Raw genomic sequence first — 55,796 nt, forward strand, 5'->3', positions numbered from 1 at the left:
CGCCGAGAAGACCGCATCCGCTCACCAGGGATATGGACACGATCGCCGCTATGTGATGCAAGGATCGGTTCCGGTTGAACACGCGCACGCTCCTCGATAAGCCATGCCAAGGGTTGGCAGACCATACCGCAGCACTCGGGGACCTGAACCCGTGCCCGGTACACGTTTTTGATCACCTTCGCGGTGACGACGTTGTCATGCCGGGAGTGCCCGATTTACGCAGACACGGGCGCCGCTTCCGTCCAGGAAGCGGCGCCCGCGGAGTGAGACGACGGTGCCGGTCAGCCGACGCCCGCGTTGAGGAAGATGCCGCCGTCGACGACGAGCGTCTGGCCGGTGATCCAGTCCGACTGCTCGGAGGTGAGGAACGCGGCGGTGCCGCCGATGTCGGCGGGAACGCCGAGCCGGGCCAGCGGGTAGGCGGCGGCCGCCTCCTCCTCCCGACCCTCGTACAGGGCCTGGGCGAACTTGGTCTTCACCACGGCCGGGGCGATCGCGTTGACCCGCACCTTCGGGGCGAACTCGTGCGCCAGCTGCTGGGTCAGGTTGATCATCGCGGCCTTGCTGACGCCGTACGCGCCGATGAACGGCGAGGCCGACAGGCCGGCGACGGAGGCGATGTTGACGATCGCGCCGCCGTTGTCCTTCTGCCAGGCGTGCCAGGTCCGCTGGGCGAAGCCGAGGGCGGAGACCACGTTGGTCTCGAAGACCTTGCGGGCCACGTCCAGGTCGAGGTCGGCGATCGGCCCGAACACGGGGTTCGTACCGGCGTTGTTGACCAGGTAGTCGACGCGGCCGAAGGCCTCCATCGTGCGGGCGACGGCCGCGGCCTGGTGCTCGGGGTCGTGCGCCTTGCCGGCGACGCCGATGACCCGGTCGGCGCCGAGCTGCTCGACGGCCTCCTTGAGGGCGTCCTCGCCCCGGCCGGTGATGCAGACGCGGTCACCGCGGGCGACCAGCGCCTCGGCGACGCCGTAGCCGATGCCCCGGCTGGCGCCGGTGACGAGGGCGACCTTGCCGGAGAGTGCGGGCAGTTCAGTCATGTTCGTGATCCCAGTGGTCGTAGGGCCTGTCCCGGCCTGCTAGTCGAGCGGTCCGCCGGCGACGTACAGCACCTGGCCGGAGACGAAGCCGGCGGCCTCGTCGGTGAAGAAGGCGATCGCGTTGGCGATGTCCTCGGGCTCGCCGACGCGGGCCACGGGGATCTGGGTGGCGGCCGCGGCCTTGAACTCCTCGAAGCCCATGCCGACCCGGGCGGCGGTGGTGGCGGTCATGTCGGTGGCGATGAAGCCGGGGGCGACGGCGTTGGCGGTGATGCCGAACTTGCCCAGCTCGATGGCGAGGGTCTTGGTGAAGCCCTGGAGTCCGGCCTTGGCTGCGGAGTAGTTGGCCTGGCCGCGGTTGCCGAGCGCCGAGGACGACGACAGGTTGACGATCCGGCCGAAGCCCGCGTCGACCATGTGCTTCTGGATGGCCTTGCTCATGAGGAACGAGCCGCGCAGGTGCACGCCCAGCACGGTGTCCCAGTCGGCGACGCTCATCTTGAACAGCAGGTTGTCGCGGAGCACGCCCGCGTTGTTGACGAGGATGGTCGGCGCGCCCAGCTCCTCGACGACGCGCGCGATCGCCGCCTCGACCTGGGCCTCGTCGGAGACGTCGGCGCCGACCGCGATCGCCCGGCCGCCGGCCGCGGTGATCTTCTCCACGGTGTCCTTGCAGGCGGCCTCGTCGAGGTCGATCACGGCGACCGCGCGGCCCTCGGCGGCCAGCCGTACGGCGGTGGCGGCGCCGATGCCCCGCGCCCCGCCGGTGACGACCGCGACCCGCTGTTCAGTGGTGGACATTGATGTGTCTCCTCGCCCTTGAGAGAACCGGTGATCTGGTGAGCGACCGCTTAGTACCTTCGCCCCGTGACGCTAGAAGCCCTGGCACCCGGTGTCAACGCCACACGGCGCCGGTGTGATCCATTACCTGACCAGCAGGTCCAGCAACCGCTCGGTCTCGGCCGCCGGATCGGTGGTGAGCCCGGTGTGCACCGGCCCCGGCTGCACCACCGTGGAGCGGGGCGCGACCAGCCAGCGAAAGCGCCGCCCCGGGTCGTCCCCCGCCGCCTGACCGGCCGCCGCGCCGCCGCCGCAGACACCCTCGACGGCCCGCAGCGCGGCCCGCACCCCGGCCACGTCCGCCCGCGGGTCCAGCGCCAGCAGCCGCGCCTCGTCGAGGTGGGTGCGGGCACCGACGTAGGCCTGGGCGCGGCAGTACACGAGGACGCCCGCGTTGATGCACTCACCGCGTTCGACGCGCGGCACGACGCGCAGCACGGCGTACTCGAAGACGTCCCGTTCGTTGACCTCGCTCGCGCGGATGATGTGACGCTCGTTCACTTGGTCCCCTTGATGCGTGCGTGGATGTCGGCGGCGCGGGCGAGGAGGGGGGCCGCGTAGGCGCGCCGCAGCGCGTCCGGGGTGTCGAAGCCGGGTTCGTCCCTGAGCCAGACGTCGGGGATCTCGGCGGTGACCTCGGCGAGCAGTTCGGCGGTGACCAGCGGGGCCAGCTGCGCGGCGGCCGCCGCGACGTCGGGCGCGAAGGGCGCGAGGGCGTGGTCGGAGGCGTCGTAGGGGCGGGCCGCGGAGGTCGGCGCGGTGGGCCAGTTGTGCTGCCAGATCATGGTGGCGCCGTGGTCGATGAGCCACAGGTCGCCGCCGTGCACCAGCAGGTTGGGGTTGCGCCAGGAGCGGTCGACGTTGTTCACCAGCGCGTCGAACCAGACGATCCGGCCGGCCTCCTCGGGGCTCACCGCGAAGGCGAGCGGGTCGAAGCCGAGGGCGCCGGAGAGGAAGTCCATCCCGAGGTTGGTGCCCCCGCTCGCCCGCAACAGGTCCTGGACCTGCTGTTCGGGTTCGCCGAGCCCCAGTACCGGGTCGAGGGCGACGGTCACAAGACGGGGCATCCGCAGGCCCAGCCGGCGGGCGAGTTCACCGCAGACGACCTCGGCGACGAGGGTCTTGCGGCCCTGCCCCGCGCCGGTGAACTTGAGGACGTAGGTCCCGAGATCGTCGGCCTCGACGAGCCCCGGCAGTGAGCCGCCCTCCCGCAGGGGCGTGATGAAGCGGGTGGCGGTGACTTCCTTGAGCATCGCCCCAGGTTACTGGCGCCGGGCGGGCCGGCGTCGACAGCTCGGCGACAGCTCTGGCTTACGCGGGCCCGACCTCGAACCGGTCAATATCTCGACACTGTCCGGACTTGGCGTCGCCGCTGAACGAGCGGCGCCCACGGCCCGTACCACTTGACAGATCCAGCCCCCCTGGAAGGGAACCTCAGCATGACCAGCGCATCGATCGAACCCTCGTCGGGACCCGCCCGTCGTACCGTCGTGACGGCCGCCGGAGTCGCGGGACTCGCCGTCGCGCTGACCGCGTGCGGAGGCTCCGACGACAGCTCCGACGCGTCGGCGTCGTCCGGCGGTTCCTCGGGCGGCACCGGCTCGACCGGCGGCACCGAATCCGCGAGCAGCGGCGGCACGGGCGGCGGGGACAACGCCGCGGCCGGGGCCGCGCTCGCCAGCACCGCCGACATCCCCGAGGGCGGCGGCAAGGTCTTCGATGCCGAGAAGGTGGTCGTCGTCCAGCCGACCGCGGGCACGTACAAGGCGTTCTCGGCCGTGTGCACCCACGCGGGCTGCGGGGTGAAGAGCGTCGCGGACGGGGTCATCAACTGCCCCTGTCACCAGAGCAACTTCTCGATCGAGGACGGCAGCGTGAAGAGCGGTCCGGCCACGAAGTCGCTGCCCGAGGTGAAGATCACCGTCAGCGGCGACTCGATCACGCTGGCCTGACGCCGGGCGGCCGAAGGCACGTCAGCACCTCGTCCGTGGTCGCGACCGTGGCGACCAACGCGAGGGTGTGACGGATCATCGCGGGGGTGTAGTCGGCGGGCACCCCCGCGATGGCGTCCGACGGCACGACGGCCGCGTAGCCGCGGTTGACCGCGTCGAAGACGGTGTTGGGGATCGCCACGTTGGCGGAGACCCCGGCGACGACGAGTGTGCGGCAGCCGAGGTTGCGCAGCAGCGCGTCGACGTCGGTGCCCTGGATCGGCGACAGGCCGTGCAGCCGGCGTACGACGAGGTCCTGCTCGGCGACCTCGATCGGGGGCGCCACGCGGACCGCGGGGGTGCCGGTGAGCTGCTGGACGGGGAGGCGCGCGGCGGCGCGGAAGAGGCGCGCGTTGCGGTTCGCGCCCCGGCCGTCGGGGCGGCGTTCGGCGACGGCGTGGATCACCTGGATCCCGGCCGCGTGCGCGGCGGCGACCAGTCTGGCCACATTGGCGAGGGCCCCCGACTCCCTTGCCTCGTGGGCCAGTTGAGGCAGGGCGGCGTTCGGTCCGACGACGCCCTGCTGGCACTCCACCGTGATCAGGACGGTGGCGGCGGGTTCGAGGAGGGCACTCAGCTCTTCGGACGACGGCACGGATCCCCCTGGTGTCGGTGCGGACCGGGCGGTGACACTAACCGCCATTGCGCCGAGAAGGAAGAAGTCCCATCCTTTTCTGACGGGACGTCAGAAAAGCAGTACCGAAGAACAATGAAGAGGGGGCCGGATGACCGTCACGCAGCGCCGGGGCCGGAAGATCATGATGACGCCTGGCGAGCTGGACTCGTTCCTCACCACCCAGCGCACCTGCCGGGTGGCCACCGTGTCCGCCGAGGGCGCCCCGCACGTGAGCGCCCTGTGGTACCTGTGGGACGGCAGCGCGCTCTGGCTGTACTCGGTCGTCCGCAGCAAGCGCTGGACGCAGCTGCTGCGCGATCCGCGGGTCGCGATCGTGGTCGACACGGGCGAGGAGTACGACTCGCTGCGGGGTGTCGAGCTGTCCGGCGCCGTGGAGTTCGTGGGCGAGGCCCCGCGCACCGGGGAGCTGTGCGCCGAACTCGACGCCGTGGAAACGCTGTTCGCCCGCAAGAACTTCGGCCTGGACGCCATGCCGCACGACGGACGGCACGCCTGGGTGCGGCTGCGCCCCGAGAAGATCGTCTCCTGGGACTTCCGCAAGCTCGGCGACCAGTAGCCCCGGACCGCACCGCCGGCCCCGGCCCGTACCCGCCGGCGACCGGGAGACCCCGACCGGAGTCAGCCCAGGCCGTCGGCCGCCGACTTCAGCGCCTCGACCGCCGCCCGGATCGACGGACGGCGGTCGGCGTCCGCCCGCCACACGACGTAGACGTGCCGGCGCACCCGCTGCCGGAGCGGGACCGTCACGACCCCCTCCGGCACCGGGTGCCGGCCCAGCAGGGGCGCGATGCAGACCCCCAGCCCGGCGGCGACCAGACCCAGTTGGGTGTGCGTCTCGGCGGCCCGGTGACCGACGATCGGTTCGATGCCGCGCGAGCGCAGCGTGAACATCAGCCACTCGTGGCAGAACTCGCCCTCGCCCCAGGTGATCCACTCGTCCTCGGCGAACTCCCCCAGGTCCACCTCGTCCCGGCCCGCGAGTCGGTGCCCGGCCGGCATCGCCACCTCGGCGGGATCGTCGAGGACGGGCGCCTTGACCAGGCCGTCGGGCACGGGCATCGGCTTGTTGTACCAGTCGAGGACGACCGCCAGGTCCAGGTCGCCGCGGACGACCCCGGCGATGCCGCGCTCCGGCTCCAGCTCGCACGAGCGCAGCCGCAGCCCGGGGTGGTCCTTGCGCAGCGCGGCGAGCGCGGCGGGGAACAGGCCGCGCGCCGCCGTCGGGAACGCCGACAGCCTCAGCTCCCCCACCACCTGCCCGCGCTGGGCCTCCAGATCGGACTGGGCCAGCTCGACCTGGGACAGGATCCGGGACGCGTGCTGGGCGAGCAGCCGCCCCGCGTCCGTCAGCCGCACCCCGCGCCCGTGCCGGGCCAGCAGTTGCTGCCCGACCTCCCGCTCCAGCTTGGCCATCTGCTGGGAGACCGCCGACGTGGTGATGTGCAGCCCCACGGCGGCCCCGCTGACCGAGCCGTGCCGGGCGAGGGCATCGAGGGTGCGCAGGCGCTCCAGGTTCAACATGTAAGCAATGCTACGAGGTATCCCATGGAAATTCTCGATTGTGCTACGAGATCTATCGCGGCATCGTGGGGACCATGACCACCGCCACCTCCATCGCCACCACCACCCGGGACCCCCTCGGGACCGGCGCCCGCCCCCACCGCACCCTCGACTGGCGGCTGCGCTTCGGCGCCCTGTCCCTGATCTGGGGCTTCAGCTTTCTGCTGATCAAGGTGGGCACGAACGGCTACGCCCCCTTCCAGGTCACCCTGGGCAGGCTGGTGTTCGGTACGGCGGTGCTGGCGGCCGCGATGGCGGTGAAGCGGGAGCGGCTGCCGCGCGGGATACGCACCTGGGCCCATCTGACGGTCGCCGCGTTCCTGCTGAACGCCCTGCCGTTCTCCCTGTTCGCCTACGCCGAGCTGACCATCCCGTCCACGCTGGCCGGCATCTGCAACGCGACCTCCCCGCTGTGGGGCATGGCCCTCTCCGTCGTCGCGCTCTCCGAGGACCGGCCCACCCGGCTCCGGGTGGCGGGCCTGGGCCTGGGCTTCCTCGGCGTCCTGACCGTCCTGGGCGCCTGGCAGGGCTTCCACGGCCTGGACGCCCGGGGCACGGCGATGGCCCTGCTGGCCTCGCTGAGCTACCCGATCGGCTGGATCCACGTCCGCCGCACCCTGGCCGGTACCGGCTCCTCGGCCCTGTCGATGACCGGCGCCCAGCTCTTCCTCGGCACACTCCAACTCGCCGTGGTCACCCCGCTGTTCACCTCCTTCCCGAGCCGCTTCCCGCTCGTCCCGCTGCTCGCGATCGCCGCGCTCGGCGCGCTCGGCACGGGGCTGGCGGTGCTGATCCAGTACGGCCTGGTCGCCGAGGTCGGGCCGACCACCGCGCAGATGGTCACGTACTTCATCCCGGTCATCGCCACCGGGGCGGGGGTCGCCCTGCTGGGCGAGTCGCTTCGCTGGAGCACACCGGTGGGGGCGGTGATCGTTCTCGCGGGGGCGGCGCTGACGCAGGCCAGAGGCAAGTCGTCGACGTGACGCCCCAGACCTGACTCCCCCGACGTGACGCCCCAGACCTGACTCTCCGGACCTGACTCCCTAGACGTAACTCCGCTGGGGCGAGGGGCCCACCGCCGCCGCCACCGCGTCCGCCAACGGCCCCACCTCCCCCGCGGCCAGTGTCGAAACGGTGATCCGGATCGCCGCAGGAGCCGCCGAGCGGAACCGCGCGCCGGGCGCCACCGCCCACCCCGCGTGCAGCAACCGCGCGACAGCACCCGTCTCGTCCGGCACCGGGACCCACACGTTCATCCCACTGCGCCCGTGCGCGGCGACCCCGCGCGCGGCCAGCGCACCGATGAGCGCGTCGCGCCGCTCCCGGTACGCGGCGGCCACCGCGGGTCCGTCCACCGCCCCGTCCGCCCACAGCCGCGCCACCGCCCGCTGCATGAGCAGACTCACCCATCCCGGGCCCAGCCGCTGCCGCCCGCGCACCCGGTCGACGGTGACGTCGTCCCCGGTCAGCACGGCGAGCCGCAGGTCGGGGCCGTACGCCTTGGCGACCGAGCGGACGAAGGCCCAGTGCCTGGTGACGCCGGCGAGGGGGGTCAGGGGGAGGTCGACGATGCCGTGGCCGTGGTCGTCCTCGATCAGCAGGGTGCCGGGGTGGTCGGCGAGGACGGCCCGCAGGGCACGGGCGCGGGCGGCGCTCACGGACGCGCCGGTGGGGTTCTGCGCCCGGTCGGTCACCAGCACGGCGCTCGCCCCGCCCTCCAGCGCGGCCCGCAGCCGCTCGGGCAGCGGTCCCTCGTCGTCGACGCCGACCGGGACCGTGCGCAGCCCGAGCGCCGGGACGAGGTCGAGCGTCCGGCCCCATCCGGGGTCCTCGACCACGACCCCGTCCCCCGGTCTGAGGTGGGCCGCGAGGACGCGTTCGACCGCGTCCAGCGAGCCCGAGGCCACGGTGAGCGGCCCGGCGGGCACCCCGTCGGCGTCGAGTCCGGCCCTGGCGAGGCGGGCCAGCTCGGGGTCCACGGGGTCGGCTCCGTACAGGACCGGCTCGCGGTCGCCCCGCTCGGCGGCCGCCGCGAACGCGCCGGCGAGCGGGGGCAGCAGGGCCGGGTCGGGGTTGCCGTCCGCCAGGTCGCGCACCCCCTCCGGCACGTCGACGCGCACCTTCTCCCGGCCGGTGGTGGCCGGCTTGGGCCGCACCCGGCTGCCCCGCCGGCCATGGGTCTCGATGACCCCGCGCTCGCGCAGGGTGCGGTAGGCGGCCGCGACGGTGTTCGGGTTCACCCCGAGCGTGACCGCCAGTTCCCTCATCGGAGGCAGTGACTGGCCCGGTTCCAGGACGCCTTCGCCCACCGCGCGTTCGATGCTCGCGGAAATGTCCGCTGCACGCCGTCCGGTGATCCGATACTCTTCTAGCACAAAGCCAATTATGCACTAGTGCAATGGAGAACGCCATGCAGGGGACCCAGGAGACGACGAACCGGCCCGCCGCCTACACCCCGACCGACCGCACGGTCCCCACCCGGTCCGCGCAGAAGGCGTCGTACGACAAGGAGCTGGTGCACGCGATACTCGACGAGGGGTACGTCTGCCACCTGGGCTTCGTCCGCGACGGGGCGCCCGTGGTGCTGCCGACGCTGTACGGCCGGGTCGGCGAGACGCTCTATGTGCACGGCTCGACCGGCTCGCGGCCGCTGCGGATGACGGGGCAGGCCGACCCGGGGCTGCCGGTGTGCCTGACAGTGACGCACGTGGACGGTCTGGTCCTGGCCCGCTCGGCCTTCCACCACTCGATCAACTACCGCTCGGTCGTGGTGCACGGCCTCGCGTACGACGTCACGGACCCGCAGGAGAAGCTCGCCGCGCTCGACGCCCTGGTCGACCACGTCGTCCCGGGCCGGGCCGCCGACTCCAGGCCCGCCAACAAGAAGGAGCTGGCCGCCACCGCGGTGATCCGCCTCGACCTGAACGAGGTCTCCGCCAAGACCCGCACCGGCGGGGTGAACGAAGAGCCCGAGGACCTCTCCCTCCCCCACTGGGCCGGCGTCGTCCCGCTGCTCAAGGGCTACGGCACCCCGCTCCCCGAGGCCGACCTCGCGCCGGGCACCGGGCTCCCGGACTACCTGGCGGTGCCGTGATGCTCGTCCACCCCTGGGACGCCCCCCACGACGACGCCGAGTGGCAGGACTGGCTGTCGACGCGCGACTTCGGCCAGCTCGCCGTCAACGGACCGCTCGGTGAGCCCCCGTTCGTCCAGCCGCTCCACTTCGCCTACGACCCCGGTCGCGGCGAGGCGGTCACCCATCTGGCCAGGCCCAACCCGCTGTGGTCCGCCCTGGAGGCGGAACCGGTGGTGCTGCTGAGCGTGGTCGACGACTACGTGTACGTGCCCGGCCCCTGGCAGGCGGCCCCGGACGGGCCCGCCGAGCACGGCACGCCCACGAGCTTCTACGCGGCCGTCCAGCTCCGGTGCACGGCGCGGATCGTGGACGACCCGGCCGCAAAGGCCGAGCTCCTCAACCGTCAGGTCGGGCACTTCCAGCCGGAGGGCGGCTCCGCCCGGGCGGCGGTGGGCGAGGCGCCGTACGGCCGGCTGCTCGCCGGGATCCGGGGCATCCGGCTGGAGGTGACCGGCGTACGGGCGAAGTTCAAGTACGCGAACCACCGGCCGGCCGAGGTGCGGGACCGGATCGCGGCCGGGCTGGCGGCGCGCGGCGGCCCCGGGGACCCGGCGGCACGCGCGCACCTGCTGCGGCGCTCCGGGGCGTGACCCCCGGCCGCCGGTGGCTCAGACGGCGGTCTCGTGGGGCGAGGGCTCCCGTACGGCGGTGACGGCGACACCCGCCACCGGTTCCGGGGAGCCCTTGGCGGGCGTGGACGACTGGGCGATGAACGCGCCGAGGAGCACGACCGCCCCGCCCACGATCTGCGGCGCCGAGAGGTGCTCGCCGAGCAGGACCCACGCCAGGACGGTCGCGATGACCGCCTCCAGACAGGCCACGACACCGGCGACCTGCGGGGAGAGCCGGCGTACGGAGACCACGCCGGTCACATAGGCGACGACCGTGGCGACGAGCACGATCCAGGCCAGCAGCAGCCAGGCCGGGACATCGGTGCCGTTCATGTCGGCGCCGTGCGCGAGCACCGAGACGTCCATGCCCCACGGGCGGGCGACGACCGTCAGCACCAGGGCGCCGACGAGCAGGCCGTACGCGATGACCCCGAGCGGGTCGGGGGCGTCGGCGCCGGAGTCGCTGCCCTGGTCGGAGAGGACGAAGTAGCCGACCTGGCAGCAGGCGGCGGCCAGCGCGAGGGCCAGGCCGAGGGCGTCGAAGCCCAGCCCCGACCAGATCTCGACCACGCAGGCGAGCCCGCCCACCGCGAGGACCACGCCGAGCGCGGCGGCCCGCGTCACCGGCCGGCGCTGCACGAACCGCACCCAGCCGAGCACCAGCGCGGGCGCGAGGTACTCCACGAGCAGCGCGACACCGACGGGTATCCGGGACAGGGAGGCGAAGTAGAAGGCCTGGACCCCGGCCACGCCGAGCAGACCGAAGCCGGCGAGCAGCGCGGGGCGGCGGCGCACCAGCGCGCGGTGGCGCACGGCGAGCGGCAGCATCACCAGGGCCGCGCCGGTCACCCGTAGCCACACGACGTGCAGCGGGTCGAGGCCCGCCTCGATCAGCGGCTTGGCCGCGACTCCGGATCCGCCGAAGGCGATGGCCGACCCGACCGCCAGACCGAGCCCGATGCCCTTTCCGCGGTTGCCCTGACTGCTCACAGAACTATGCACGGGCACATGATGACAGGCGATGACATGAGCGTCATCCCCGTTGACACCTGTCTCACCGGCTGGACCCGCGCCGGAACGCTCAGTAGGGGACGGCGTCACCGTCCCCGGCACAGTCCTGCGCGGGCCGCTCGACGCGGGCGCGCAGTTCGTACACGTCGACGCCGGCGCGGGTGAGGACCTCGACGGCCCGCGCCTGCGGATCGACGACGATCGCCACGAGGAGATCGACACCGCGGGCCGGGGCGGGGCCGCGCAGGGCGGCCCGCTCGCAGGCGTGCTCCAGCGCGGCCGCGGCCAGCGGCGAGAATCCCTCGACGGCGGTCACGGCCGGGGCGGCGGGCAGCACACCGGCCTCCGGCACCACGGGCAGGGCGCCCGCCTCGGCGACCGCGGGCAGACCACCGGCCTCCGCGACCACAGGAAGCACTCCGGCCTCCGCGACGGCGGGCAGGGCACCGGCCTCCGCGACGACGGGCAGGGCGCCGGAGTCCTCGACCCCGCTCTGCCAGCGCAGGCCGTAGCCGATGCTGCGCTGCACGAGGTAGCCGAGCAGCCGGGCGATCTGGGGCCCGCCGTCGAAGGCGGCGCGCACCTGGGGGTCGTGTTCGAGGAGCGAGTGCAGGAGATGGGCCGTGTCGATCTGCCGGTCCCCGTCCCTGAGTGCCCGGCGGCGCGCGGCCGCCACCGCCGCCGCGGGCTCGGCACCGAGCCTGGGGTCGTCGTCCGAACCGTGGGGCGCCCGTTCATGGGTCGACTGCCGGGGGATACGGGGTTGCACATCCCCCACCCCATCAGTCCCGGCGGGCCGGGGCATCCCCGCCGGGAACCATTTCGGCGTCCCACGCAGAGCGGACCGGGCCGGCCGGAATCTCCTCCTTACGGAGGAGATCAGGCCGTTCACCTCTCGGGGGCGCGCGCCGCCTTGCGCCACGCGCCTGCGGCACGCTCCTGCGGCCCGGCCACCGTCGGCCGACAGCCCACCGGCATACCTGACGGTTCATCAGTATTGAATGTTGGCGGCCTTGGGGCTACTTTCCGCGACGACGCAGGACGACGCAGCCGGAGTTGCCCGACACGAAGAGGTGGTCGCATGGCCGAAGTCAGCGCGGAGGCACGCATCCAGGCACCGGCCGAGAAGGTGTGGGCCCAGCTCACCGACTGGCCGGCGTACGGGGAGTGGAACGCGACCCACACCAACTTCCCGCAGGGCGGCCCCGAGGCCCTGGAGGTGGGTGCGACCTTCCAGGAGAACATGAAGCTGATGGGCTTCCCGGCCGAGGTCGAGTGGACGGTCGCGGAGCTGGAACCGGCCCGGGTGCTGGCCATCCGCGGCAAGGGCCCGATGGCGGTGAACGTCGCCACGCGCTACACCCTCACACCCGACGGCGACGCCACGACCGTCCGCATCGACGGCGAGTTCACGGGCGCGGCCGTGTCGCTGATGGCGGGCAAGCTGAAGGACTCCGGCACGGCCGCCCTGAACGAGTCGCTGCGCAAGCTGGGCGGCCTGGTGGGCTGACCGCGGCCGTGGCGCCGGGCGCCCCCCGCGGACCGGCGCGTCCGGCCGTACGCGAAGGCGCCCGCGGATCGTTCCGCGGGCGCCTTCGCCGCCGTGGCACGGCGGGGGTCCGTCAGTCCTCGTCGGCGAGGATCAGGTACAGCTTCTTGCGGGCCTCGTTGATGACCGCGAGGGCCTTGTCGCGCTGTTCCTTGCTGCCGGTCTTCCAGACCTGGCCGAAGGCCTCCATCAGACCGAAGCCGGCCTGGCGGATCTCGCCGAGCGCCTCCCAGTCGACCCCGCGACCGGCCTCCTCCCAGGGGGCGTCCGGGCCCTCCTCGGCGGCCGTGCGGCCCTCGTCGGTGAGCGCGAACAGCTTCTTGCCGCCTTCGCTCTCACTCCTGATCAGACCCTCGTCCTCCAGGAGCTGGAGGGTGGGGTACACCGAGCCCGGGCTGGGCTTCCACGCCCCGCCGCTGCGCTCGGCGATCTCCTGGATCATCTCGTAGCCGTGCATCGGCCGGTCCTTGAGCAGGGCCAGGATCGAGGCCCGTACGTCACCGCGCCGCGCCCTCCCCCTGGGTCCGCCACGCCCTCGTCCGCCCCAGGGGCCGGGGCCGAAGCCCGGTCCGAAGCCGCCGGGTCCACCGGGACCGAAGCCCGGTCCGCCCGGACCACCCGGACCGAAGGGCCCGAAGGCCGCGCGCCCGCCCTCGAAGCCACCCCGGCCACGCCGGAAGGGGCCGTCCTGTCCATGTCCACGCTCGTATCCGTGGGTACGCATCGCCACCACTCCATTCATTCGATCGTTGATCTGTCGCGATGCGTCAACGATATATCGGAATAGTTCGCCTGACAAGGCTCCGATCCCGGCCGCCCCGCACACGGCCGCCGGCCGCGCACCGTGCGAGCGGCGACCGGCACCGAGCGGCCCTGTGCGCCCTGAGAGGATCAGGGCATGGCGGACTCACGCATGCAGATCAATGCCCTCATCGTCGATGCCACCGACCCTGAGCGGCTTGCCGCGTTCTGGTCCGAGTTGCTCGGCCGGCCGGTCGTGGGCCGCATGGGGCCCTACGTATGGCTTCAGCGCGAGAACGGCCTGGGCCTGGGCTTCCAGCGCACCGGCGAACCCAAGTCCGGGAAGAACCGCATGCACTTCGACGTCACCTCACCCGACCCGCTCACGGAGCAACAGCGTGTCGAGGCGCTCGGCGGGCGCCGACTGGAGGAGTACGACGCCGGCGGGTTCCTGGTGATGGCGGATCCCGAGGGCAATGAGTTCTGCGTCATCCCCGAAGGCCCCTTCGAACTCGACGACGAGGGACGCGCGGACTACCTCGTCTGACCGGCCTGCTGCCAAGCCCCAGCGCCGTACGCAGTGGTCAACGGCCACCGGCGACGCCCCCGCCACGGCCGCCGGCAACGCCCCGCCTAGGCTGCGGACATGGACTCGCAGAGCTACCTCTCCGAACTGTTCTCGCTGGACGGCCGGGTCGCCGTGGTGACGGGCGGCAGCTCCGGCATCGGCCGGGCCGTCGCCGGAGCGCTGGCACGGGCGGGGGCGAGCGTGGTGATCGTGGCGCGCCGGGAAACGGAACTGGCCGCCGCGGTCGAAGAGCTGACGAAGGACGGCTGCCGGGCGGCCTGGGCGAGCGCCGACCTGGGCACCCGCGAGGGAGTGCGCGCGGCGGCGGAGCGGGCGGCCGAGCCGTTCGGCGAGCCCGACATCCTCGTCAACAGCGCGGGGATCAACCTGCGACCGCCGCTGGACGAGCTGGGCGACGACGTCTGGGACGCGACGATGGCGGTGAACCTCGAGGCACCCCATCTGCTGGGCCGGCGGTTCGGCCCCGGCATGGCCGAGCGGGGCTTCGGGCGGATCATCCACATCACCTCCCAGCAGGCCCACCGGGCGTTCGTGCAGAGCGGCGCCTACGGTGTCTCCAAGGGCGCGCTGGAGTCGCTCGCCCGCTCCCAGGCCGAGGCGTGGTCGTCGCACGGTGTCACCTGCAACACGCTGGTGCCCGGCTTCGTCATGACGCCGCTCAACGCGCGGCTGTCGTCCGACCCGGAGCGGGTGGCGGCGCTGGCCGCGCGCACGATGGTCGGCCGCAACGGCCTGGCCGGGGACTTCGCCGGGGCGGCGGTGTTCCTGGCGAGCCGGGCCTCCGGCTATGTCACCGGGCAGTCGATCTTCGTCGACGGCGGCTTCTCGGTCCACTGAGCCGCGGTGCCCGCGCCCGGCACGGGGCGCGGGCTGCCGCAGGGGCCGGGCCCGGCGTGCGACGGTTCGCAGGGAGACGTGACGGGGAAGGAGGGCCGATGACGACCCAGAACGGCGGACACGGGACGCGTCCCCGGTGGCGGGCCGTCCCCGGGGTCCGGGCGCTGGCGTCCTACCGGCGCGAGTGGCTGGTGAAGGACCTGGTCGCCGGGGTCGTCCTCACCACCCTGCTGGTGCCGCAGGGCATGGCGTACGCCGAACTCGCGGGGCTCCCGGCGATCACCGGCCTCTACACGACGATCCTCTGCCTGCTGGGCTACGCGGTGTGCGGACCGTCCCGGATCCTGGTGCTGGGGCCGGACTCCTCCCTCGGCCCGATGATCGCCGCCACCGTGCTGCCCCTGGTGGCCGCCGACGGCGACCCCGACCGGGCGGTCGCGCTGGCCTCCATGCTCGCGATCATGGTGGCCGGGATCATGATCCTGGCCTCGGTCGCCAGACTCGGCTTCATCGCCGACCTGATCTCCAAGCCGACCATGATCGGCTACATGAACGGCCTGGCCCTGACCATCCTGATCGGCCAGCTGCCCAAGCTCCTCGGTTTCAAGGTCGACGCGGACAGCCTGATCGAGGAGTGCGTCGGCGTCGTGGAGAAGATCGCCGACGGCGCGGTGGAGCCGGCCGCCGCCCTGGTCGGCTGCGGCGGGATCGTGGTGATCCTCGGGTTGCAACGGCTGCTGCCGAAGGTGCCCGCCGTGCTCGTCATGGTGATCCTCGCGATCGCCGTGGCCGCCGCCTTCGACCTGGGCGAGCACGGGGTGAGCCTGGTCGGCGAACTCCCCGAGGGCTTCCCGCCGTTCACCCTGCCCGACGTCCGCCTCGCCGACGTCGCCCCCCTGCTCGGCGGTGCGCTGGGCATCGCCCTGGTCTCCCTCGCCGACACGATCTCCAACGCCTCCGCCTTCGGCGCCCGCACCGGCCAGGAGGTCCGCGGCAACCAGGAGATGGCCGGCGTCGGCGCCGCGAACCTGGCGGCCGGCCTGTTCCAGGGCTTCCCGGTCAGCGCCAGCGGATCCCGTACGGCGGTGGCGGAGCGCACCGGCGCCAAGAGCCAGCTCACCGGGGTCGTCGGCGCGGCCCTGATCGTCCTGATGCTGCTGCTGGCCCCGGGCCTGTTCCGCAACCTCCCCCAGCCCGCCCTGGCCGCCGTGGTCATCACCGCGTCACTGTCCCTGGCCGACATCCCCGGCTCGCTACGGCTGTGGCGCCAGCGCCGGACCGAATTCCTGCTGTCGGTCGCCGCCTTCGCCGGCGTGGCCCTGCTCGGCGTGCTGGAGGGCATCGCGATCGCCGTGGCCCTGTCGGTGCTGAACGTGTTCCGGCGCACCTGGTGGCCGTACAACACCGTCCTCGGGCGGGTACGGGGCCTGGAGGGGTACCACGACACGCGCTCCTACCCGAGGGCCGAGCGGCTGCCGGGGCTGGTTCTCCACCGGTGGGACGCGCCGCTGATCTTCGCCAACGCCCGGACGTTCCGGGACGAGATCCTGCGGCTCGCCCGCACCGAGCCGCGCCCCAGCTGGATCGTGATCGCGGCGGAGCCCATGACGGACGTGGACACGACCGCCGCGGACGTGCTGGAGGAGCTCGACGAGGCCCTGAACGCCGAGCACGTCCATCTGGTCTTCGCCGAGCTGAAGGACCCCGTCCGGAGCAAGATCGAACGGTACGGGCTCACCGGGACCATCGATCCGCGCCACTTCTTCCCGACCGTGGAGGCCGCCGTGACCGCGTTCCGGCTGCGCACCGGGGCGCGGTGGCAGCCGGAGGAGCCGGCGGACGGCGACGGGGACGGGGACGGGGATGCTAGGCGGCCTGCGGAGTGAAGGCGTTCAGCACGTCGGCGCCGGGCTCCACCACGCCGTAGCTGCTCTCGGGCACCTCGTTCCAGGCGCCGGGGAGGTCGCCCAGGGGTTCGGAGACGATCAGACGGGTCTCGTCGGACACCCCCTGCAGGAACGTCAGATCGGGGTGGAGTTCGCGCAGCGTCTGCACGGCGGTGCTGTAGAAGAGCGACCGGGACTGCTTCTGGGTGGAGTAGCGGAAGGCCCACAGCCGCTGTCCGTCGCTCACGGCGACCGTCATCTGGATCGGGAACTCCACGCCGTGCTCATGACCGGTGCGCTCCACGAAGCCCACCATCCGCGCGACGGCGCCCGGCGGATCCTCCTCCAGACCGAAGGTGAGCGCCAGGTAGAACATCATCTCGGAGTCCGTCGACCCCTCCATCTCCAGGAAGAGCCGCGGGTCCACGGCCAGCGCCAGGTCACGCCGCATCTGATGGAACTCGTTGATCGCCCCGTTGTGCATCCACAACCAGCGGCCGTGGCGGAAGGGGTGACAGTTGGTCTGCTGCACCGCCGTCCCGGTCGTGGCACGGATGTGCGCGAAGAAGAGCGAGGAGCGGACGTGGTCGGACAGCTCGCGCAGGTTGCGGTTGCTCCAGGCCGGGCCGATGTCCCGGAAGATGGCGGGCTCTTCCACGTCGGGGGCGTACCAGCCGACTCCGAACCCGTCGCCGTTGGTCGTCTCGACGCCCAGCCGGGAGTGCAGGCTCTGGTCGATCAGCGAGTGCTGGGGTTTGTAGAGGATGGTGTCCAGCAGGATGGGTGTTCCCGAGTAGGCGAGCCATCGGCACATGGTCCACTGCCTTCCTGGTGATCGTCTCGCGTTTCCTGAGGGTTTCGCCGCTTCCGGTGTCGTCTCACCTCTTCCGGTTTCCGAGGGCGAGCCGTGCGATGTGCGGCCAGTGGGCCGCCGCTCCCCCGGCCGGGGTTCCCGGGCGGTCGCGGGGTACGCGGACCCGCAGCGCCCCCGGGTCGATCCGGCAGACCACGGGCGCCGGCAGCAGGACGTGCTCCCCGTCGATCCCGGCCGGCACGGTGCCCGTGTCCGCCTCCACCACGGCCTCGGTCGCGGTGGCCCTGATCAGGCTCGCGGAACCGCCGGGGCGCATCATCCCGGCGGCCTGCGCCGCGCTGTCGACCCGTACGGCCAGCAGGCCGAGCCGCCCGGAGTCCAGCCGTTCCCGGCGTCCGGGACGGGACGCGTCGACCGCCCGCCGGTAGGGGTTGTTGCTGACGAGCAGCGCCTGGAGCCCCTCGGCGCGCAGATCCCCGGCCCGCATCCGCAGCCGGGGCGCGTCCGCGCCGGTGAGGAGTCCGGGCAGGGTCCGCAGCGTGGTCTGCACCTTCTCGTCGCGGTAGGCGGGATCGGCCACGACGGCCGCGTACGTGCCGAAGGAGGCGTTGTTGACGAACACCCGGTCGGCCGCGAACCCGAGGTCGACGCGGAGTTCGACACCGTCGGTCAGCGCGGTCAGGGCCGCCGCCGGATCGTCGCGGTCGAGGCCGAGGTCGAGGGCGAAGTGATTGCGGGTACCGGCGGGCACCACCACGAAGGGCAGGTCGTGCCGCGCCGCCACCTCGGCCACCAGGGCCTGGGTGCCGTCGCCGCCCGCCACCCCCAGCAGGTCGGCTCCCTCGGCGACGGCCTGCCGGGCCAGCGCGGCCACGTCCTGCCGTCCCTCGCCCAGCAGGACGACCTGCGCGCCCGCCGCCCGCGCCCGGTGGACCAGGTCGAAGCGGCCGACCTTGCCGCCGCCGGAACGCGGGTTCATCAGGATCCAGGCGTGCCGGGGCGCCTCGGCGGGCCCCCGCCCGCCCGGGCCGGCCATGCGCGCCGGTGCCGTGGCGGCACGGGCGGCGGACATGGCCAGCGCCCACAGGGCCACGGACAGCAGCGCCGGGCCGAGCATGCCGTACGCGGCGTAGAGCACCAGGACGGCGAGCGGCGCGGCCACGCACAGGGCGGCACCGGCGACGCGTACGGCGCCGGTGTGGGCGAGCGCCCACCAGGCGCCGACGGCGGCGAGGGCCAGCGCGGCGATGCCGGCCAGCGCCCACAGCACACTGCGCAGACCGGCGGCGACGAGCGGCACCAGCACGCTCGCCACCAGGGCGAGCAGGGCGAGCCGCGCCCAGGCGGCGCTGCCCGCGCCGCGGCCCGGGGCGGACCCGCCACGCGGCTCGCCCGCCCCGGAACCGTCCTTTCGCACGTGACGCACCGGTACCGGTCCCGTGGGCTAGAGCTCGGCGGGCTCGTTGGGCCGTGCCACGCACAGGCCCCAGATGACGAACCCGGAGAAGGCGATCATCACGACCGACCAGACCGGGTAGTACGGCAGGGACAGGAAGTTGGCGATGATGACGAGCGAGGCGATGGCCACACCGCCCCAGCGCGCCCAGACCGCTCCCTGGAACAGGCCCAGGCTGACGATCACCGCGACCGCGCCGAGGGCCAGATGGATCCAGCCCCACCCGGTGAGATCGAACTTGAAGACGTACTGCTGAGTGGTGACGAAGATGTCGTCCTCGGCGATGCCCATGATGCCCCGGAAGATGTCGAGCACTCCGACGATCATGAGGGTCACGGCGGCGAAGACCATCAGGCCCTCGGCCCACTGTCGTTTGGCGGACGGCGCCTTCTGCGTGGCGTGTGTCATCCCGTTGCCTCGATTCGGTGTCGTTCGGTGTGCTCAGCGGCCGGTTCCGGAAGCGACGGGGCCCGGACGGTCCGAGGGGCCCGAGTCGCTGAGGACCATGGCCTTCGCCCGGCGGAACTCCTCCTCCGAGATGTCGCCCCGGCTCTTCATCTCCGACAGCTTGTGCAGCTCGTCGACGCTGCTGGTGCCGCCGCCCGGGCTCTTGGCGGTCTCCCGGATGTACCGGTCGAACTCCTGCTGCTGCGAACGCGCCTGTGCCATCTCGCGCCGGCCCATGTTCTTGCCACGGGCGATGACGTAGACGAACACGCCCAGGAAGGGCAGCACCACGCAGAACACCAGCCAGCCGGCCTTGGCCCAGCCGCTCATGTCGTCGTCGCGGAAGATGTCGACGACGATCCGGAACAGCAGCACGAACCACATGATCCACAGGAAGAAGATCAGCATGGTCCAGAAGGCGCTGAGCAGCGGATAGTCGTACGCGAGGTAGGTTTCCCCACTCATGTCTGTCCTCCGTTTCCGGGCGTTCGCCCGAAGTACGTCCCGTCCCGGGCCTGCGCCCGAAGCCGTGCCGTCTTCAGCGTGCGCACGGCAAGAACCGGGCGCCTCACCCGGGGAGGGTGAGCGAATGGGGGAGCAATGCGGGGGTGCGGGGGTGCGGGGGTGCCGTGTGGTGGCGGGGCGCGGTGAGGTGCGGTTCGTCGGGGTGCCGGAGCATGGCGCGGCCCGCGTCCTCCGCCGCCCCTGACGGGGAGTGCGGCGAAGCGCGGGCGCGTACGGCGGCGGGGGCGGGTGCCGACCGCGGTGTTCTGTGTCGGACGGTTCCGGCTCAGACGCCTGGGCCGGAGCCGGAGCCGCCCGGAGCCGAGTCGACCGATCCCGGGCCGTCCTGCCCCGTGGCGCCCGCCCTGCGCAGTGCGGCCCGCCAGGCGAAGGCCACGGCCACCTCGACCAGGCCGATCAGGACGAGCCAGAGGCCGAGCAGCCGGGTCAGCGCGCGGGCCGACTCGGTCGGCAGGGCCAGCACCACGATGCCGGCGACGATGGCCAGCAGGGCCCCGCCGAGCACCCAGCCGCGGTGGGGCAGGTCTTTGGAGGCGATGGCCGTGTAGAGGGTGAGCATGCCGGAGGCCAGCCAGACCACGCCGACGATCAGTGAGAGCGCGGCGATGGTCTGCAACGGATTGCGCAGGCACAGCACCCCGGCCAGCACGTACAGCACGGCCAGCAGCAGCCCGGGCACCCGCTCGCCGTGATCCTCGCGGCCGAACGCCGAGACGAACCGGAAGCCGCCGGTCACCAGCAGGTACAGGCCGATGAGCACCGCCAGCACGTGCAGGGTCTCCTCCGGCCAGACCAGGATCAGCACACCGGGCACCAGCGTGGCGACGGCCGAGCCGAGGATCCACGTCCAGGAACGGCCGAGCGCGCCGAGGGCGGCGGCCGGATCACCCCCGGTACCGGGAAGGCCGGGGGGACGGGCGGCACCGCCGTACCCGGCGAACCCGGAGCCGGACCCGTAGGGGTCCCGCTCCGGGGCGGCCCCCGCCCCGCCGGAATTCCGCTCCGGTCCGCTCTGCGGTGCCGGACCACGCGACTCGGTCATGGCTCCTCCTCGCGCGCTCCGGCGGACCGCTCACGGGCCGCCGACGGGGCGGTGTGTGGTGACCTCACCAGGCCAGCGTGCCGCCCCTCCCGGGCCGCCGGGTCACCCCCCGCGGGTGATCCCTGCGCATCGGCGGAGCGATGAGGTGGGGGCAGCCCGTCCCGTCAGGGCCCGCCGTGGACCCCGGGCACGAGGGCAGCGGTCCAGGAGGTTCGCACGATGGCCACCACACCGACCCCCATCACGGTCATCCTGTCCCCGGCTGAGCGGGCGGCCCGCGGCAGGAACGCCCGCAGCCGGACCCCCAGGTCGGACCACGGCCGGTTCGAGGCGCCGGCCGACCGGCCCGACCCCGTCGAGGTGATCGGACGCCAGTCGGCCACCCGGCTCCCGGAGTTGGTGCCGATCCGCTACGGCCGGATGCTCGAGTCCCCGTTCCGCTTCTACCGGGGCGCTGCGGCGATCATGGCGACGGACCTCGGCGCCCTGCCCGACACCGGCCTCACGGCACAGCTCTGCGGGGACGCCCACCTGCTCAACTTCCGGCTGCTGGCCTCGCCGGAACGCCATCTGGTCTTCGACATCAACGACTTCGACGAGACGCTGGCCGGCCCCTTCGAATGGGACGTCAAACGGCTGGCCGCCAGCCTCGCCGTCGCGGGCCGCGCGAACGGCTTCTCGGCCAAGGAACAGAACGCGACGGTCCGCGCGTGTGTCCGGGCGTACCGGGAACGGATGGGGGTGTTCGCCGGGATGAACACCCTGGACATCTGGTACGCGCAGGACGACGCCGACCGGCTACGGGAGCTGACGGCCTCGTCCATGACCAAGGAGGCCCGGCGCCGCACCGCGCAGGCGACGGAGAGGGCCCGCACCCGGACTCACCTCCAGGCCTTCGAGCGGCTCACCCGGGTCACCGCCGAGGGCCGGCGGATCGCCCCGGACCCGCCCCTGGTCACCCCGCTGCGGGACCTCCTGGACGATCCCTCCGACGAGGAGAGGCAGCTCAGGGCCGTGGTGGACGGGTACACCCGGACCCTGTCGTCGGAGCGCCGGCATCTGCTGCGCCACTACCGCCTGGCCGACGCGGCCCGCAAGGTGGTCGGCGTCGGCAGTGTCGGCACCCGCTGCTGGATCCTGCTCCTGCTCGGCCGGGACGACGAGGACCCCCTGCTGCTACAGGCCAAGGAGGCGCAGGACTCGGTGCTCGCCCCCCACACCCGTGGCCCCCGCTACGACAACCAGGGCCGCCGGGTGGTGGAGGGCCAGCGGCTGATCCAGACGACCAGCGACATCTTCCTCGGCTGGACCCACACCGTGGGCCTCGACGGCCAGGGCCGGGACTTCTACGTACGGCAGCTGCGGGACTGGAAGGGCATCGCCCGGCCGGAGACCATGGACCCCGTCCTGCTCGGCCTGTTCGCCCGGCTCTGCGGGGCCTCGCTGGCCCGTGCCCACGCCCGCTCGGGCGACCCGATCGCCATCGCCGCCTATCTGGGCGGGAGCGACCGCTTCGACCGCGCTCTCACCGGGTTCGCGCAGGACTACGCCGACCGCAACGAGCGGGACTTCACGGCGCTGGGCGCGGCGGCGCGCGCCGGCCGGGTCCCCACCGCGAGCCTCTGACCGCGGGCCCCGGGGCCGGCGCCGGGGCCATCGAGCCTCGGCCCGGTGCCACCCGCCGGTTCCCGCACCGCCTCCCCCGTCCACGTCTACTCGGGCAGCTGCCGCATCTCCAGCACCCGCAGCCCCAGGGACTGGCAGCGGGCCAGCAGTCCGAACAGGTGCGCCTCGTCGACGACCTGTCCGAACAGCACGGTCTGACCGGACATGACCACATGGTCCAGCTCCGGGAAGGCTCCCTTGAGTGCCTCCGAGAGATGTCCGTCGACGCGGATCTCGTAGCGCATGAGCTGCTCTCCCCCGGGTGGCCTGGGACAGGCGGGCTGCGCCCTTACCCTGCCGATCCTCCGCCCGGCCCCGCCGTCCGGCCTCACCCCGTGCAGGTGATAAGCCACCCGGAACAGGCCCCACCTGCGCCGATGTGCCGGGCCCCGGCCGCGTCGATGCGGCGCTCCCCGGCGGCGTCGACAGTGGCGCGCCCCGGCCGCGCCACTGCCTCGGGCCCGGCCGCGTCAATGCTTCAGGAAGAGCTTGAACGACAGGATCAGCAGCCCGAGCACCAGATTCACCACGGCCGTGACCGTCACCAGCCCCCACGTGCCCCCGGCCCGCCGCGCCGCGGCCGCCGACCAGCCCACCTGGCCCGCCACGGCCACCGAGAGCGCGAGCCACAGCGCCCCCTCCACATCGAGGCCGAGCAGCGGGCTGACGGCCACGGCGGCGGCCGGCGGCAGGGCCGCCTGGACGATCGGCCACTCGTCTCGGCAGACGTGCAGCAGCACCCGGCGATCGGGGGTCCTGTGCGTCAGACGCGCCCCGAACACCTGGGCGTGCACGTGCGCGAGCCAGAACACCACTCCGGTGAGCACCAGCAGGATCACCAGCTCCGCCCGGGGGAACGAGCCCAGGGTCCCGGCGCCGACGATCACCGACGTGGCGAGCATGGACCCGTAGACACCCCCGGTGTAGTCGGTACGGGCCCGCCGTTCCTGGGCAGGGGTGCCGGCCGTGGCGCGCTCGGTTCGGGACATCGCGGCCTCCCTCGGCGCGTCAGTGGGCGGGACCGGGGGCCGCGCCCGCCTCGGACTGCTTCGGCCGGGCGGACGTCCGGCCCGGCAGCCCCGGCGTGACCAGGAAACTGGCGAGGGTGATGCCGCCGGCGGCGAGGATGGCCGCCTTCAGGCCGTCCAGCTGCGCCTGCGCGTAGGAGTCCGTGAGGGCGTCGACCTCGGCGGGTGGCAGCCCGGCCTGTTCGGCGGCCGAGCGCACCTGGTCGGTGGGGACGAAGCTGATGCCGGACTCGAGGGCCACCCCGGTCTCCTGCCGGGCCTGCTCGGACAGGTCCGGATGGTCCTCCACCTCGGTGGTGAAGGCCTGGGCCAGCGCTCCGACGAGCAGCGACCCGATGAGCGCGGTACCGAGCGCGGATCCGAGGTTCTGGGCCGTGAACTGGAGTCCGCCGACCTCACTGCGCCCCGCCCCGCCGACGCTGGACTGGACGACATTGCCCAGCTGCGAGGCGAGCAGGCCCATGCCGACGCCGAGCAGGGCCATGGCCCCGGCGAACTGGCCGTCGTCGATGACGGGATCGATGGTGGCCAGCAGCCACACGATGGCCGCGGCCAGCAGGAGCAGTCCCAGCCGCACCACCCGGCGGGGCCCCGCCGCCCGCCCCAGCCGGGCCGCGCCCAGGGAGGCCACGAGCATGGTGACGGACACGGGGAGCAGCCGCAGCCCCGTCTCGAAGGCGTCGAAGCCCTGGACCACCTGGAGGTACAGCGGGATGGCGAAGAACAGCCCGAGCAGGATGAGGTTCTGGGCGAGCAGGGTCAGCAACCCGGAGCGCAGGGCCGGGACCCGCAGCAGGTCCAGATGGACCAGCGGGTCGGCCCGGCGGGCCTCCCGGCGCCGCTCCCAGTGCGGGAAGACGGCGAGGACGGCCGCTCCGGCGCCGATGACGAACAGCGTCGGCGCGAAGCCCAGCACGGTGAAGGGCGGGTTGCGGGGCTGTACCCAGCCCCAGGTGCCGCTCTGCAGCACGCCGAGCACGCACAGCCCCAGCCCGACGGCCGACAGGGCGGCGCCGACGCCGTCCAGCCGGGGGCGGGGGCCGGTCCGGGGCGCCTCGGTGATCACCCGGCGGCAGGCGAGCATCGCCAGGACGACGACGACCTCCCCGGCGAACACCAGCCGCCAGGTGAGATACGTCGTCACCCAGCCGCCGAGCAGCGGTCCGACGGCGATGCCGGCGCCCGCGAGGCCGCCGATGACGCCGTAGGCCACGGCCCGGTCGCGCCCCTGGTAGGACTCGGCCACCAGGGCCGCCATGGCCGGCAGCACCATCGCGGCGCCGAGCCCCTCGACGACCGACCAGCCGATCGCGAGGACCCACACGGTGGGGGCGACGGCGGTCAGGGCGGAGCCGGTGCCGTAGACGACGAGTCCGACCAGGAAGAGGCGCCGTCGTCCGAAGATGTCCCCGAGCCGGCCGCCGACGACCATGAAGGCCGCCATGACCAGCGCGTACAGCGTGATGACGGCCTGGATGGCGGTCACCTCGGTGTCGAAGTCCTCGACCAGCTGGCTGATCGACACGCTCATGACGGACGTGTCCAGGACCATCAGGAACTGTGCGGTGCCCAGCACGATCAGAGCCCGCCAGTGTGCCATCGCGCACCTCGCCCGGTCGGCCCGAAGCGCCGGCCGGAGTCGGCCGGCCGGTGACCGGCACATGACCGGCCACCACCCCGATCCCATCGGACGAACCCGCCGCGCGCCTCACCCGCCACGGGCGAAGGCGGCGGGCGGCGCGGACCCGTGCGGTCAGATCAGCCCCAGTTCCCGCGCCCGGCGCACCGCGTCGTTGCGGCGGTTCACCGACAGTTTCCGGTAGGCGCTCTTGAGGTGCGTCTTGACCGTGTTCACGGAGACGTACAGGTCCGCGGCGATCTCCTCGGTCGACATCGGCTGGGCCAGCCGCAGCAGCACATCCCGTTCGCGGCCGCTCAGCTCCTCCACGACCGGCGGCGGCCGGTCCTCGGGCGGCGTCGCACCGGGGGTGAGCCAGCCCTCGGCCAGGGCGCGCAGGGGCGCGGCGCCCAGGAGGGGCCGGATCCAGGGCCCGGCTTCGAGGAAGGGCCGGCGCAGCAGGTCGCGCCGCGCCTCGTGCAGGGCCTGGGCGACGAACCGGCGCGCGGCGGCCGCGTCTCCGGTCTCGTCGGCGGCCTGCGCGCGCACCAGCGTGGCGCGGACCGTCAGGGCCGGCCCGGAGCGGGCGTCGGGGCTGATCCGGTCGAGCAGGTCCACCGCCGCCTCGGGCCGGCCCGCCGCGAGCCGGGCCTTGGCGGCCCCCACGGCACAGCCCACCTGTTCGTCGGGCATCCCCTCCAGCAGCTCCGCGGCGGTCTCCGGCCGCCCCGCGGCCAGGTGCCCGGCGGCGGCCACGAGCGCCGCCTGGCCCTGGGCCCACGGCGAGTCCGCGTCGGCGACGACGGCCGGCCGCGCCGCTTCGAGGGCGGCCCGGGTGTCACCGCGGGCCAGATGGAGGCGGGCGGTGGCGAGGGCGCGGCCGGCCTCCAGCACGGGGTCGCGCATGGCGGGGTAGGAGGCGCCGGCGGTGTCGAGGAGGGCCCGGGCCTTGCGCAGCTCGTTGCGGTCGACGGCGACGGCGGCCAGGACCAGCCGCCCGATGCCGGACCCGGACGGCTGGGGCAGGCCGAAACGCTCCGTCTCGGTCAGCGCCGCCCTGGCCTTGCGTTCCGCCCTGCCGGGCCAGCCGCCGAGATAGTCGATCAGCGCCAGCCGGCCCAGGGCGTCCTCGCGCAGGAGGGCCGTCGAGGCCCCGCCCGCGCAGTCGGCCACCTCGGTCAGGGCGGCACGCGCCTCCTCGAAGCGGCCGGCCCACAGCCGTGCCGAGCCCAGGTGGGCCAGGAGCAGGGCGGTGATCTCGGGGTGCTCGTCCAGCAGCTGGGCGGGGACCCGCTCACGCAGCCGCCCGGCCGCCTCGGCGGCCTCCTCCGCCCGTCCCACGGCGCCGGTCAGCCGGGCCGCCAGGGCCTCCAGCAGGGCGCAGCTCAGCTCGGCGGCGGCCGAGTCCGGCGGGTCGTTCGCCCGGCGCTCCCGCGCCAGGCCCTGTTCCGCGCGGTGCAGATGGGCCAGACCGTGCTCCAGGTCGCAGCGCGAGAGGTCGCGGGCGGCGCGGACGAGGTCCGTCGCGGGGCCCCTGGCCTCGGGCGCCATCCGGGAGAACAGTTCGGTGAGGTCGTCGGCGAGGAGTCCGGTGAAGAGCCTGCCGATGGCGAGGTCGTCGATCAGGGCGCCGGCGGTGAACTCCCAGTCGCCGGCGGCGGCACCGTGCCCGAGTGTCTCGGTCAGCGACCCGGAGCGCCGCAGCCAGCGCGCGGCCCGTCGGTGCAGCTCCGGCTCCAGGCCGGGTTCGCGTACCCGCAAGTGGGCCCGGAGGATCTCCCCGAACAGCGGATGGAGCCGGTACCGGTCGTGTCCGAGGTGCTCGACGAAGGCGTTGTCGCGGTGCAGCCCGGCCAGCAGGGGCCCGGCGTCGCAGCGGCCGGTCAGGGCGTTGGCCAGTTCGGGGCAGAACCGCTCCAGGACGCTGACCCGCAGCAGCAGGTCCTGGATCTCGGGGCTCTGCCGCTTGAGGACCTCCGCCAGCAGGAAGTCGGCGACGGTGGACCGGTCGGCCTCGAACTCCTTCAGGTATCGCTCCGGGTCGGGGCTCTCCTGCGCGGCCAGGGCGCACAGCCGCAGGCCGGCGGCCCATCCCCGGGTCCGCTCCACGAGCGCCCGCGCCGCGCTCACCGGGAGCCGCAGCCCGTGCAGGGCGAGCAGGGCGGCCGCCTCCTCCGGGGTGAAGGCCAGTTCCGCGCCCCTGATCTCCGTCAGGTCTCCCGCGGCCCGGTAGCGGTGCAGGGGCAGCAGGGGTTCGGTGCGGGTGACGAGGATCAGGCGCAGTCCCGGTCCCGCGTGGTGCAGGACGAACTCCAGCTGCTCGGCGATCTCGGGATCGGAGACCCGGTCGTACTCGTCGAGGACCAGTGTGACGGGCCGGTCCCGGGTGCTCAGTTCGGCGGCGAGCCGGGCCAGCAGGGTCCGGGGCACCTGGCTCGCGTCCGCCGGGCTGCCGCCGCCGGGGGGCAGGGTCACGCCGACGGTCCGCAGGGCTTCGAGGAGATAGGCCCAGAACATGCCGGGCCCCTGGTCCGCCGCGTCGGTGGTGAACCAGGCGAGGGGCGTCTCGCGGTCGGCGGCCCAGTCGGCGAGCAGCAGGGTCTTGCCCGCCCCCGCGGCGCCGTTGACCATCGTCAGCGGGGTCCGCAGGGCCTGGTCCAGATGGCGGACCAGCCGCTCGCGCCGCAGGAACGTCTCGGGGCGCGCCGGTACCGCGAACCGTGTCCGCAGATACGGATCTCCTCGGGGATCCGCCTCCGGGACCATCGGTTCCGGGTCGCTCTCCTCGAGCCCAGCCATCCGCTCACCGCCCTGGTCCGACCGGCAGGTCGTAGGTGGAGCTCGTCCCCTCCAGCATCCCAGCCCTCGGCCCCGGGCGCGCTACGGGAACCCGGGCGCCCTGTCCTGACCAGGCACGGACGGCTGGGCCGGCCGGCTGATCCGGGCGCCCGCGGCGACGCCGACTCCCGGGCCACCGCGGCCACCCCGGCCATCTTGGCCACCCCGGCCATCTTGGCCACCCCGGCCATCTTGGCCACCCCGGCCATCTTGGCCACCCCGGCGACCTTGGCCGCCCCGGCCACCCGCAGCCGTCCCCGCCCTCCCCGGCCCCCCGGTCGCCCTCAGCCATCCCCCGCCACCCCGGCCGCCCTCAGCCGTCCCCGCCCCCCCAACATCCCCGGCCACCCGCGGCCGTCCCCCGCCTCCCTCAGCCGTCCCCCGCCCGGCCCAGCCGTTCCCGGTACCACTCGGCCATCCCCGGGAGCCGGCTCAGCGGCCCGGGTCCCGGGTCCACCCCCGCCCGCTTCCACAGCTCGTCGGCGAGATACCAGTGGTCCTCGGCGGCCAGCGCGAACTGCCGCTCCGAGACCCGCCCGGGTGTCGCCCGCAGCCGCTCCCGGCAGACGGCCAGGGGCCAGTCGGCGTCCGGGCGGGGCGGCAGCACTCCCACCGCCGCCAGTGCGGCCAGGAGGTCGCCGACGCGCACCGGTTCCGGGTGCCCCGCGTGATAGGTGCCGGGCGGTACGGCGGACGGCCCGACCGCGACGGCGGCGATCAGCCGGCCGAGGTCACCGGCGGCCACCACGGTCTGCAGCGCCCGCCCGCCGTCCCATGCGGCCGGCACCCGCTCGACGAGTTCCCGCAGCCCGGGTACGACCCACCGGTCCCCGGCACCGAGCACCATCCCCGGCCGCAGCACCACGGCACCCGCCCGGTGCGCGTACGCCTCCCCCGCGAGCCGGGTCCTGCTCACGGCGGACACCGGCTCGGCGGCGATCTCGTCGACGGCGACGCCCCGGTGCGGCCCGGCCCCGTAGACGGCGGCCGTCGACAGCTGCACCACCCGGCCGGCCCCGGCCCGCGCCGCCTCCGCCATCAGCGTCCGCGTGCCGTCCACGTTGACCGCCTCGCACCGCCGCTCGTCCCCGCCGATGTACGACGCGAGATGGACGACCGCCCGCGCGCCCTCGCACAGCCCGCGCAGCGAGGCCGGATCGGTGAGGTCACCCCGTACCCACTCGACGCGGTCCGGCCGCTCGCCGTCGGGCACGTTCCGCACGAGCGCCCGCACCCGGACGGCCGGACGGCCGCCGCCGGCTGTGTCGGGGTCCAGCAGCGCACGCAGGGCGTGCGACCCGATGAACCCGGTCGCCCCCGTCAGCACGACCGTGCCGACGCCCTCGTCCTCCCCCGCGCCGCGCGCCCCCTCGCCCTCGCCGTTCCCGGCCATCCGTCCTCCCCCGGACCACGTCCACCGTTGCCTGAATCCCCGGAAAACATACGGCAGTTCACCCGGGTCGACCGTGCTCCACCCGCACCGGTCCCGCGGGGCCGCGCGGAATCCGGTCCAGGATTCGCGAATTGGCCTTGGCCCGCCCCTTCCGCGACGGCCTACCGTCGCGGACATGCGCATTCGTATCGTCGACGCCTTCACCGACCGCCCCTTCGCCGGGAACCCGGCCGGGGTCCTCCTCCTCGACGCCTTCCCCGACGACGACCGGCTCCAGAACGTCGCTCTGGAGGTCAACCACGCCGAGACGGCGTTCGCCCACCCGCTTCCGGCGGGCGGCGAGGCGGACTGGGCCCTGCGCTGGTTCACCCCGGTCGCCGAGGTCGACCTGTGCGGCCACGCGACGCTCGCGACGGCCCACGTCCTCGCCACCACGGGCGCGCACCAGGGCCCCGTGCGGTTCGCCACCCGCAGCGGTGTCCTGGTGGCCACGCCCGCCGAGGACGGCTCGATCACCCTGGACTTCCCGACCGCGCCGCTCACCCCGGCCGTGCTGCCTGAGGGTGTCGCCCAGGCCCTCGGCGCCGAGCCGCTGACCGCCTTCGACACCGGCCCGCACATCGGGGACCTGCTGGTCGAACTCCCCGACGAGAAGACCGTCCACGCCCTGCGGCCGGATCACCGGGCCCTCGGCGCGTACTCCCGCCGCGGCATCATCGCCACCGCCCGCGCCGAGAACCCCGCCCTGGGCTACGACTTCGTCTCCCGCTGCTTCTTCCCGAACCTCGGCATCGACGAGGACCCGGTCACCGGCAGCGCCCACACCGCGCTGGCCCCGTTCTGGGCCGAACGCCTCGGCCGGGCGACGCTCACCGGCCTCCAGGCCTCGCCCCGCTCCGGCCGCGTCCGCACGGAGCTGCGCGGCGACCGCACGCTGCTCGGCGGCCGCGCGGTCACCGTCATCGAGGGCGAACTGCTGGCCTGGTGAGTCCGGGGCGGCACAAGGCGCGGCCGCACACGGCGTGGCCACACACCCAGTGGCCACACACCGCGTGCCCGCTCACGGCGTGGGCAGCCACGACACCTTCCCCGCCAGCAGGGCGTAGCCGACGAACGCCCCGATGTCGAGCAGCGAGTGCGCCACCACCAGGGGGCCGACCCGGCCCCAGCGCCGGTACAGGTACACGAAGACGACGCCCATCGCCATGTTGCCGATGAACCCGCCGACGCCCTGGTAGAGGTGGTACGAGCCGCGCAGGACGGCGCTGGCCATCAGGGCGTTGCCCGGGCTCCAGCCCAACTGCCCGAGCCTGCGCAGCAGATATCCGACGACGATGACCTCTTCGAGGATCGCGTTCTGGAGCGCGGACATGATCAGCACCGGGTACTTCCACCACACGTCGGGCAGCGCCTCGGGCACCACGGTGAGGTTGAAGCCGAGGCCCCGGGCCAGCAGGTAGAAGGCGATTCCGGTGCTGCCGATCACGGCCGCGATCGCGGCGCCCCGGCCGAGGTCGGGCCAGGGCCGGGTGCGGTCGAAGCCCAGGGTGCGCAGTCCCTGCCCCTCGCGCATCAGGAAGTGCGCGACGAGGGCGACCGGGACGAGCGCGGAGGCGATCCCGAAGAGCTGCCAGGCGAGATCGAGCCAGGGGCGGCCCGGCGCGGCGGACGCGTTGAGGGTCGCCGCCTGGTCCTTCAGCCCACCCGGCTTGGTGACCGACCCGATGAAACTGATCAGCGCGGACACACCGCTGGCACCGAGCGAAAGCGCCAGCACCAGCAGTGTCTCGTCGCGAAGGATCCGCCGAGACGGCCGCTCCTCATAGACCTCGCCCGCCACCCGCACACCCGCTTCCGTTCATGGGACACCACAGCTTGCCCCATCAACCCGGCGTGACCGGCAGCACCCCCACACCTCGGAGCCGACCTCAAGGGGCGCGGGGAGCCGTGCGACCGCCCCCACGGGGCCGCACCCGGCACACGACCGCGCCGCCCCGCGCCGCCCCGCGCCTCACCGGGCGGCGGCCGGTTCCGGCAACCCGACGGGCCAGGTGTGCACCGGCTCCCCGAGATGCATCAGCTCCGCGTACCTGCGCGTCGTCGCCGCCAGCGCCTCGTCCCGCGCCAGCCCCGCCTCCACCGCCCGGTGGAAGGTGGCCACCTGCCACGACGCCCCGTTCACCCGCCTCCGGCACCGCTCCTCGATGACCCCCAGATACCGGTCCCGGTCGGCCGCCTCGACCCCCCAGGCGTCCAGCCCGGCCTCCGCCAGCGGCAGCAGTTCCTCCCGTACGAGATTCACCGCGTCCACCTCGGCGACTCCCCCGAGCCGCCCGCGCCGCGGCCACTGGAGCCGCGCGTCGATGCCGTGGCGGCAGGCCGCGTCGAAGTTGGCCGCGGCTGTCTCGAAGGGCAGCCGCGACCACACCGGCCGGGACTCCTCCGCGAGTGCGCGGACGACGCCGTAGTAGAACGCCGCGTTGGCGATCACGTCGGTGACGGTGGGCCCGGCGGGCAGCACCCGGTTCTCCACGCGCAGGTGCGGGACGCCGTCGGCGATGCCGTAGACGGGCCGGTTCCAGCGGTAGACGGTGCCGTTGTGCAGGACGAGTTCGGCGAGCGTGGGGATGCCGCCCGCGTCCAGCACCTCCAGCGGGTCCTCCGGGTCGCAGATCGGCAGCAGCGCGGGGTAGTAGCGCAGGTTCTCCTCGAACAGCTCGTACGCCGAACCGATCCAGCGCTCCCCGAACCAGGTGCGCGGCCGGACGCCCTGGGCCTGGAGTTCCGGCGGGCGGGTGTCGGTGGCCTGGGTGAACAGCGGGGGCCGGGACTCGCGCCACAGTTCGCGGCCGAACAGGAAGGGCGAGTTGGCGCCGACGGCGATCTGGGCGGCGGTGACGGCCTGCGCGGCGTTCCAGACGTCGGCGAAGCGGGCCGGTGTCACCTGGAGGTGCAGTTGCACGGAGGTGCAGGCCGCCTCGGGCACGATCGACTTCGAGGTGCAGGACAGGGACTCCACGCCGTCGATCCGCAGGGCGAAGTCCTCGCCCCGGGCGGCCACGATCTGGTCGTTGAGAAGCGTGTAGCGGTCGACCTCGGAAAGATTGGACGAGACCAGATCGTCGCGGTCGAGCGTCGGCAGAATACCGATCATCACGATTCCCGCGTCGACCTCACCGGCCTTTCGATGGGCATATGCCAGTGACGTACGGAGTTCCTCGGCGAGCCGGTCGAATACCCACCCGCCCAATCGGTGTGGAGCTATGTTGACTTCCAGGTTGAACATGGCGAGTTCTGTTTGGAAATCGCGGCTCGCGATCCGCTCCAGCACTTGTCCATTCAGCATTTTCGGCAGACCGTCGGCACCCGCGAGATTCAGTTCGATCTCGAGCCCCATGAGGTTCTTGGGGCGGTCGAAGCGCTTCTGGGCCAGAAGCCGCTCCAGCCCCGTCAGACACCGCCGGAGCTTGTCGCGGTACTGCTGCCGATCGGACAGGTCGAACGCGCCCGCCACGACCTTCTCCCCCATCGAAGCGTCCCTCCTCGCATGGGCGGGCCGCGATCGCGGCCGCCGGTCTCCCGGGTCAGGTGGGATGATGCCCAGCCCGACCGATCGATAACGTCCCCCGTCGCGCGTCGCACCCGCTAGTCTGACCGAAAGTACGCCCGGGGCGACCGGTGGCACATTCACGGGGCAAGCGGCAGAGTGCCCTTTCCAAATCGGAACTCGTGAAAAACGCCGACGAGAATGGGCCGACCGCTACGCGCGGATAACCCGAGGTCATCGCAGCGCGAGCCGCTCCGAATCGGGATTTTTCACACGTATCACCGGCCGAATGAACCCTTGCCGAGTCTCCCGGAAGCGAGTAGACGAAACACAGTCTGAACACGTGTCGTATAAACTCCGCGAACAAGGCAGAGAAGGTTGGGCATCCGCAGTCGAAGGAGCCTGTCGTCCGGATGGCGACAGGCCGCTCGCGCACCCCGAGAACCCCAGACCCCGGCCCCCGCCTCTCTGACCACCCGAGAGCTAGCTGACAGCGTCGTCCGCCCCCGCCCTCGCGCCACCGCCTGTGAATGAGAGGCGACCCACCATGCCGCTGCATGTCCCCCCGGCTCCCGCGCCCGCCCTTCGCTCCGTCCTCACGGCCCTCGGTTCCCCCACCGCGGTCCGTGAGGCCCGGACGCCGTCCCTGCGCACGGCACAGGGCGAGGCCACCCCCGAACAGCCACTGCCCCTGCACGTCCTGGACCGGATCACCCCGGAGGGCGTCTCCGCGACCCGGCTGGCCGGCTGGCGCTTCCTCATCCGCTGCGGGGACCGGGCGGTCGCCGCGGCCGACACCCGGCTCACCCCGGACGGCTGGGCGTTCTCCCACTTCTTCGAGGGGCCCTACATCGCCTCCACCGAACGGGCGCTGCGCCAGGCCGAGACGGCGACGCAGCCGTACCAGGCACGGCTGCTGTCGGTCCCGGGCCTCTACATGCTCACGCTCTGGCTGCACGGAGACACCGAGGGCGACGGCTCCGCCGGACACCCGGCCGCGACCGACCTGCTCGTGCCCCTGGCCCCGGCGCCACCCGGGATCGCCGCCCACCGCCCGCACCGGGTCGCCGAGTTGCTCCCGGTACTGACCCTGCGGGTCCCCCCGGCGGCACCGCCCCCGCTGCTCGGCTCGCCGGCCTGACCCGCACCGCTCCGTACCCCGCCACCGCGGCCCCGGTGGCGGGGTACGGTCGCGCACGCGGCGTTCCTCCGCGCTTCCCCGGGCGGACTAGCCCCATCCGGCCACCCGAAACCACCCGAAGTGACAGTGCAGTTGAGATGAACCGCCCGCGCGGGTGATGCGTCATCAACCTGTGAGGGGCGGTGCCACGAAATCCCTGCGGATCCACGCCCGTGGGGCAACACTGGGTTCCGACCGACTTATCACAACGGGGGGCGGCCATGAACGACGTAACCGACGCTTCACGCCGCGGGACAGACACGACAGCCATCTCACACATCACGCCAGAGCGGAAGAACCCATCCATGTGCCAGCACCAGCCACCGTGCCCGACCGCAAGCTCCGCCGACCGGGAGTCCGCCCGACTCGTGGCGCACCACCCGGAACAGGGCTGGAGCCTGCTGTGCAACGGCGTCCTGCTCTTCGAGGACACCGGCGAGCTGCTGCCGGACGGCCGGGTCATCGCCCCGCACCGCCCGGTCGTCACGGCCGCCTAGGGCCGTTCAGCACCGCTCGGACGGCGTGGGACCGCCGTCCGGGGATCTTCAGGGGCCGGACCGCAGCCACCGACTGCGAACCGGCCCCGACGCGTGTCCGCACCCGCTCACTCCTCGTGATCCCCGCCTTCCCTTCCGTACGCACCGCTTTTCCGGAAGACTCCTGGAAGTTTCGGCACCGCGCCCGGAACGACTCGACGGAGGTGGGCACGTGGCAGCGAAGGAGACGGCACCCGCGTCCCGGGGCAGGGTCACCATCACCGAGATCGCCCGCCGGGCCGGTGTCTCGGTGCCGACGGTCTCCCGGGTGGTCAACGGCCGTTCCGACGTCTCACCGAGCACCCGCGCCCGGGTCGAGGAACTGCTCCACCGGCACGGCTACCGCAAGCGCCCCGCCACCGCCTCCCCGGCCCGCGCCGCCCTGCTCGACCTGGTCTTCAACGACCTCGACAGCCCCTGGGCGGTGGAGATCATCCGGGGCGTCGAGGAGGTCGCCCACGCGGCCGGCGTCGGCACGGTCGTGTCGGCGATCCACGGCCGCTCCGGCGACGCCAGGGAGTGGATGCGCAATCTGCGGGCCCGCGCCTCCGACGGCGTCATCCTGGTCACCTCGGCCCTGGAACCCACCCTGCACGAGCAGTTGCGCATCCTCGGCGTCCCGCTGGTCGTCGTGGACCCGATGGGCTCCCCCGCCGACGACACCCCGACCATCGGCGCGGCCAACTGGGCGGGCGGCCTCGCCGCCACCGAGCACCTGCTCTCCCTCGGCCACCGCCGCATCGGCCTGATCGCGGGCCCGCCCCGGCTGCTGTGCTCCCGGGCCCGCCAGGACGGCTACCGCGCGGCCCTGGAGGCGGCCGGGCTCGCCGTCGACGAACGCCTCGTCGTCCCCGGCGACTTCCGCCCCGAATCGGGCTTCACCGGCTGCGCCGCCCTCCTCGACCTGCCCGAACCGCCCACCGCCCTCTTCGCGGCCAGCGACCAGATGGCGCTCGGCGCGATCGAGGCGCTGCGCCGGCGCGGGCTGCGCGTCCCGGAGGACATGAGCGTGGTCGGCTTCGACGACCTTCCCGAAGTCCGCTGGTCGGCCCCGCCGCTGACCACCGTCCGCCAACCCCTCGCCGACATGGGCAAACTCGCCGTCCGTACGGTCCTGCGCCTGGCCCGCGGCGAGCACCCCGACTCGCCGCGGGTGGAACTGGGCACGGAGCTGGTGGTCCGCTCGAGCACCGCGGCGCCCAGGAGCTAGCTCAGCGCCTCCCGGATCGCGGAGTACGCCGGCTTCGGCGCCAGCTGCTCGTCCCACGGCAGCGCCGCCCCCTGCCCGGGGAAGAACGCCGGAATCCACGAGTACTTGTCCGTGTAGTCCCAGACCGTGATGCCGACACACCGCCGCACCGCGAGGCACGCCTGCGTCAGATCCCGGTACCAGTCGGCCTGCTGGGCCAGCTTCTCCTCCGTCGCGGGCAGCAGCATCCGTACGTCGACCTCGGTCAGCGCGGTGTCCAGGCCGAGGCGGGCGAAGCGGCGCAGGTTGTCCTCCAAGGTGGCCGGATAACCGTACTGGAGGGCGAGATGGGCCTGGAGGCCGATGCCGTCGAGCGGCACACCCTGCGCCTTCAGCTCCTTGGCCAGGGCGTGGTAGGCGTCGCTCTTCGGGCCGACGGCCTCGATGTTGTAGTCGTTCAGATAGAGCTTCGCCTTCGGGTCCGCCTGGCGGGCCCAGCGCAGGGCGTCGGCGATGTAGCCGGGTCCGAGGGTCTTGTAGAAGATCGTCTCGCGGTAGGTGCCGTCCTCGTTGAACGCCTCGTTGACGACGTCCCAGGCGTAGACCTTGCCCCGGTAGTGGCGCACCTCGGTCTGGATGTGGTTCTTCAGCACGGCCCGCAGCTCGTCGGCCGACCACTCCCTGCTCGTCAGCCAGCCGGGCAGCTGGCTGTGCCAGACCAGCGTGTGGGCGCGGACCCGCTGGTGGCGGGCGCGCGCGAGGTCCACGATCTCGTCGCCGGCGGTCCAGTCGAAGACGCCCTGCTGCGGCTCGGTGGCGTACCACTTCATGCCGTTGCCGGGGGTGATCATGTCGAACTCGTGGCCGAGGATCCTCGTGTAGGCGGTGTCGCCGAGTTCGGGGTTGTCGGTGGCGCTGCCGAAGTAGCGGCCGTGCCGCTCGGCGAGGTCGGCGAGGGTGGTCCGGGGCTTGTCGTGCGCCTGGGCGGCCGGGCCGCCGGCCACCCCGGCGGCCACCAGGACGGCGGCGAGGGCTCCGGCGAATCTGATCCGGGTGCGGGACATGGTGCGACTCCTCACGGTCGGGGTGCGGGTCCCCCGGCTCGATCGGAACCGAGAGCCGGGGGCGGGTGAGCCGACGGAGATCCGCGGGCGCGCGTCAGCCCTTGGTGGCGCCGGCGGTGAGCCCGCCGACGAGCTGGCGCTCGGCGACGGAGTAGAAGGCCAGGGCGGGAACCATGGCGAGGACGAGATAGGCGAAGATCCGGGCGTACTCGGAGGAGTACTGGCCCTGGAACTGCTGCACACCGATCGGCAGCGTCCACCAGGTGGGCTCGTTGAAGACCAGCAGCGGCAGGAAGAAGTTGTTCCAGCTGGCCACCACGGCGAGCACGGAGACCGTGCCGAGTGCGGGCCGGGCCATGGGCAGCAGGATCCGCCAGAAGAAGCCGAGCGGCCCGCAGCCGTCGAGGGTGGCCGCCTCCTCCAGCTCGGCCGGGATCTCCCGGAAGAACCCCCGCAGGATGACGATGGTCATCGGCAGCCCGAAGGCCGCCTGCGGCAGGATCACGCCGAGCGGGTTGTCCAGCAGGTCCATCGAGCGCAGCAGCAGGAACAGCGGCAGCGCCGCCACCGCGAAGGGGAACATCAGCCCCATCGTGAACAGCGTGAACAGCGTCTCCCGGCCGCGGAAGGCGAACCGGGCGAAGGAGAACGCGGCGAGCGCGGACACCGCGACCACCACCACCGTCGTACCGACCGCGATCAGCGTGCTGCTGCCGAGCAGTTGCCAGAACGAGCTCGAGCCGAGGATGTCGGTGTAGTTGCCGGTGACCCAGGGGTCGGGCAGCCCGATGGGGTTGCGGGAGAGCTGGTCGGTGGACTTGAAGCCGGACAGCACGGCATAGACGAGGGGGACGGCCATCGCCACGCCGACCACGGCGAGGACGAGGTGCAGCGGAAGGGTCCGGCCGGTCCTGCGGGCGCTCACGAGCCGCCTCCTCGCATGGTCGTGGTGGCGCCCTCCAGGTCGCGGCGGAGCACGAACCGCTGGTAGGCGAGGGCGAAGACGAGGCTGATGCCGAACATGGCGACGCTGATCGCGCTGGCGTAGCCGACCTGGTAGCGCTTGAAGCCGTACTGGAACATGGTCACGGCCATCGTCTCCGAGTGATGGTCCGGACCGCCCGCGGTGACGATCCAGACCAGGTCGAAGAGCTGGATCGAGCCGATCACGGAGAGGAAGACGCTGATGCGCAGGGTCGGCGCGAGCAACGGCAGGGTGACATGCCGGAACCGCTGCCAGGGACCGGCCCCGTCGATCAGCGCGGCCTCGGTCAACTCGGCCGGGATGGACTGGAGTCCGGCCAGGTAGAGCATCATGTGGAAGCCGAAGTACTTCCACGTCATGACCAGGAAGAGCGTGGCCATGACGGTGTCGGGGTCGGCGAACCACTGCCCGCCGAGCCCGTCCAGGCCGAACGTGCCGAGCAGTTGGTCGGCGAGCCCGTCGTCCGGCGCGAAGATCATGCCGAACAGCACACCGGTGATCGCCTCGGACAGGATGTACGGCGCGAAGAACAGCATCCGGTACACGGCCCGGCCCCTGATCCGCTGGTTGAGCGCCACCGCCAGGGCCAGCGCGAACGGCAGCTGGAGCACGAGCGAGAGCGCCACCAGGACCAGACAGCGCCACAGGTCGCCGAGGAACACCGGGTCCTGGAAGAGCCGGGTGAAGTTGTCGCCGCCGATGAAGTCCTCGGGCATGCCGAAGCCGCCCCAGCGGAAGAACGCGGCGTACACCGCGAACAGCATCGGCAGCAGGACGAGGGTGCCGAACAGCACCAGGGCGGGCACCTGGAAGCCGACGGCGGTGAGCCAGTGCAGCACCCGCCGCCGTGTCCGGCCGGCCGCCGCGGTGGCCGGCGGCGGCCGGTCGGCGCCGGGGGTGCTGCGCTTGTCCGGGAGGAAGGTGGAGGTCATCGGCTGCCGCCCCGCTCCCTTGGGGAAGGTGAGGTCATCGCCGGCTACTGCTCTTCCTTCGCGACCTTGGTGATCGACTCGGCGACCTGCTGCGCCGACTTGGACCCCGCTATCAGCCCGGCCACACTGTCGTTGACCTCCTGCCCGACGGCCGGCGCGTACGCCTGGTCCAGATACAGCTGGAACCCGGTGGCGGCCTTCAACTGCGTCTGTACGGCGGACAGGTTGGGGTCGGTGAGCGCGCTCTCGGCGGCCGGTACGACGGGCAGGACACCGGTCTTCTTGACGAGCTCGGTGTCCGTGGTCGCCGAGGCGAAGAACTCCAGGAAGTCGACGGCCGCCTGCGGGGCGCCCTTGCGCAGGGCGTGTCCGCCGCCCCCGCCGAACACCTCGGTGAGCGCGCCCTGGCCGCCCTCGACCGCGGGGAACGGGAAGAACCCGAGGTCGTCGCCGAGCCCCTTGCCCGCGTCGGCCTCCACCACCGGCGCCCACTGGCCCATCAGTTCCATGGCCGCCTTGCCGTTGCCCATGGTGGCGGCCTGGCCCGTGGGGGTGCTGTAGGCGGCGCCGAGGAAGCCCTTCTGGAACGGCTGGAGGTCGACCAGTTCCTGGAGGTGCTGGCCGGCCTGGACGAACCCGTCCCCGGTGAAGTCCTTGTCCTCGTCGGCCTTGCGCAGGGCGTCGATCCCGGCGGTGCGCATGGCGAGGTAGGCCCAGTAGTACATGCCCGGCCACTTCTCCTTGCCGGCCAGGGCGAGCGGGGTGATCCCGGCGGACTTCAGTTTGCGCACCGCGTCCAGGAAGCCGCTCCAGGTGGTCGGGGGCGCGCCGACCCCGGCCTTGTCGAAGAGGGCCTTGTTGTACCAGAAGCCGATCATGCCGATGTCGAACGGGACGCCGTAGACCTTCTCGTCGAGGAGGTACGGCTCGCGGGAGACCGGCAGCAGGGCGTCCCCCCACCCCTTGGTCCGGTCGGTCAGGTCCTCGACCAGCCCGGCGTCGACCTGCTGCCGCAGAACGCCGCCGCCCCAGGTGTGGAAGATGTCGGGCAGCTTCCCGGAGGCGGTCAGCGCGGTCATCTTCGACTTGTAGGGATCGTTCTCCAGCTGAATGATCTTGATTTTGACCTTGGGGTTCTGAGCCTCGAACTGCTTGGCGAGACCGGCCCAGACGTCTTTGGTCGGCTGGGTGGTGGAGATGTTCCACCACTCGATCGTGGTCGTCCCGGACGACCCTCCGTCCGAGTCGCCGCCGCAGCCGCTCAGTGCCGTCATGCCCACACCGGCCGCGGCGGAGGCCGCCAGGAAGCCGCGGCGGGAGAGTGCCGGGTCGCCCATCATGCGCTCCTTGAAGAGATCGAAAGTTTCGGTCCAGATCCAGAAAGCTTCGCTGCTGCCGCACCCTAGAGACACCCTCCGATGGGTGGCAACCCCTTGAACGCAGGGAATCCACCGGCCTGCCCCACGACGGACAGGAAGGGGAGCAGACCGGAGGTCCGAAACATTCGAAGCAAGCGACGATCCTTACGGAGCACTTCACCGGCGGCGGTCACCTCCCGACCACGCAGACCGGCCACGGACCCGACCCCGGAACGACCCCGGAACGGCCCCGGAACCGGCCACGAAGCCGGGCGCGCGATCAGCCACGGAACCGGCCAGTCTTAACGGAAGCTTGACGCCCGTTGGCCCCTCATCCGTGGGCCCTGACGTCACTCTCCGCTTACGCTGGTGCCGCCGTCCGCTTGATGGCCACACCCGCACCCCTGTGCCACACCTCAGGAGCCCGCCGATGGCCACCACCGAGCACCCACCGCCCAGTCGCCTGCGGGCCTGGATGCTGGAGGGCCTGTCCGACATGGGCAAAGGCACCCGGCACGGCGCACGGACCGAGCCGGAGCCGACCGCGCACAAGGGCCAGCGGTGGTGGCGCGTCATGTGCCTGACCGGTGTCGACTACTTCTCCACCCTCGGCTACCAGCCCGGCATCGCGGCCCTCGCGGCCGGCCTGCTGTCACCCATTGCGACCATCGTGCTGGTGATCGTCACGCTGGCCGGCGCCCTGCCCGTGTACCGCAGGGTGGCCGAGGAGAGCCCACGCGGCGAGGGCTCGATCGCGATGCTGGAGCGGCTGCTCTCGTTCTGGCAGGGCAAGCTGTTCGTGCTGACCCTGCTGGGCTTCGCGGCCACCGACTTCCTGATCACCATCACCCTGTCCGCGGCGGACGCCTCCACCCACCTCGTCGAGAACCCGCACCTGGCCGACGCCCTGCAGGACAAGCAGATGATCATCACGTTGACCCTGGTGGCCCTGCTCGGCGCGGTCTTCCTCAAGGGCTTCCTGGAGGCCATCGGCGTCGCGGTCGCCCTGGTGGGCGTCTATCTCGCGCTCAACGTCGTCGTGGTCGTCGTCGGCCTGTGGCACGTCGCCACCGCCGGGCACGTCATCACCGACTGGTCGAGCGCCCTGACCGCCGAGCACGGAAACGTCTTCGCGATGATCGGCGTGGCCCTGATCGTCTTCCCGAAGCTCGCCCTCGGCCTGTCCGGCTTCGAGACCGGCGTCGCCGTCATGCCGCACGTCCAGGGCGACCCGGACGACACCGAGGAACGGCCGGCCGGCCGGATCCGGGACACCAGGAAGCTGCTCACCACCGCCGCCCTGATCATGAGCGTCTTCCTGATCGCCACCAGCTTCATCACCACCCTGCTGATCCCGGAGAAGGAGTTCGAGTCCGGCGGCCAGGCCAACGGGCGCGCGCTGGCCTACCTCGCCCACGAGTACCTGGGCAACGCCTTCGGCACGGTCTACGACGTCTCCACGATCGCCATCCTGTGGTTCGCCGGTGCCTCCGCGATGGCCGGCCTGCTCAACCTGATGCCCCGCTACCTCCCCCGCTACGGCATGGCCCCGCACTGGGCGCGCGCGGTACGCCCCATGGTCATCGTCTTCACCCTGGTCGCCTTCCTGGTCACCTGGATCTTCGACGCCGACGTCGACGCGCAGGGCGGCGCCTACGCCACCGGTGTCCTGGTGCTGATCAGCTCCGCCGCGATCGCGGTGACCATCGCCGCCCACAAGGCCGGCCAGCGCGCCTGGACCGTCGCCTTCGCGGTGATCTCGGCGGTGTTCCTCTACACGACGGTCGTGAACGTCATCGAGCGCCCCGACGGCGTGAAGATCGGCGCCTGCTTCATCGCCGGCATCATCCTGGTCTCCCTGCTCTCCCGTCTGGCCCGCGCCTTCGAGCTGCGCGTGACCAGCGTGACGCTCGACCCCATGGCGGAACGTTTCATCCGGGACATGGCCAGCCGCAAGATCCGGTTCATCGCCAACGAGCCCGACCAGCGGGACAAGGCGGAGTACCGCGAGAAGATCGAGCAGATCCGCGAGGACAACGACATCCCGGGCGAGGACTTCGTCTTCGTCGAGGTCACGGTCCTCGACCCCTCCGAGTTCGAGGCGGGCCTGACCGTGCGCGGCGAGGTCCTCCACAACCGCTACCGCGTCCTCACCCTGGAGTCCTCCTCCATCCCCAACGCCCTGGCCGCCCTGCTCCTGCACACCCGCGACACCACCGGCCGCACCCCGCACATCTACTTCGAGTGGACCGAGGGCAACCCGTTCGCCAACTTCCTGCGCTTCTTCCTCTTCGGCCAGGGCGAGGTCGCCCCGGTCACCCGAGAGGTCCTCCGCGAGGCAGAACCGAACCGCACCCGCCGCCCACGCGTACATACGGGCTGAGCGGGGCCCGGACGGACGGCAGGCCCCGACGGGCAGCAGGCCCGGACGGACGGCAGGCCCGGACGGACGGCAGGCCCGGACGGACGGCAGGCCCGGACGGACGGCAGGCCCGGACGGACGGCAGGCCCGGACGGACGGCAGGCCCGGACGGATGGCAGGCCCGGACGGACGGGGGGCCGATGATGAGCGGGGGCCCGGACAGGCCCGGACGGGCGACGGGCCGGTGGCGGGTGAACCCCGCGTCGGCCAGCCCTCGCCCGCGGCCCTATCGTGACCGGCATGCAGTCCTACACAATCGGCCAGGCGGCACGGCTGCTCGGCGTGAGTCCCGACACCGCGCGCCGCTGGGCCGACGCGGGCCGGATGGCGACCCACCGCGACGAATCCGGGCGACGCCTCATCGACGGCAAGGACCTCGCCGCGTTCTCCGTGGAACTCGCCAGGGCGGACACCACGGACGAGGACCCCTCGTACACCTCGGTCCGCAACGCCTTCCCCGGGATCGTCACCGCGATCAAACTGGGCGATGTCGCCGCCCAGGTCGAGATCCAGGCCGGCCCGCACCGCCTGGTCTCCCTGCTGACCAGGGAAGCCGTCGAGGAACTGGGCCTGGAGGTCGGCATGGAAGCCACGGCCCGCGTCAAGTCGACGAACGTCCACATCGACCGCGTCTGAACCCCACCGCACCACCCCCGCGGCTCCTCGTACGACGCACACCGCACGCGACGCACACCGCCGCAAACCCACGCATGACCGTTACAGGACCTCGCCGGTCCTACGGTGGACGACCATGACCCTGAGCATCCGCAACCAGCTTCCCGGCACCGTCACCACCATCACCCCCGGCGAGGTGATGGCCACCGTGGGCATCCGTCTCACCGGCGGTCAGACCCTCACCGCCGCCATCACCCTGGAGGCCGTGACCGAACTCGGCCTCGCCCCGGGCTCCGCCGTCCGGGCCCTGGTGAAGTCGACCGAGGTCGCCCTCGCCACCGGCCCGGTCGAGGGCCTGTCGATCCGCAACCAGCTCCCCGGCACGGTCACCGACCTCGCCACCGGCGGCGCGATGGCCTCGGTCAAGCTGTCCGTCGACGGCGGCTCACTGACCGCGGCCGTCACCCGTGAGGCCGTCGAGGACCTGGCCCTCACCGTCGGCTCCCGCGCCGTCGCCCTGATCAAGTCGACCGAGGTGTCCCTGGCCACGGCGTGAGACACCGAGGGCTCCCGTCCGCACCGCGGAAGGGAGCCCTCGGTCATCGTGTGTCTCAGTCCTCGTACGCGTCCAGCGGCGGGCACGAGCAGACCAGGTTCCGGTCACCGAACGCCTGGTCGATACGGCGCACCGGCGGCCAGTACTTGTCGGCGGCGGACACTCCGGCCGGGAACACGGCCTCCTGACGCGTGTACGCGTGCGTCCACTCCCCGCCGAGCGCGCCCGAGGTGTGCGGGGCGTTCCCCAGCGGGTTGTCCTCGGCCGGCCACTCGCCCGCCCCGACCTTCTCGATCTCCGCGCGAATGGCGATCATCGCGTCGCAGAAGCGGTCCAGCTCGATGAGGTCCTCGGACTCGGTCGGCTCGATCATCAGCGTGCCGGCCACCGGGAAGGACATCGTCGGCGCGTGGAAGCCGTAGTCGATCAGCCGCTTCGCCACGTCGTCGACGCTCACCCCGGTCGCCTTGGTCAGCGGCCGCAGGTCGATGATGCACTCGTGCGCGACAAGCCCGCCCGGACCGTTGTAGAGCACCGGGTAGTGCGGTTCGAGCCGCTTGGCGATGTAGTTGGCGCTGAGCACCGCCACCTGCGTGGCCCGCTTCAGACCCTCGCCGCCCATCAGTCGCACATACGCCCACGAGATCGGCAGGATCCCCGCGGACCCCCAGGGCGCGGCCGAGATCGGCCCCACACCGGTTTCCGGCCCGGCGGCGGGCTGCATCGGGTGGTTCGGCAGATACGGCGCCAGGTGCGAGCGCACGGCCACCGGACCGACACCCGGACCGCCGCCGCCGTGCGGGATGCAGAACGTCTTGTGCAGGTTCAGGTGCGAGACGTCACCGCCGAAGTGCCCCGGCTTGGCGAGCCCGACGAGCGCGTTGAGGTTCGCGCCGTCGACGTACACCTGACCGCCCGCGTCGTGCACCTGGGCGCAGATGTCGGCCACGTGCTCCTCGAACACACCGTGCGTGGACGGGTAGGTGATCATCAGCACCGCCAGCTCGTCCCGGTGCTGCTCGATCTTCGCCCGCAGGTCCTCGACGTCGATCTCGCCGTCCTCGGCGGTCTTGACGACGACGACCTTCATCCCGGCCATCACCGCGCTCGCGGCGTTGGTCCCGTGCGCGGACGACGGAATCAGGCACACCGTGCGCTGCACGTCCCCGTTGGCCCGGTGGTACCCCCGGACGGCCAACAGCCCGGCCAGCTCACCCTGCGACCCGGCGTTCGGCTGGAGCGACACCTTGTCGTACCCGGTGACCTCGGCGAGCCGATCCTCCAGCTCCTGGATGAGCGTGAGGTAGCCCTGCGCCTGCTCGGCCGGCGCGAAGGGGTGCAGCTGCCCGAACTCGGGCCAGGTGACCGGCTCCATCTCCGTCGTCGCGTTGAGCTTCATGGTGCAGGAGCCCAGCGGGATCATGCCCCGGTCGAGCGCGTAGTCACGGTCGGCGAGCCGGCGCAGGTAGCGCAGCATCGCCGTCTCGGAACGGTGGTCGTGGAAGACGGGGTGGGTCAGGATCTCGTCGGACCGCAGCAGCCCGGCGGGCAGCGTCTCCTCGGTGACCGCGTCGAGGGCCTCGATGTCGCCCTCGACCCCGAAGGCCGCCCAGACGGCGGCGACCTGCGCCCGCGCGGTCGTCTCGTCACAGGCGATCGACAGCTGGTCGGCGTCGACGAGGTGCAGGTTCACGCCCTTGCTCCGCGCCGCGGCCACGACCTCGGCGGCCTTCCCCGGCACCCGGACGGACAGCGTGTCGAAGTACGCCCCGTGCACGACCTCCACACCGCCGGCCGTCAGCCCGGCGGCCAGGATCGACGCGTACCGGTGCGTCCGCCGAGCGATCGACCGGAGCCCCTCGGGCCCGTGGTAGACGGCGTACATGCCGGCCATCACGGCGAGCAGCACCTGCGCCGTGCAGATGTTGCTGGTCGCCTTCTCCCGGCGGATGTGCTGCTCACGCGTCTGGAGCGCGAGCCGGTACGCCCTGTTGCCGTCGGCGTCCACGGACACGCCCACGAGCCGCCCGGGCAGGCTCCGCGCGAACTTCTCGTGCACGGCCATGTAGCCGGCGTGCGGCCCGCCGAAGCCCATCGGCACACCGAACCGCTGGGTCGTGCCGATCGCGATGTCCGCCCCCAGCTCACCCGGGGACTTCAGCAGCGTCAGCGCGAGCAGGTCGGCGGCGACGGTCACCAGCGCCCCCAGCTCGTGCGCCTGGTCGATGACCGCCTTGATGTCGCGTACGACACCGGAGGCGCCCGGGTACTGGATCAGGACCCCGTTGATCTCACGCCCCGCGATGTCGGCCGGGATCCCGTCGGCCAGGTCGGCGACCACGATCTCCACGCCGGTCGGCTCGGCACGGGTCTCGATCACGGCGATCGTCTGCGGCAGCACGTCCGCGTCGATGAGGAAGAGCCCCCGCTTGTTCTTCCCCATCCGCCGGGACAGCGCCATCGCCTCGGCGGCGGCCGTGCCCTCGTCCAGCAGGGAGGCGCCGGAGGTGGGCAGTCCCGTGAGGTCGGCGACCATGGTCTGGAAGTTCAGCAGCGCTTCCAGCCGTCCCTGCGAGATCTCCGGCTGGTACGGGGTGTAGGCCGTGTACCAGGCCGGGTTCTCCATGACGTTGCGCAGGATCACCGGAGGCGTGAAGGTGCCGTAGTACCCGAGCCCGATCATGGAGTCGAGCACCTGGTTGCGGTCGGCCAGGGAGCGCAGCTCGGCCAGCACCTCGGCCTCGGTGCGCGCGCCCGGCAGGTCCAGCGCGTCGGCGTTCTTGATCACATCGGGTACCGCGGCGGCGGTCAGCTCGTCCAGCGAGCCGTACCCGACGTGCGCGAGCATCTTGGCCCGCGCCTCGTGGTCGGGCCCGATGTGGCGCTGTTCGAAGGGGATTCCTCGCTCCAGCTCGGAGAGCGGAATGCGGTGGGCTGTCATGCGGAGGCCTCCTGGTCTGACACGACCTTCGAGGGGCACCACGGCGCGGGTACCCGGACGGCCTCCCCCTCTGTCATCTCAACCTGAGAGTTTCACCGGCCGCCCACGGAGGGCAGCCGGCTTTCACCGTCGGTGAGAGCGGAAGCCGTCGACACCCGCTCTGCTTTCCAGAGTGACCTCGTCCGTGCGGTACGTGGGCCTGAGAGATTCCGGGGAGGATTTGCTCCTTCGGCGCCTCCGGTGATGTCCGGAGGACTCTCCCGCACGGGGTCAGCAGCCGTTGCCAGACTACCAGCGAGGTCAACGGCACCTCTTTCGAGTGGCCGGGCGTCCCAATGTGCTCTTTTGTAGTGCTTACGGATGAGTTTGCGACCATGTGGAGGGCCCGTGCAGACCGACATCGATCCGCGCAACCTGATCGGCCGCAAGGCGTTCGACCGCAACGGCACCAAGATCGGCACCGTCGACGAGGTCTATCTCGACGACGCGACCGGCGTGCCCGAGTGGGCGGCCATACGCACCGGCCTCTTCTCCCGGGACGCCTTCGTGCCCCTGGAGCCCAGCGAGCTGATCGAGGGCACCCTCCACGTCCCCTTCGACCGGTCCCTGATCAAGGACGCCCCGGACTTCGGCGTGGGCCGCCACCTCTCCCCCGACCAGGAACTCCAGCTCTACCACCACTACGGCCTCGACGTGGCCGCCCCTCCCCCGCTCCCGGACCACGACTTCGGCCGCCTGGCGGGCGGGGACGACAGCTGAGCGGAGAGGGCCGAGCGGCCGACGATCCAAGCGCCCGGCGATCCGGGCAGCTCCGGGCCGGGCGGCCGACGATGTGGGCAGCGCCGAGCCGGGCGGGCAGAGCGGAGCCGGAGGCACCCAGCGGGCGGAGCTGAGCCGGCCGAGCAGAGCCGGGAAGGGCCGGCAGGGCCGGAGCCGAGAAGCGCCGCCCGGAGCCGGTCCCGGCCCAGCCGTCAGCCGCAGGCCCGTATCAGCGCGGTGAGCAGCCCGGCCGGGTCGTACAGCGGTCGGGCGCCGTCGGTGACGACTCTGCGCGTACCGGCGTCGACCGGGTCGGTGCGCGCCCAGGCCGTCGAGGTGACGCCCAGCTCGACCTCAAGACCGCCCGCGGTGGCGTGCCGCCATTCGGTGACCGGCCCCCACGCCTGAACCCGGATCACCTCTCCCAGACGAAGCTCACGCACCCGCGCGCCGTCCTCGCCGTACCCGGACGGCTCCGTCGTGAGCAGGACGAGATCCACGTCGGAGTCCGGACCCGCCGTCCCCCGCGCACAGGATCCGACCAGCAGCAACCCCACGACGTCACTCCGGTTCGCGGCCCAACGGGTCACCCGCTCCACCACCTCCCGCCGCTCGGCCTCCCGCTCCGCCTCCCGCCCGGCTGACAACCCTGCGGCGGGCCGCACGCACCGATCACCCCGAAGATCCATCCCGTTCTCCCCGCTCTCCTCCAGCACGGCCACTCCCCGTCACTCCACGCCCATGAACTTTCACTCTATGTAACGGGGGGCTCGGATCAGGAGTTCCCGGCGACCACACCCGGTTTCCCAGCCCCCGAGTCCCCCGCCACGATCCCGGCCGACCCGCCGTCCTCCCCAGGTCTTCGGCGCACCAGAGGCAGCGGGTCGGACGGCTCCAGTTCCGGATCGTCGACCCGGAACGTCCGCACCCGCCCCGGCTCCGATTCCGGCGTCTCGAACCGCACCGTCACCCGGCCCAGCCCGCTGCCCTGCACCCACCCGGGCCCGAACTCGGCGTGCCGCACATCGTGACCCGGACGCCACCGGTGCTCGATCGGCACCGCCTCCGCCTCGACCGGCTCCTCGGGCGCCTCCTCCTCGGCGCCCTCCGCCCGCTCCTCGGCCGCCCTCCCCTCGGCGGCCTGCGCGAACAGGTCCTCCTGGGTGAAGTCCGCCAGCCCGCTGACGCCCACGCCGAGCAGCCGCACCCCGCCCGTCGTGTCCACGGACTCCAGCAGCCGGGCCGCCGCCTCCCGCACCACCACCGGATCGTCCGTGGGCCCGCGCAGCGTCTCGGACCGGGTGAGCGTGGAGAAGTCGTACCGCCGTACCTTCAGCACGATGGTCCGCCCGGACAGACCGGCCCCCCGCAGCCTGCGCACACAGCGCTCCGCCAGCCGCTGCACCTCCAGCTCCACCCGCACCCGGTCGTGGATGTCCACGTCGTACGTGTCCTCGACCGACACGGACTTCGCCTCCCGCTCGGCCACCACGGGCCGGTCGTCGCGCGCCAGCGCCATGGCGTACAGCCCGTGCCCGTGCGCCTTGCCCACCAGCCGCACCAGCTCGTCCTCGCCGGCCTCGGCGAGTTCGTCGACCGTGGTGATCCCGGCCCGCCTCAGATGGTCTCCCGTGGCCGGCCCCACACCCGGCAGGGTGCGCACCGACATGGGGCCGAGGAGCGCCCGCTCGGTCCCGGGTTCGATCAGCACCAGGCCGTCGGGCTTGGCCTCCTCGGACGCGATCTTCGCGAGCATCTTCGAGGCCGCCAGCCCCACCGACCCGGTGAGCCCCGTGACGTTCCGGATGTCGGCGCGCAGGCGGACACCGGCCAGCCGTGCCGAATCGGTGTCCCAGGCCGCCTGCCCGGCCTCCAGGTCCACGAACGCCTCGTCGAGGCTCAGCGGCTCCACCAGCGGCGACAGCGCCCGCAGCAGCGCCATCACCTGGTCGCTGATCGACCGGTAGAACGTGAAGCGGGGCACGAGGTAGGCGGCGTTCGGAGCCAGCCGCCGCGCCTGGGCCGTGGGCATCGCCGAGTGCACTCCGAAGACCCGCGCCTCGTAGGAGGCCGTGGCGACCACCCCGCGCGGCCCGATACCGCCCACGACCACGGCTTTCCCGCGCAGACTCGGCTTGGACGCCTGCTCCGCCTGGGCGTAGAAGGCATCCATGTCGAGATGCAGGATCGTGGGCACGTTTCTCACACGTCCGATGCTGCACCACGCCACTGACAATGACGCCGCTCAGCCGCACCCACCGCGTCGGGAGGGGCTCAGACCGCCCGGTTGCGCCTGCGCGCCAGCTCGTCCGCCGGGTTGTGCCCGACGAGGGTCTCGCCGGTGTCGACACGCTCTCCGTGCAGCTGCGACAGCGCGCTCTCCACGTCCCGCCAGACCACGCCCACGGCGATGCCGAAGATGCCCTGGCCACCCTGGAGCAGCGCGTGGACCTCGTCCGGCGAGGTGCACTCGTAGACCGTGGCCCCATCACTCATGAGCGTCATGCGCTCCAGATCACGGAAGCCGCATTCCCGCAGATGCTGGACGGCGGTCCGGATGTTCTGGAGCGACACCCCGGTGTCGAGGAACCGCTTGACGATCTTCAGGACCACGACGTCCCGGAAGCTGTACAGACGCTGCGTGCCGGACCCGTGGGCGGGCCGCACGCTCGGCTCGACCAGGCCGGTACGGGCCCAGTAGTCGAGCTGCCGGTAGGTGATGCCTGCGGCCGCACAGGCCGTCGGCCCGCGGTAGCCGATCTGCTCGGACGCCATGGACGTCGCCCCTCCGCCGCTCGGCACGGCCGCCGGTCGCTGCGGAGCGTGATCGGCCGCGCTGCCGTGAAGCGGGTACGGGCCGCTCCCCCCGACACCGAGTCCGGGGGCACCCCCAGCCGTACCGTCGCCGCTGCTTCTCACGCCGACCTCCGTCCTTGAACTGCCTTCTCGACGGTAGGCAGTCACCAGGGGTGCGTCAACGATCGCCACACTCGGCACGCCGAGTGATAATCACCCTAGGAGTGGTTTCCCGCACCCCACCGCGGGGAAAGGCTAGCCGAATGCGCTGACAAGAAGCCGTAGGACGCTCTCACTCGCCGCTGGCAATTGCCGAGAACGGGGCGGCCCCGCGGTGCCGGACCACCCCGTCCCTCACACCTACCGGCTACTGGTTGCTGGTGCCGAAGTCCTCGGGCGAGATCTGGTCGAGGAACTCACGGAACTTCTCCACCTCGTCCTCCTGCTCGTCCGGAATCGCGATGCCCGCGTCGTCCAGCACCGTGTCGCTGCCGTAGATGGGCGTTCCGGTCCGCAGGGCGAGCGCTATGGCGTCCGAGGGGCGCGCACTCACCTCGACCCCGCTGGCGAAGACCAGCTCCGCGTAGAAGACGCCCTCCCGCAAGTCCGTGATGCGCACTTCGGTGAGCTCCTGGCCGACGGCTTCCAGCACGTCCTTGAACAGATCGTGGGTCAGCGGTCGCGCGGGGGCCATGCCCTGCTGTGCGAAGGCGATCGCCGTCGCCTCCCCCGGTCCGATCCAGATGGGGAGGTAGCGGTCTCCTCCCACTTCACGCAGAAGCACGATCGGTTGGTTGGAGGGCATTTCGACCCGGACACCTACGACATCGAGCTCGTTCACACAGCAACCCTAGGCCGTGCCCGGGACGTTTGGGTAGTCGGGCCGGGAACGGGTGACCGATCCGCCCACGGCGAAACCCCCCGGGTCAGGGCAGCCGCACGTGCAGCGCGGTCTGCACCAGCGCCGCGTGCAGCCTGACGGTGAGCCCCGCCAGCTCCTTCGTACGGGCCTGCGCGTGAGCCCTGGTCTGCGGATTGCGATGGCGCTTGAGCGGTGCGACCACTTGGTCCACCAGCCCGGCCTCACGGTCCGCCGCGGCCTTCATGACCCGCAGATGCCGGGGCTCGATCCCGAACCGCCCCAGTTCGGCCACCAGAGCCGCCACAGTGGCCGCCTCGGCGTCGTAGACCCCGTCCTCCAGCGGCACCAGGAGCCCGTAGGACTCCCACTCCACCAGTTCGGACTCCTCGACCCCGGCGGCCGACAGCAGCTCGGAGCGCCCGATGCGGGCCACGGTGGGCCCCTCGACCTGATCCGGGACGGACTCCCCGTCCCGCTGCCGGCCCACAGTGGGCAGGGGCACGGCCTCGCCGCGCTCCATGGCGTCCAGATGCTCCCGGATCACCTTGAGCGGCAGATAGTGGTCCCGCTGCATCCTCAGCACGTGGCCGAGGCGCTCGACATCGTCCGCACTGAACTTGCGGTACCCCGACGGGGTCCGCCGCGGCTCGACCAGCCCCTCCGACTCCAGGAAGCGAATCTTGGAGATGGTGACTTCGGGAAACTCGTCGCGCAGCGCGTTCAGCACGGTGCCGATGCTCATCAGCCCACCGTCCGCGGCGGCGGTGCCGTACCCGGCACCGCCCCTCGGTGTTTGAAGCATGGACCTTCCCTGGGTTCCCCCCGGACGGAATCCGGGGGAGGGTCAGTAACCCCGCTGGCTCGCGTAGAAGACCAGCCGGTACTTGCCGATCTGCACCTCGTCACCGTTCGACAGAGGGACCTCGTCGATCCGCTCCCGGTTGACGTACGTGCCGTTCAGACTGCCGACGTCCGCCACCTTGAAGGTGCCGTCCGGGTTGCGCCGGAACTCGACATGGCGGCGCGAGACCGTCACGTCGTCCAGGAAGATGTCGCTCTGCGGGTGACGCCCGGCCGTGGTCAGGTCGCCGTCCAGCAGGAAACGGCTGCCCGAGTTCGGACCCCGGCGCACGACCAGCAGCGCGGAGCCCAACGGCAGCGCGTCGACCGCGGCCTGCGCCTCCGGGGAGAGCGCCGGCAGCTGGGTCTGGCCGGTGACCTCGGCGTCGTAGGCCTCGAGACCGGAGATCGAGATGGTGGAGGTCGTCTCCGACGGGCGCTCGGGCGTCAGTCCCGGGCGCAGCGGCGCACCGCAGTTGGAACAGAAGCGGCTGTTCTCCGCGTTGCGGTTACCGCACCTCGTACACACCAGGGCCGACATAGGGGAAAACCCTCCACCCGCACTTGAGGTTGACGGTTGGCCGAAACCTATGCCGCCGGACTGGGCAGGGTCAACAGACGCCGCGCCCTGGCCTCCGGAAATGTCACCACCCGGACCACCCACCTGGTCCCGGAACAGCGGCCGCTGGCCTTCTGCGTCAGGCTGTGCGCGATGGCGAGCGGTCGCGTTGTCGCTACCCTCTCGCGCGCTCTTGCCGAACAACTTCGCAAACAACTTCACGGGCGATTCCCCTTGACCGAAACAGACCCGCCCGTGGGGCAGGACGAACCCTGACTGATTACACCGGCCGACCCGGACACCTTCACAACGTCCGTATCCACCAGACAGTTTCCACCACGCACCACCCGATCGGTGCGCCGACCCCCCGCAACCTCATGCCCCTGCCGGACGGCCCCCATGCACCCCCGGTTCACTGCGAGGACGACCGAGCGTAGTCAGGCTGCTTCGCCGCTCGCAAGGCGTCCACGACGATCTTGGTCGATCGCTCGACGGACACCGTGGCCTGCTCCTTCTCCAGGGTCTGCACCACGCCTCCAGGGATGTTCAGCGCCGGCTCGAGGTCCTGCGGGTTGCCGATGACCTTGAAACGAAACGGCGCGTTGATCTTGTTCCCGTCGACGCTCACGCTCTTGGCGGAATCCGTGAGGTAGGTCCCGGCGACGACACGTACACCGTTCACCTGGATCGCCTCCGCACCCGCCGCACGCAGCTCCTGGATCGCGTCGAGCAGCATGTCCGCCTCGACCGTCCCCTTCGTGTCCTCGATGGTCATCGTGATGCCGGGCCCCTCAGCCGCCACCGTGCCCGCCAGAACGCCGAGTTGCCTCTCCTTCTCGACCGTCTGCTTGCGGGCCTCCTCGGCCTGGTCGGAGCTGTTCTCCAGCTCGTCCCGCTGCTTCTCGAGCCCTTCCTTCTCGTCCTCAAGACGCTGACTGCGGTCATCGAGTTCATCGAGGATGCGCACGAGATCCTCCTGACGCGCACCCCGCAGGGCATTGCCGCTGTCGCTGTTGGACGCGACCTGGACGGCCAGGCCGAATCCGAGGCCGAACAGCAGCAGCGCCACGATGAGTTGGGCCCGAGTGACACGCGGCGGCCACAGCCCCTTCACCAGCCGCTGCCGGCCGGTCAGCACCGGCTCGGCCGGCTCCTCCGGCGCACCCTGCTGCGAGGGAATCGCCGGCACCTCTTCGGGCAGCTCCTTGCGGAGTCTGTTCTCCGGGGTCGCGTCCTGGTTGCTCATCGGCCTCACGCCCGGAACACATGGCGGCGGATCGCCGCGGCATTGGAGAAGATCCGGATACCCAGCACGACGACGACACCTGTGGACAGCTGCGACCCCACACCCAACTCGTCGCCCAGGAACACGATCAGCGCAGCGACGACCACGTTCGACAGGAACGACACCACGAAGACCTTGTCGTCGAAGATCCCGTCGAGCATGGCCCGCAGCCCACCGAACACGGCGTCCAGAGCCGCCACCACGGCGATCGGCAGATACGGCACTACGGCGGCCGGAATCTCGGGCTGGACCAACAGGCCCGCCACGACCCCCACGACGAGGCCCAATACGGCGATCACGATGCGTCCTTCTCAGTTCTCGGCTCTGCTGTACGTACGATCACACTGGGTGCGGCCGGCAGCCGGACGTCCTCCTCCACGGAGATCGCGGTCCGGATGTCGTAGTTGTCCTGGAGCACACTCAGATACACACCGTCGGCGCTGTTCTGGAACCGGGTGCTGAGATTCTTCCCGTCCCCCACGGCGAGCACCGTGTACGGCGGCACCAACGGCTTGTTGTCGACCAGTATCGCGTCACCCGCGGCCCGGATCGCCGAGAGCGCTGTCAGCCGCTGCCCATTGACGGAGATCGCCTCGGCACCGGACTCCCACAGCCCGTTGACCACACGCTGCATGTCACGGTCCCGTACCCGGCCGGTGTCGGAGAACCCGGAGGTCTCACGCGGATCGCCGTCGCCACCCGTGGCCGCTTCCTTCGCATCGTCCACGACCAGCTTCACGCCGGGCCCGTGCACCGCGACGGCACCCGACAGGATGCCCACCAGGTCGGTCCGCCCGCCGCCACCGCTCTGCTTCAGCGCCTCCCGCTGCCGCGCGCTCACGTCGTCGCGGAGCTCGTCGACGGTGTTCTCCAGCTCGTCGGCCGCCTCGGTCTCACGGTCGATGCGGTCGATCAGCTCCTCGCGCTCCTTGGCCACGACCGGAGCCGCGACCCGCGCCTGTGCCGCGCCCACGGTCACGACCAGGGCCGCGAGCACCAGGCCGGCCGCCAGACCGAGCTTCGCCCGCGCCGTCCTCGGCAGGCCACCGGAGCCGTCCGCCCTCTTCCGGGCGGCGGCCTCGGCATAACCCTCGTCGAGGCTGTGGTCCATGACGTTGGTGAGCAGCGACATGGACGCGTCCGGGCGCGACACACGCGCGGGTGTGCTCCGAACGGGGGGCTGCTGCGGCATGCCGCACATCGTCGCACGTCGCGACCAGTACCTCCGAACGGCCCCACCGGCGTGCCGGACGGGCCCCCTTGCGGACACCTGTCCGGCACGCGCGCGTGCGGCGTGAATCAGCGTCCGGCGCTGTCCACGACCGACGACCACTCGTCGAGCAGGGCCTGCGCGGAGGCGTCGTCAGGGCCCTCCGCCCACAGATGGGTGACGGCCTCGGCCGGGTCGGGCAGCACCATCACCCAGCGTCCGTCCGTCTCCACCACCCGTACACCGTCGGTGGTGTCCACGAAACGGTCTCCGGCCGCCTCGACCACCCTCCGCATCACGAGACCCTTGACGGCCCACGGAGTCGCCAGATCCCGCTTCAGGACGTGCGCCCGCGGGATCCGCGCGTCGATCTGGCTGAGCGTGAGTTGCGTACGGGCCACGAGCCCGATCAGCCGCACGAACGCCGCCGTACCGTCGAAGACGCTGCTGAACTCCGGGACGATGAAGCCGCCCTTGCCGTCCCCACCGAAGATCGTCGACTCGTCCCGCCCGACCCGGGTCAGATCGTCGGGCGAGGTCGTCGTCCACTCGACCTGCGTCCCGTGGTACGCCGCCACCTGCTCGGCGATCCTCGTCGTCGTCACCGGCAGGGCCACCCGCCCGCTGCGCCGCTCCGCGGCCACCAGGTCGAGCAGCACCAGCAGCGCCCGGTCGTCCTCGATGATCCGGCCCTTCTCGTCCACCAGGGAGAGCCGCTCACCCACCGGGTCGAACCGCACCCCGAACGCCGCCCGCGACGAGGCCACGATCTCCCCGAGCCGCACCAGCCCCGAACGACGCTGATCGCTCGTCTCCGTGGGCCTGGCCTCGTTGAGACCGGGATTGATCGTCAGAGAGTCCACCCCGAGCTTCCCGAGCAGACTCGGCAGCACCAGACCCGCA

General features: G+C 72.3%; 56 protein-coding genes and 1 riboswitch (2 of these 57 cut by a window edge). Of the genes, 18 read left to right on the forward strand and 38 right to left on the reverse strand.

What is annotated here, in order from left to right:
* The 5 genes from IE275_RS26920 to IE275_RS26940 all read right to left on the reverse strand — a co-directional run.
* Positions 1-88 carry the beginning of an ABC transporter substrate-binding protein gene (locus IE275_RS26920; protein ID WP_189713994.1) on the reverse strand. 1,502 nt of this gene lie to the left of the window's left edge, so only the first 88 of its 1,590 coding nucleotides appear in the window; its start codon is at positions 86-88; its stop codon lies beyond the left edge, outside the window.
* A gap of 193 nt (positions 89-281) precedes the next feature.
* A complete protein-coding gene (locus IE275_RS26925) occupies positions 282-1,043 on the reverse strand; it encodes an SDR family oxidoreductase (protein WP_189713995.1) in 762 nt (253 codons plus the stop codon).
* Between the two features lie 39 nt (positions 1,044-1,082).
* Positions 1,083-1,844, reverse strand: a complete 762-nt coding sequence (gene fabG / locus IE275_RS26930) for a 3-oxoacyl-ACP reductase FabG (protein ID WP_189713996.1) — start codon at positions 1,842-1,844, stop codon at positions 1,083-1,085.
* A 123-nt stretch (positions 1,845-1,967) separates the two neighbouring features.
* On the reverse strand, positions 1,968-2,384 hold the full coding sequence (locus IE275_RS26935) for a DUF3037 domain-containing protein (protein WP_189713997.1): 417 nt from the start codon (positions 2,382-2,384) through the stop codon (positions 1,968-1,970).
* Positions 2,381-3,136, reverse strand: coding sequence for a HipA family kinase (locus tag IE275_RS26940; protein ID WP_189713998.1), 756 nt, complete (start codon positions 3,134-3,136; stop codon positions 2,381-2,383). The genes IE275_RS26935 and IE275_RS26940 overlap by 4 nt, the downstream gene beginning before the upstream one ends.
* A gap of 186 nt (positions 3,137-3,322) precedes the next feature.
* Between IE275_RS26940 and IE275_RS26945 the strand changes: the two genes are divergently transcribed.
* On the forward strand, positions 3,323-3,835 hold the full coding sequence (locus IE275_RS26945) for a Rieske (2Fe-2S) protein (protein ID WP_189713999.1): 513 nt from the start codon (positions 3,323-3,325) through the stop codon (positions 3,833-3,835).
* Here the strand turns inward: IE275_RS26945 and IE275_RS26950 are convergent.
* On the reverse strand, positions 3,822-4,469 hold the full coding sequence (locus IE275_RS26950; protein ID WP_189714000.1) for a cysteine hydrolase family protein: 648 nt from the start codon (positions 4,467-4,469) through the stop codon (positions 3,822-3,824). The two genes, IE275_RS26945 and IE275_RS26950, sit on opposite strands and share 14 nt — an antisense overlap.
* A gap of 130 nt (positions 4,470-4,599) precedes the next feature.
* On the opposite strand from IE275_RS26950, the gene IE275_RS26955 reads away from it, so the two are divergent.
* The gene (locus tag IE275_RS26955; RefSeq protein ID WP_189714001.1) at positions 4,600-5,067 is read left to right on the forward strand and encodes a pyridoxamine 5'-phosphate oxidase family protein; all 468 of its coding nucleotides are present in this window, start codon (positions 4,600-4,602) and stop codon (positions 5,065-5,067) included.
* A 62-nt stretch (positions 5,068-5,129) separates the two neighbouring features.
* Here IE275_RS26955 and IE275_RS26960 read toward each other — a convergent pair whose 3' ends face one another.
* The gene (locus tag IE275_RS26960) at positions 5,130-6,032 is read right to left on the reverse strand and encodes a LysR family transcriptional regulator (protein WP_189714002.1); all 903 of its coding nucleotides are present in this window, start codon (positions 6,030-6,032) and stop codon (positions 5,130-5,132) included.
* A 38-nt stretch (positions 6,033-6,070) separates the two neighbouring features.
* On the opposite strand from IE275_RS26960, the gene IE275_RS26965 reads away from it, so the two are divergent.
* Complete coding sequence (locus IE275_RS26965; RefSeq protein ID WP_373299287.1) at positions 6,071-7,054, forward strand: DMT family transporter; 984 nt, start codon at positions 6,071-6,073, stop codon at positions 7,052-7,054.
* 60 nt (positions 7,055-7,114) lie between these two features.
* Here IE275_RS26965 and IE275_RS26970 read toward each other — a convergent pair whose 3' ends face one another.
* Positions 7,115-8,446, reverse strand: coding sequence for an aminotransferase class I/II-fold pyridoxal phosphate-dependent enzyme (locus IE275_RS26970; protein ID WP_189714004.1), 1,332 nt, complete (start codon positions 8,444-8,446; stop codon positions 7,115-7,117).
* 35 nt (positions 8,447-8,481) lie between these two features.
* On the opposite strand from IE275_RS26970, the gene IE275_RS26975 reads away from it, so the two are divergent.
* A complete protein-coding gene (locus IE275_RS26975) occupies positions 8,482-9,165 on the forward strand; it encodes a pyridoxamine 5'-phosphate oxidase family protein (protein WP_189714005.1) in 684 nt (227 codons plus the stop codon).
* Entirely contained in the window at positions 9,165-9,797 is a 633-nt protein-coding gene (locus IE275_RS26980) for an FMN-binding negative transcriptional regulator (RefSeq protein WP_189714006.1), read from the forward strand. Before IE275_RS26975 ends, IE275_RS26980 begins: the two co-directional genes overlap by 1 nt.
* Positions 9,798-9,815: 18 nt before the next feature.
* Here the strand turns inward: IE275_RS26980 and IE275_RS26985 are convergent, their stop codons facing one another.
* Positions 9,816-10,826: an EamA family transporter gene (locus IE275_RS26985; RefSeq protein ID WP_189714007.1), complete on the reverse strand. Its 1,011-nt coding sequence runs from the start codon at positions 10,824-10,826 to the stop codon at positions 9,816-9,818.
* Positions 10,827-10,899: 73 nt separating this feature from the next.
* Entirely contained in the window at positions 10,900-11,598 is a 699-nt protein-coding gene (locus IE275_RS26990; RefSeq protein WP_189714008.1) for a Clp protease N-terminal domain-containing protein, read from the reverse strand.
* Between the two features lie 312 nt (positions 11,599-11,910).
* Between IE275_RS26990 and IE275_RS26995 the strand changes: the two genes are divergently transcribed.
* Positions 11,911-12,339: a type II toxin-antitoxin system Rv0910 family toxin gene (locus tag IE275_RS26995; RefSeq protein WP_189714009.1), complete on the forward strand. Its 429-nt coding sequence runs from the start codon at positions 11,911-11,913 to the stop codon at positions 12,337-12,339.
* A 112-nt stretch (positions 12,340-12,451) separates the two neighbouring features.
* On the opposite strand, the gene IE275_RS27000 is transcribed toward IE275_RS26995, so the two are convergent.
* Entirely contained in the window at positions 12,452-13,102 is a 651-nt protein-coding gene (locus tag IE275_RS27000) for a PadR family transcriptional regulator (RefSeq protein ID WP_189714010.1), read from the reverse strand.
* A 174-nt stretch (positions 13,103-13,276) separates the two neighbouring features.
* Between IE275_RS27000 and IE275_RS27005 the strand changes: the two genes are divergently transcribed.
* From IE275_RS27005 to IE275_RS27015, 3 genes are all read left to right on the forward strand, one after another.
* The gene (locus IE275_RS27005; protein WP_189714011.1) at positions 13,277-13,666 is read left to right on the forward strand and encodes a VOC family protein; all 390 of its coding nucleotides are present in this window, start codon (positions 13,277-13,279) and stop codon (positions 13,664-13,666) included.
* Positions 13,667-13,765: 99 nt separating this feature from the next.
* Positions 13,766-14,545, forward strand: a complete 780-nt coding sequence (locus tag IE275_RS27010) for an SDR family NAD(P)-dependent oxidoreductase (RefSeq protein ID WP_189714012.1) — start codon at positions 13,766-13,768, stop codon at positions 14,543-14,545.
* A gap of 98 nt (positions 14,546-14,643) precedes the next feature.
* Positions 14,644-16,431 carry a SulP family inorganic anion transporter gene (locus IE275_RS27015; RefSeq protein ID WP_189714013.1) on the forward strand — a complete coding sequence of 596 codons (1,788 nt, stop codon included), beginning with the start codon at positions 14,644-14,646 and terminating at the stop codon, positions 16,429-16,431.
* Here the strand turns inward: IE275_RS27015 and IE275_RS27020 are convergent.
* The 5 genes from IE275_RS27020 to IE275_RS27040 all read right to left on the reverse strand — a co-directional run bounded on the left by IE275_RS27020 (position 16,412) and on the right by IE275_RS27040 (position 20,715).
* Positions 16,412-17,245: a class II glutamine amidotransferase gene (locus IE275_RS27020; protein WP_189714014.1), complete on the reverse strand. Its 834-nt coding sequence runs from the start codon at positions 17,243-17,245 to the stop codon at positions 16,412-16,414. The two genes, IE275_RS27015 and IE275_RS27020, sit on opposite strands and share 20 nt — an antisense overlap.
* A 64-nt stretch (positions 17,246-17,309) precedes the next feature.
* Positions 17,310-18,662 (reverse strand): diacylglycerol/lipid kinase family protein, encoded by a 1,353-nt coding sequence (locus IE275_RS27025; RefSeq protein ID WP_373299290.1) that lies wholly within the window; start codon positions 18,660-18,662, stop codon positions 17,310-17,312.
* Between the two features lie 27 nt (positions 18,663-18,689).
* Positions 18,690-19,109 (reverse strand): DUF7144 family membrane protein, encoded by a 420-nt coding sequence (locus IE275_RS27030; RefSeq protein WP_189714015.1) that lies wholly within the window; start codon positions 19,107-19,109, stop codon positions 18,690-18,692.
* A 33-nt stretch (positions 19,110-19,142) separates the two neighbouring features.
* On the reverse strand, positions 19,143-19,613 hold the full coding sequence (locus IE275_RS27035) for an SHOCT domain-containing protein (protein WP_189714016.1): 471 nt from the start codon (positions 19,611-19,613) through the stop codon (positions 19,143-19,145).
* A 325-nt stretch (positions 19,614-19,938) separates the two neighbouring features.
* Positions 19,939-20,715, reverse strand: coding sequence for an HdeD family acid-resistance protein (locus tag IE275_RS27040; RefSeq protein WP_189714017.1), 777 nt, complete (start codon positions 20,713-20,715; stop codon positions 19,939-19,941).
* Between the two features lie 219 nt (positions 20,716-20,934).
* On the opposite strand from IE275_RS27040, the gene IE275_RS27045 reads away from it, so the two are divergent.
* Positions 20,935-22,341, forward strand: coding sequence for a DUF2252 domain-containing protein (locus tag IE275_RS27045; protein WP_189714018.1), 1,407 nt, complete (start codon positions 20,935-20,937; stop codon positions 22,339-22,341).
* A gap of 86 nt (positions 22,342-22,427) precedes the next feature.
* On the opposite strand, the gene IE275_RS27050 is transcribed toward IE275_RS27045, so the two are convergent.
* The 5 genes from IE275_RS27050 to IE275_RS27070 form a co-directional block, all read right to left on the reverse strand.
* Positions 22,428-22,625, reverse strand: coding sequence for a DUF8691 family protein (locus tag IE275_RS27050; protein WP_189714019.1), 198 nt, complete (start codon positions 22,623-22,625; stop codon positions 22,428-22,430).
* Positions 22,626-22,850: 225 nt separating this feature from the next.
* Positions 22,851-23,369 (reverse strand): hypothetical protein, encoded by a 519-nt coding sequence (locus IE275_RS27055; RefSeq protein ID WP_189714020.1) that lies wholly within the window; start codon positions 23,367-23,369, stop codon positions 22,851-22,853.
* A gap of 19 nt (positions 23,370-23,388) precedes the next feature.
* A complete protein-coding gene (locus tag IE275_RS27060; protein WP_189714021.1) occupies positions 23,389-25,008 on the reverse strand; it encodes an MFS transporter in 1,620 nt (539 codons plus the stop codon).
* 153 nt (positions 25,009-25,161) lie between these two features.
* The gene (locus IE275_RS27065) at positions 25,162-27,825 is read right to left on the reverse strand and encodes a winged helix-turn-helix domain-containing protein (RefSeq protein ID WP_229870588.1); all 2,664 of its coding nucleotides are present in this window, start codon (positions 27,823-27,825) and stop codon (positions 25,162-25,164) included.
* A gap of 409 nt (positions 27,826-28,234) precedes the next feature.
* On the reverse strand, positions 28,235-29,257 hold the full coding sequence (locus IE275_RS27070; RefSeq protein ID WP_189714022.1) for an NAD-dependent epimerase/dehydratase family protein: 1,023 nt from the start codon (positions 29,255-29,257) through the stop codon (positions 28,235-28,237).
* A gap of 175 nt (positions 29,258-29,432) precedes the next feature.
* Here IE275_RS27070 and IE275_RS27075 point away from each other — a divergent pair, with 175 nt between their 5' ends.
* Complete coding sequence (locus tag IE275_RS27075) at positions 29,433-30,245, forward strand: PhzF family phenazine biosynthesis protein (RefSeq protein WP_189714023.1); 813 nt, start codon at positions 29,433-29,435, stop codon at positions 30,243-30,245.
* Between the two features lie 72 nt (positions 30,246-30,317).
* On the opposite strand, the gene IE275_RS27080 is transcribed toward IE275_RS27075, so the two are convergent.
* Together IE275_RS27080 and IE275_RS27085 are read right to left on the reverse strand one after the other, a co-directional pair.
* Complete coding sequence (locus IE275_RS27080) at positions 30,318-31,103, reverse strand: CPBP family intramembrane glutamic endopeptidase (protein WP_189714024.1); 786 nt, start codon at positions 31,101-31,103, stop codon at positions 30,318-30,320.
* Positions 31,104-31,268: 165 nt separating this feature from the next.
* Positions 31,269-32,786 (reverse strand): glutamate-cysteine ligase family protein, encoded by a 1,518-nt coding sequence (locus tag IE275_RS27085; RefSeq protein WP_189714025.1) that lies wholly within the window; start codon positions 32,784-32,786, stop codon positions 31,269-31,271.
* Positions 32,787-33,351: 565 nt separating this feature from the next.
* On the opposite strand from IE275_RS27085, the gene IE275_RS27090 reads away from it, so the two are divergent.
* The 3 genes from IE275_RS27090 to IE275_RS27100 all read left to right on the forward strand — a co-directional run bounded on the left by IE275_RS27090 (position 33,352) and on the right by IE275_RS27100 (position 35,730).
* A complete protein-coding gene (locus IE275_RS27090) occupies positions 33,352-33,945 on the forward strand; it encodes a hypothetical protein (RefSeq protein WP_189714026.1) in 594 nt (197 codons plus the stop codon).
* Between the two features lie 344 nt (positions 33,946-34,289).
* Positions 34,290-34,481 (forward strand): DUF5999 family protein, encoded by a 192-nt coding sequence (locus tag IE275_RS27095; protein WP_189714027.1) that lies wholly within the window; start codon positions 34,290-34,292, stop codon positions 34,479-34,481.
* Between the two features lie 211 nt (positions 34,482-34,692).
* On the forward strand, positions 34,693-35,730 hold the full coding sequence (locus IE275_RS27100; protein ID WP_189714028.1) for a LacI family DNA-binding transcriptional regulator: 1,038 nt from the start codon (positions 34,693-34,695) through the stop codon (positions 35,728-35,730).
* Here the strand turns inward: IE275_RS27100 and IE275_RS27105 are convergent.
* The 4 genes from IE275_RS27105 to IE275_RS27120 form a co-directional block, all read right to left on the reverse strand.
* Positions 35,727-36,773, reverse strand: a complete 1,047-nt coding sequence (locus IE275_RS27105; RefSeq protein WP_189714029.1) for an endo-1,4-beta-xylanase — start codon at positions 36,771-36,773, stop codon at positions 35,727-35,729. The genes IE275_RS27100 and IE275_RS27105 overlap by 4 nt on opposite strands.
* Before the next feature lie 94 nt (positions 36,774-36,867).
* A complete protein-coding gene (locus tag IE275_RS27110; RefSeq protein WP_229870606.1) occupies positions 36,868-37,632 on the reverse strand; it encodes a carbohydrate ABC transporter permease in 765 nt (254 codons plus the stop codon).
* A 62-nt stretch (positions 37,633-37,694) separates the two neighbouring features.
* On the reverse strand, positions 37,695-38,690 hold the full coding sequence (locus IE275_RS27115; protein ID WP_189714031.1) for a carbohydrate ABC transporter permease: 996 nt from the start codon (positions 38,688-38,690) through the stop codon (positions 37,695-37,697).
* 44 nt (positions 38,691-38,734) lie between these two features.
* The gene (locus IE275_RS27120) at positions 38,735-40,027 is read right to left on the reverse strand and encodes an extracellular solute-binding protein (protein ID WP_189714032.1); all 1,293 of its coding nucleotides are present in this window, start codon (positions 40,025-40,027) and stop codon (positions 38,735-38,737) included.
* Positions 40,028-40,478: 451 nt separating this feature from the next.
* Here IE275_RS27120 and IE275_RS27125 point away from each other — a divergent pair, with 451 nt between their 5' ends.
* The 3 genes from IE275_RS27125 to IE275_RS27135 all read left to right on the forward strand — a co-directional run bounded on the left by IE275_RS27125 (position 40,479) and on the right by IE275_RS27135 (position 43,641).
* Positions 40,479-42,431: an APC family permease gene (locus tag IE275_RS27125; RefSeq protein WP_189714033.1), complete on the forward strand. Its 1,953-nt coding sequence runs from the start codon at positions 40,479-40,481 to the stop codon at positions 42,429-42,431.
* Between the two features lie 279 nt (positions 42,432-42,710).
* Positions 42,711-43,106 (forward strand): TOBE domain-containing protein, encoded by a 396-nt coding sequence (locus tag IE275_RS27130; RefSeq protein ID WP_189714034.1) that lies wholly within the window; start codon positions 42,711-42,713, stop codon positions 43,104-43,106.
* A 115-nt stretch (positions 43,107-43,221) separates the two neighbouring features.
* On the forward strand, positions 43,222-43,641 hold the full coding sequence (locus IE275_RS27135) for a TOBE domain-containing protein (protein WP_189714035.1): 420 nt from the start codon (positions 43,222-43,224) through the stop codon (positions 43,639-43,641).
* Positions 43,642-43,696: 55 nt separating this feature from the next.
* Here the strand turns inward: IE275_RS27135 and gcvP are convergent, their stop codons facing one another.
* Complete coding sequence (gcvP, locus tag IE275_RS27140) at positions 43,697-46,582, reverse strand: aminomethyl-transferring glycine dehydrogenase (RefSeq protein ID WP_189714036.1); 2,886 nt, start codon at positions 46,580-46,582, stop codon at positions 43,697-43,699.
* 177 nt (positions 46,583-46,759) lie between these two features.
* A riboswitch (glycine riboswitch) is annotated at positions 46,760-46,855 on the reverse strand.
* Positions 46,856-46,969: 114 nt separating this feature from the next.
* Here gcvP and IE275_RS27145 point away from each other — a divergent pair.
* Positions 46,970-47,341, forward strand: a complete 372-nt coding sequence (locus tag IE275_RS27145) for a PRC-barrel domain-containing protein (RefSeq protein WP_189714037.1) — start codon at positions 46,970-46,972, stop codon at positions 47,339-47,341.
* Between the two features lie 212 nt (positions 47,342-47,553).
* Here IE275_RS27145 and IE275_RS27150 read toward each other — a convergent pair whose 3' ends face one another.
* The 10 genes from IE275_RS27150 to IE275_RS27195 form a co-directional block, all read right to left on the reverse strand.
* Positions 47,554-48,006, reverse strand: a complete 453-nt coding sequence (locus IE275_RS27150; protein WP_229870590.1) for a nucleotidyltransferase domain-containing protein — start codon at positions 48,004-48,006, stop codon at positions 47,554-47,556.
* Between the two features lie 110 nt (positions 48,007-48,116).
* Positions 48,117-49,547, reverse strand: a complete 1,431-nt coding sequence (locus tag IE275_RS27155) for a DNA polymerase IV (protein WP_189714038.1) — start codon at positions 49,545-49,547, stop codon at positions 48,117-48,119.
* Between the two features lie 68 nt (positions 49,548-49,615).
* The gene (locus IE275_RS27160; protein ID WP_189714039.1) at positions 49,616-50,260 is read right to left on the reverse strand and encodes a MerR family transcriptional regulator; all 645 of its coding nucleotides are present in this window, start codon (positions 50,258-50,260) and stop codon (positions 49,616-49,618) included.
* Between the two features lie 244 nt (positions 50,261-50,504).
* On the reverse strand, positions 50,505-50,978 hold the full coding sequence (locus IE275_RS27165; RefSeq protein ID WP_004934251.1) for a bifunctional nuclease family protein: 474 nt from the start codon (positions 50,976-50,978) through the stop codon (positions 50,505-50,507).
* An 85-nt stretch (positions 50,979-51,063) separates the two neighbouring features.
* Positions 51,064-51,801, reverse strand: a complete 738-nt coding sequence (gene ftsR / locus IE275_RS27170; protein ID WP_189714040.1) for a transcriptional regulator FtsR — start codon at positions 51,799-51,801, stop codon at positions 51,064-51,066.
* 42 nt (positions 51,802-51,843) lie between these two features.
* Positions 51,844-52,728, reverse strand: a complete 885-nt coding sequence (locus IE275_RS27175) for a zinc-ribbon and FHA domain-containing protein (RefSeq protein ID WP_189714060.1) — start codon at positions 52,726-52,728, stop codon at positions 51,844-51,846.
* An 82-nt stretch (positions 52,729-52,810) separates the two neighbouring features.
* Positions 52,811-53,644: a DUF881 domain-containing protein gene (locus IE275_RS27180; protein ID WP_189714041.1), complete on the reverse strand. Its 834-nt coding sequence runs from the start codon at positions 53,642-53,644 to the stop codon at positions 52,811-52,813.
* Positions 53,645-53,649: 5 nt separating this feature from the next.
* Positions 53,650-53,982, reverse strand: coding sequence for a small basic family protein (locus tag IE275_RS27185; protein WP_030798533.1), 333 nt, complete (start codon positions 53,980-53,982; stop codon positions 53,650-53,652).
* Positions 53,979-54,875, reverse strand: coding sequence for a DUF881 domain-containing protein (locus IE275_RS27190; RefSeq protein WP_229870591.1), 897 nt, complete (start codon positions 54,873-54,875; stop codon positions 53,979-53,981). The genes IE275_RS27185 and IE275_RS27190 overlap by 4 nt, the downstream gene beginning before the upstream one ends.
* Before the next feature lie 107 nt (positions 54,876-54,982).
* On the reverse strand, positions 54,983-55,796 hold the end of the coding sequence (locus IE275_RS27195) for a mannose-1-phosphate guanyltransferase (RefSeq protein ID WP_189714043.1). 1,682 nt of this gene lie beyond the right edge of the window; 814 of the gene's 2,496 nt are visible here — the last part of the coding sequence; its start codon lies beyond the right edge, outside the window; the stop codon is at positions 54,983-54,985.

Origin of the sequence: Streptomyces phaeofaciens (assembly GCF_014648915.1) — a bacterium.
Classification (GTDB): domain Bacteria; phylum Actinomycetota; class Actinomycetes; order Streptomycetales; family Streptomycetaceae; genus Streptomyces; species Streptomyces phaeofaciens.

Bases quoted from the DNA above. Each gene is read 5' to 3' on its own strand.
- IE275_RS27035 (WP_189714016.1), bottom strand. From the start codon at position 19,613: ATGAGTGGGGAAACCTACCTCGCGTACGACTATCCGCTGCTCAGCGCC.
- IE275_RS27120 (WP_189714032.1), bottom strand. From the start codon at position 40,027: ATGGGCGACCCGGCACTCTCCCGCCGCGGCTTCCTGGCGGCCTCCGCC.
- IE275_RS26975 (WP_189714005.1), top strand. From the start codon at position 8,482: ATGCAGGGGACCCAGGAGACGACGAACCGGCCCGCCGCCTACACCCCG.
- IE275_RS26940 (WP_189713998.1), bottom strand. From the start codon at position 3,136: ATGCTCAAGGAAGTCACCGCCACCCGCTTCATCACGCCCCTGCGGGAG.
- IE275_RS27105 (WP_189714029.1), bottom strand. From the start codon at position 36,773: ATGTCCCGCACCCGGATCAGATTCGCCGGAGCCCTCGCCGCCGTCCTG.
- IE275_RS27055 (WP_189714020.1), bottom strand. From the start codon at position 23,369: ATGTCCCGAACCGAGCGCGCCACGGCCGGCACCCCTGCCCAGGAACGG.
- IE275_RS27040 (WP_189714017.1), bottom strand. From the start codon at position 20,715: ATGACCGAGTCGCGTGGTCCGGCACCGCAGAGCGGACCGGAGCGGAAT.
- IE275_RS27010 (WP_189714012.1), top strand. From the start codon at position 13,766: ATGGACTCGCAGAGCTACCTCTCCGAACTGTTCTCGCTGGACGGCCGG.
- ftsR (WP_189714040.1), bottom strand. From the start codon at position 51,801: ATGCTTCAAACACCGAGGGGCGGTGCCGGGTACGGCACCGCCGCCGCG.
- IE275_RS27135 (WP_189714035.1), top strand. From the start codon at position 43,222: ATGACCCTGAGCATCCGCAACCAGCTTCCCGGCACCGTCACCACCATC.
- IE275_RS26925 (WP_189713995.1), bottom strand. From the start codon at position 1,043: ATGACTGAACTGCCCGCACTCTCCGGCAAGGTCGCCCTCGTCACCGGC.
- gcvP (WP_189714036.1), bottom strand. From the start codon at position 46,582: ATGACAGCCCACCGCATTCCGCTCTCCGAGCTGGAGCGAGGAATCCCC.
- IE275_RS27045 (WP_189714018.1), top strand. From the start codon at position 20,935: ATGGCCACCACACCGACCCCCATCACGGTCATCCTGTCCCCGGCTGAG.
- IE275_RS26955 (WP_189714001.1), top strand. From the start codon at position 4,600: ATGACCGTCACGCAGCGCCGGGGCCGGAAGATCATGATGACGCCTGGC.
- IE275_RS27000 (WP_189714010.1), bottom strand. From the start codon at position 13,102: ATGCGTACCCACGGATACGAGCGTGGACATGGACAGGACGGCCCCTTC.
- IE275_RS27125 (WP_189714033.1), top strand. From the start codon at position 40,479: ATGGCCACCACCGAGCACCCACCGCCCAGTCGCCTGCGGGCCTGGATG.
- IE275_RS27090 (WP_189714026.1), top strand. From the start codon at position 33,352: ATGCCGCTGCATGTCCCCCCGGCTCCCGCGCCCGCCCTTCGCTCCGTC.
- IE275_RS27130 (WP_189714034.1), top strand. From the start codon at position 42,711: ATGCAGTCCTACACAATCGGCCAGGCGGCACGGCTGCTCGGCGTGAGT.
- IE275_RS26980 (WP_189714006.1), top strand. From the start codon at position 9,165: ATGCTCGTCCACCCCTGGGACGCCCCCCACGACGACGCCGAGTGGCAG.
- IE275_RS27085 (WP_189714025.1), bottom strand. From the start codon at position 32,786: ATGGGGGAGAAGGTCGTGGCGGGCGCGTTCGACCTGTCCGATCGGCAG.
- IE275_RS27110 (WP_229870606.1), bottom strand. From the start codon at position 37,632: ATGGCCGTCCCCCTCGTCTATGCCGTGCTGTCCGGCTTCAAGTCCACC.
- IE275_RS27070 (WP_189714022.1), bottom strand. From the start codon at position 29,257: ATGGCCGGGAACGGCGAGGGCGAGGGGGCGCGCGGCGCGGGGGAGGAC.
- IE275_RS26945 (WP_189713999.1), top strand. From the start codon at position 3,323: ATGACCAGCGCATCGATCGAACCCTCGTCGGGACCCGCCCGTCGTACC.
- IE275_RS27030 (WP_189714015.1), bottom strand. From the start codon at position 19,109: ATGACACACGCCACGCAGAAGGCGCCGTCCGCCAAACGACAGTGGGCC.
- IE275_RS27190 (WP_229870591.1), bottom strand. From the start codon at position 54,875: ATGCCGCAGCAGCCCCCCGTTCGGAGCACACCCGCGCGTGTGTCGCGC.
- IE275_RS27005 (WP_189714011.1), top strand. From the start codon at position 13,277: ATGGCGGACTCACGCATGCAGATCAATGCCCTCATCGTCGATGCCACC.
- IE275_RS27075 (WP_189714023.1), top strand. From the start codon at position 29,433: ATGCGCATTCGTATCGTCGACGCCTTCACCGACCGCCCCTTCGCCGGG.
- IE275_RS27060 (WP_189714021.1), bottom strand. From the start codon at position 25,008: ATGGCACACTGGCGGGCTCTGATCGTGCTGGGCACCGCACAGTTCCTG.
- IE275_RS27020 (WP_189714014.1), bottom strand. From the start codon at position 17,245: ATGTGCCGATGGCTCGCCTACTCGGGAACACCCATCCTGCTGGACACC.
- IE275_RS26995 (WP_189714009.1), top strand. From the start codon at position 11,911: ATGGCCGAAGTCAGCGCGGAGGCACGCATCCAGGCACCGGCCGAGAAG.
- IE275_RS27180 (WP_189714041.1), bottom strand. From the start codon at position 53,644: ATGAGCAACCAGGACGCGACCCCGGAGAACAGACTCCGCAAGGAGCTG.
- IE275_RS27115 (WP_189714031.1), bottom strand. From the start codon at position 38,690: ATGACCTCCACCTTCCTCCCGGACAAGCGCAGCACCCCCGGCGCCGAC.
- fabG (WP_189713996.1), bottom strand. From the start codon at position 1,844: ATGTCCACCACTGAACAGCGGGTCGCGGTCGTCACCGGCGGGGCGCGG.
- IE275_RS26960 (WP_189714002.1), bottom strand. From the start codon at position 6,032: ATGTTGAACCTGGAGCGCCTGCGCACCCTCGATGCCCTCGCCCGGCAC.
- IE275_RS27015 (WP_189714013.1), top strand. From the start codon at position 14,644: ATGACGACCCAGAACGGCGGACACGGGACGCGTCCCCGGTGGCGGGCC.
- IE275_RS27050 (WP_189714019.1), bottom strand. From the start codon at position 22,625: ATGCGCTACGAGATCCGCGTCGACGGACATCTCTCGGAGGCACTCAAG.
- IE275_RS27065 (WP_229870588.1), bottom strand. From the start codon at position 27,825: ATGGCTGGGCTCGAGGAGAGCGACCCGGAACCGATGGTCCCGGAGGCG.
- IE275_RS27095 (WP_189714027.1), top strand. From the start codon at position 34,290: ATGTGCCAGCACCAGCCACCGTGCCCGACCGCAAGCTCCGCCGACCGG.